The sequence below is a fragment of the Beijerinckia sp. L45 genome, assembly GCF_009765775.1.
GTDB lineage: Bacteria > Pseudomonadota > Alphaproteobacteria > Rhizobiales > Beijerinckiaceae > RH-AL1.
The window spans coordinates 14,446-72,116 of the sequence record NZ_LMUU01000096.1 but is presented as its reverse complement, the minus strand read 5'-3'; the positions used below and the strand labels follow the sequence as shown (position 1 = coordinate 72,116).

At 64.7% G+C, this 57,671-nt stretch carries 43 protein-coding genes and 3 pseudogenes (1 of these 46 running past the window's edge); 31 read left to right on the top strand and 15 right to left on the bottom strand.

What is annotated here, in order from left to right; translation table 11 throughout:
* Window positions 1–755 carry the 3' portion of a 3-methyl-2-oxobutanoate hydroxymethyltransferase gene (gene panB, locus GSQ79_RS10000; RefSeq protein ID WP_158808569.1) on the top strand. Its footprint begins 157 nt before the window's first position, so the window shows 755 of its 912 coding nt (coding positions 158–912); the start codon falls outside the window, past its left edge; the stop codon is at window positions 753–755.
* A 43-nt stretch (window positions 756–798) separates the two neighbouring features.
* Here the strand turns inward: panB and GSQ79_RS09995 are convergent, their stop codons facing one another.
* The 5 genes from GSQ79_RS09995 to GSQ79_RS09975 all read right to left on the bottom strand — a co-directional run bounded on the left by GSQ79_RS09995 (window position 799) and on the right by GSQ79_RS09975 (window position 6,528).
* Window positions 799–1,023, bottom strand: a complete 225-nt coding sequence (locus GSQ79_RS09995; protein ID WP_158808568.1) for a hypothetical protein — start codon at window positions 1,021–1,023, stop codon at window positions 799–801.
* Window positions 1,024–1,028: 5 nt separating this feature from the next.
* Entirely contained in the window at window positions 1,029–1,790 is a 762-nt protein-coding gene (locus GSQ79_RS09990) for a fatty acid hydroxylase family protein (protein WP_158808567.1), read from the bottom strand.
* A gap of 67 nt (window positions 1,791–1,857) precedes the next feature.
* Entirely contained in the window at window positions 1,858–2,148 is a 291-nt protein-coding gene (locus tag GSQ79_RS09985) for a DUF6166 domain-containing protein (RefSeq protein ID WP_158808566.1), read from the bottom strand.
* 10 nt (window positions 2,149–2,158) lie between these two features.
* A complete protein-coding gene (locus GSQ79_RS09980) occupies window positions 2,159–3,571 on the bottom strand; it encodes an MFS transporter (protein WP_158808565.1) in 1,413 nt (470 codons plus the stop codon).
* Between the two features lie 164 nt (window positions 3,572–3,735).
* The gene (locus GSQ79_RS09975; RefSeq protein ID WP_158808564.1) at window positions 3,736–6,528 is read right to left on the bottom strand and encodes a winged helix-turn-helix domain-containing protein; all 2,793 of its coding nucleotides are present in this window, start codon (window positions 6,526–6,528) and stop codon (window positions 3,736–3,738) included.
* Between the two features lie 117 nt (window positions 6,529–6,645).
* Here GSQ79_RS09975 and GSQ79_RS09970 point away from each other — a divergent pair, with 117 nt between their 5' ends.
* From GSQ79_RS09970 to GSQ79_RS09945, 6 genes are all read left to right on the top strand, one after another.
* Window positions 6,646–7,482 (top strand): extradiol ring-cleavage dioxygenase, encoded by an 837-nt coding sequence (locus tag GSQ79_RS09970; RefSeq protein WP_158808563.1) that lies wholly within the window; start codon window positions 6,646–6,648, stop codon window positions 7,480–7,482.
* Window positions 7,479–7,754 (top strand): hypothetical protein, encoded by a 276-nt coding sequence (locus GSQ79_RS09965; RefSeq protein ID WP_158808562.1) that lies wholly within the window; start codon window positions 7,479–7,481, stop codon window positions 7,752–7,754. The genes GSQ79_RS09970 and GSQ79_RS09965 overlap by 4 nt, the downstream gene beginning before the upstream one ends.
* A gap of 23 nt (window positions 7,755–7,777) precedes the next feature.
* Complete coding sequence (locus GSQ79_RS09960) at window positions 7,778–9,055, top strand: MFS transporter (protein ID WP_158808561.1); 1,278 nt, start codon at window positions 7,778–7,780, stop codon at window positions 9,053–9,055.
* A 19-nt stretch (window positions 9,056–9,074) separates the two neighbouring features.
* Complete coding sequence (locus GSQ79_RS09955) at window positions 9,075–9,881, top strand: SDR family NAD(P)-dependent oxidoreductase (protein WP_158808560.1); 807 nt, start codon at window positions 9,075–9,077, stop codon at window positions 9,879–9,881.
* A gap of 344 nt (window positions 9,882–10,225) precedes the next feature.
* On the top strand, window positions 10,226–11,350 hold the full coding sequence (locus tag GSQ79_RS09950) for a hypothetical protein (protein WP_158808559.1): 1,125 nt from the start codon (window positions 10,226–10,228) through the stop codon (window positions 11,348–11,350).
* 268 nt (window positions 11,351–11,618) lie between these two features.
* Window positions 11,619–12,647, top strand: coding sequence for an amidohydrolase family protein (locus GSQ79_RS09945; protein ID WP_246725237.1), 1,029 nt, complete (start codon window positions 11,619–11,621; stop codon window positions 12,645–12,647).
* Window positions 12,648–12,749: 102 nt separating this feature from the next.
* On the opposite strand, the gene GSQ79_RS09940 is transcribed toward GSQ79_RS09945, so the two are convergent.
* A complete protein-coding gene (locus GSQ79_RS09940) occupies window positions 12,750–13,496 on the bottom strand; it encodes a hypothetical protein (protein ID WP_158808557.1) in 747 nt (248 codons plus the stop codon).
* A gap of 157 nt (window positions 13,497–13,653) precedes the next feature.
* On the opposite strand from GSQ79_RS09940, the gene GSQ79_RS09935 reads away from it, so the two are divergent.
* Complete coding sequence (locus GSQ79_RS09935; protein WP_210253046.1) at window positions 13,654–14,667, top strand: hypothetical protein; 1,014 nt, start codon at window positions 13,654–13,656, stop codon at window positions 14,665–14,667.
* A gap of 147 nt (window positions 14,668–14,814) precedes the next feature.
* Here the strand turns inward: GSQ79_RS09935 and GSQ79_RS09930 are convergent, their stop codons facing one another.
* The gene (locus tag GSQ79_RS09930) at window positions 14,815–15,876 is read right to left on the bottom strand and encodes a CBS domain-containing protein (protein WP_246725236.1); all 1,062 of its coding nucleotides are present in this window, start codon (window positions 15,874–15,876) and stop codon (window positions 14,815–14,817) included.
* Window positions 15,877–16,076: 200 nt separating this feature from the next.
* Here GSQ79_RS09930 and GSQ79_RS09925 point away from each other — a divergent pair, with 200 nt between their 5' ends.
* The 12 genes and pseudogenes from GSQ79_RS09925 to GSQ79_RS09875 all read left to right on the top strand — a co-directional run bounded on the left by GSQ79_RS09925 (window position 16,077) and on the right by GSQ79_RS09875 (window position 30,617).
* Window positions 16,077–17,390 carry a hypothetical protein gene (locus tag GSQ79_RS09925; protein ID WP_158808555.1) on the top strand — a complete coding sequence of 438 codons (1,314 nt, stop codon included), beginning with the start codon at window positions 16,077–16,079 and terminating at the stop codon, window positions 17,388–17,390.
* A gap of 423 nt (window positions 17,391–17,813) precedes the next feature.
* Window positions 17,814–18,164, top strand: coding sequence for a hypothetical protein (locus GSQ79_RS09920; RefSeq protein WP_158808554.1), 351 nt, complete (start codon window positions 17,814–17,816; stop codon window positions 18,162–18,164).
* 159 nt (window positions 18,165–18,323) lie between these two features.
* Window positions 18,324–19,904: a recombinase family protein gene (locus tag GSQ79_RS09915; protein ID WP_158808553.1), complete on the top strand. Its 1,581-nt coding sequence runs from the start codon at window positions 18,324–18,326 to the stop codon at window positions 19,902–19,904.
* Window positions 19,901–20,293 (top strand): hypothetical protein, encoded by a 393-nt coding sequence (locus GSQ79_RS30300; RefSeq protein ID WP_158808552.1) that lies wholly within the window; start codon window positions 19,901–19,903, stop codon window positions 20,291–20,293. Before GSQ79_RS09915 ends, GSQ79_RS30300 begins: the two co-directional genes overlap by 4 nt.
* Window positions 20,283–20,834: pseudogene (locus GSQ79_RS30295) on the top strand (recombinase family protein); the annotation flags it as partial. The gene GSQ79_RS30300 and the pseudogene GSQ79_RS30295, both read left to right, overlap by 11 nt.
* 39 nt (window positions 20,835–20,873) lie before the next feature.
* A complete protein-coding gene (locus tag GSQ79_RS09905) occupies window positions 20,874–23,045 on the top strand; it encodes a recombinase family protein (RefSeq protein WP_246725234.1) in 2,172 nt (723 codons plus the stop codon).
* A gap of 263 nt (window positions 23,046–23,308) precedes the next feature.
* The gene (locus GSQ79_RS09900; RefSeq protein ID WP_158808550.1) at window positions 23,309–25,336 is read left to right on the top strand and encodes a nuclease-related domain-containing protein; all 2,028 of its coding nucleotides are present in this window, start codon (window positions 23,309–23,311) and stop codon (window positions 25,334–25,336) included.
* A 345-nt stretch (window positions 25,337–25,681) separates the two neighbouring features.
* Window positions 25,682–26,260, top strand: a complete 579-nt coding sequence (locus tag GSQ79_RS09895) for a Panacea domain-containing protein (protein WP_158808549.1) — start codon at window positions 25,682–25,684, stop codon at window positions 26,258–26,260.
* The gene (locus GSQ79_RS09890; RefSeq protein ID WP_158808548.1) at window positions 26,260–26,730 is read left to right on the top strand and encodes a hypothetical protein; all 471 of its coding nucleotides are present in this window, start codon (window positions 26,260–26,262) and stop codon (window positions 26,728–26,730) included. Before GSQ79_RS09895 ends, GSQ79_RS09890 begins: the two co-directional genes overlap by 1 nt.
* An 826-nt stretch (window positions 26,731–27,556) precedes the next feature.
* Window positions 27,557–28,369 carry a hypothetical protein gene (locus GSQ79_RS09885; RefSeq protein ID WP_158808547.1) on the top strand — a complete coding sequence of 271 codons (813 nt, stop codon included), beginning with the start codon at window positions 27,557–27,559 and terminating at the stop codon, window positions 28,367–28,369.
* Window positions 28,370–28,975: 606 nt separating this feature from the next.
* Window positions 28,976–29,449 (top strand): hypothetical protein, encoded by a 474-nt coding sequence (locus GSQ79_RS09880; protein ID WP_158808546.1) that lies wholly within the window; start codon window positions 28,976–28,978, stop codon window positions 29,447–29,449.
* A 37-nt stretch (window positions 29,450–29,486) separates the two neighbouring features.
* Window positions 29,487–30,617, top strand: a complete 1,131-nt coding sequence (locus GSQ79_RS09875) for a hypothetical protein (RefSeq protein WP_158808545.1) — start codon at window positions 29,487–29,489, stop codon at window positions 30,615–30,617.
* A gap of 65 nt (window positions 30,618–30,682) precedes the next feature.
* Here GSQ79_RS09875 and GSQ79_RS09870 read toward each other — a convergent pair.
* A pseudogene (locus tag GSQ79_RS09870) lies at window positions 30,683–31,143 on the bottom strand (Lrp/AsnC family transcriptional regulator).
* A gap of 134 nt (window positions 31,144–31,277) precedes the next feature.
* Here GSQ79_RS09870 and alr point away from each other — a divergent pair.
* The 3 genes from alr (at window position 31,278) to GSQ79_RS09855 (ending at window position 34,892) form a co-directional block, all read left to right on the top strand.
* Window positions 31,278–32,414, top strand: a complete 1,137-nt coding sequence (gene alr, locus GSQ79_RS09865) for an alanine racemase (protein ID WP_158808544.1) — start codon at window positions 31,278–31,280, stop codon at window positions 32,412–32,414.
* 9 nt (window positions 32,415–32,423) lie between these two features.
* Window positions 32,424–33,689: a D-amino acid dehydrogenase gene (locus GSQ79_RS09860; RefSeq protein ID WP_158808543.1), complete on the top strand. Its 1,266-nt coding sequence runs from the start codon at window positions 32,424–32,426 to the stop codon at window positions 33,687–33,689.
* Between the two features lie 186 nt (window positions 33,690–33,875).
* A complete protein-coding gene (locus tag GSQ79_RS09855; RefSeq protein WP_158808542.1) occupies window positions 33,876–34,892 on the top strand; it encodes a hypothetical protein in 1,017 nt (338 codons plus the stop codon).
* A gap of 312 nt (window positions 34,893–35,204) precedes the next feature.
* On the opposite strand, the gene GSQ79_RS09850 is transcribed toward GSQ79_RS09855, so the two are convergent.
* The 3 genes from GSQ79_RS09850 to GSQ79_RS09840 all read right to left on the bottom strand — a co-directional run bounded on the left by GSQ79_RS09850 (window position 35,205) and on the right by GSQ79_RS09840 (window position 39,505).
* A complete protein-coding gene (locus tag GSQ79_RS09850) occupies window positions 35,205–36,110 on the bottom strand; it encodes an HAD-IA family hydrolase (protein WP_158808541.1) in 906 nt (301 codons plus the stop codon).
* A 174-nt stretch (window positions 36,111–36,284) separates the two neighbouring features.
* Window positions 36,285–38,564, bottom strand: a complete 2,280-nt coding sequence (locus GSQ79_RS09845) for a fasciclin domain-containing protein (protein ID WP_158808540.1) — start codon at window positions 38,562–38,564, stop codon at window positions 36,285–36,287.
* Window positions 38,565–38,566: 2 nt separating this feature from the next.
* Entirely contained in the window at window positions 38,567–39,505 is a 939-nt protein-coding gene (locus GSQ79_RS09840; protein ID WP_158808539.1) for a hypothetical protein, read from the bottom strand.
* A 281-nt stretch (window positions 39,506–39,786) separates the two neighbouring features.
* Here GSQ79_RS09840 and GSQ79_RS09835 point away from each other — a divergent pair, with 281 nt between their 5' ends.
* Window positions 39,787–40,029, top strand: coding sequence for a methyl-accepting chemotaxis protein (locus tag GSQ79_RS09835; protein WP_368669935.1), 243 nt, complete (start codon window positions 39,787–39,789; stop codon window positions 40,027–40,029).
* Window positions 40,030–41,418: 1,389 nt separating this feature from the next.
* Here GSQ79_RS09835 and GSQ79_RS09830 read toward each other — a convergent pair.
* From GSQ79_RS09830 to GSQ79_RS09820, 3 genes and pseudogenes are all read right to left on the bottom strand, one after another.
* Window positions 41,419–42,789, bottom strand: a pseudogene (locus GSQ79_RS09830) (L-serine ammonia-lyase); the annotation flags it as partial.
* Window positions 42,790–43,023: 234 nt separating this feature from the next.
* A complete protein-coding gene (locus GSQ79_RS09825; protein WP_158808537.1) occupies window positions 43,024–43,242 on the bottom strand; it encodes a hypothetical protein in 219 nt (72 codons plus the stop codon).
* 174 nt (window positions 43,243–43,416) lie between these two features.
* Window positions 43,417–44,808 (bottom strand): MFS transporter, encoded by a 1,392-nt coding sequence (locus GSQ79_RS09820; RefSeq protein WP_158808536.1) that lies wholly within the window; start codon window positions 44,806–44,808, stop codon window positions 43,417–43,419.
* Between the two features lie 564 nt (window positions 44,809–45,372).
* Here GSQ79_RS09820 and GSQ79_RS09815 point away from each other — a divergent pair.
* The 7 genes from GSQ79_RS09815 to GSQ79_RS09785 all read left to right on the top strand — a co-directional run bounded on the left by GSQ79_RS09815 (window position 45,373) and on the right by GSQ79_RS09785 (window position 55,603).
* Window positions 45,373–46,344, top strand: a complete 972-nt coding sequence (locus GSQ79_RS09815; RefSeq protein ID WP_158808535.1) for a LysR substrate-binding domain-containing protein — start codon at window positions 45,373–45,375, stop codon at window positions 46,342–46,344.
* A gap of 957 nt (window positions 46,345–47,301) precedes the next feature.
* A complete protein-coding gene (locus GSQ79_RS09810) occupies window positions 47,302–47,598 on the top strand; it encodes a (2Fe-2S)-binding protein (RefSeq protein WP_158808534.1) in 297 nt (98 codons plus the stop codon).
* Window positions 47,595–48,995 carry a (2Fe-2S)-binding protein gene (locus GSQ79_RS09805; protein ID WP_158808533.1) on the top strand — a complete coding sequence of 467 codons (1,401 nt, stop codon included), beginning with the start codon at window positions 47,595–47,597 and terminating at the stop codon, window positions 48,993–48,995. The genes GSQ79_RS09810 and GSQ79_RS09805 overlap by 4 nt, the downstream gene beginning before the upstream one ends.
* Window positions 48,992–50,122 carry an FAD-binding oxidoreductase gene (locus GSQ79_RS09800; RefSeq protein ID WP_246725233.1) on the top strand — a complete coding sequence of 377 codons (1,131 nt, stop codon included), beginning with the start codon at window positions 48,992–48,994 and terminating at the stop codon, window positions 50,120–50,122. Before GSQ79_RS09805 ends, GSQ79_RS09800 begins: the two co-directional genes overlap by 4 nt.
* Before the next feature lie 241 nt (window positions 50,123–50,363).
* Window positions 50,364–52,403, top strand: coding sequence for a hydantoinase/oxoprolinase family protein (locus tag GSQ79_RS09795; RefSeq protein WP_158808531.1), 2,040 nt, complete (start codon window positions 50,364–50,366; stop codon window positions 52,401–52,403).
* A gap of 12 nt (window positions 52,404–52,415) precedes the next feature.
* Entirely contained in the window at window positions 52,416–54,173 is a 1,758-nt protein-coding gene (locus GSQ79_RS09790) for a hydantoinase B/oxoprolinase family protein (protein WP_246725232.1), read from the top strand.
* 1,004 nt (window positions 54,174–55,177) lie between these two features.
* On the top strand, window positions 55,178–55,603 hold the full coding sequence (locus GSQ79_RS09785; protein WP_158808530.1) for a hypothetical protein: 426 nt from the start codon (window positions 55,178–55,180) through the stop codon (window positions 55,601–55,603).
* A 285-nt stretch (window positions 55,604–55,888) separates the two neighbouring features.
* Here the strand turns inward: GSQ79_RS09785 and GSQ79_RS09780 are convergent, their stop codons facing one another.
* Complete coding sequence (locus tag GSQ79_RS09780; protein WP_158808529.1) at window positions 55,889–56,941, bottom strand: NAD/NADP octopine/nopaline dehydrogenase family protein; 1,053 nt, start codon at window positions 56,939–56,941, stop codon at window positions 55,889–55,891.
* Window positions 56,942–57,671: the final 730 nt, after the last annotated feature.

Sequence of the window (57,671 nt, the reverse complement as noted above, 5' to 3'; positions counted from 1 at the left end):
AGATGGCCGGCATCGACGTCGCCGTCGTCGGCGACAGCCTCGCGATGATCGCTCACGGCCATGCCAACACCATCCCCGCGACGATGGACATGATGATCCTCCACGCCCAGGCGGTGCGGCGCGGCGCGCCAAACACGTTCACGCTGGGCTGCATGCCCTACCAGAGCTACAACACCGTCGAGCGGGCGCTGACGAACGCGACGCGCTTCATGCAGGAGGCGCTCTGCGACGCGATCAAGCCCCAGGGCGGCCGATCGCAGGCCCATATCCTGAAGGCGCTCGTCGATGCCGGTATCCCGACGGCATCCCACATCGGCCTGACGCCGCATACGATCGCGACCATGGGCGGCTTCAAGATCCAGGGGCGTACCGCCGAAACGGCGATGAAGATCCTCGAGGACGCGCTCGCCATCGAGGACGCCGGCTGCTTCATGCTGGAATTCGAGGCGGTGCCGGCGAAGATCGCCAAGGTGATCTCCGAACAACTGACCATCCCGACGATCGGGATCGGCGCGGGTGCCGGTTGCGACGGGCAGATCCTGCTCTGTTACGATCTGCTCGGCGTGTTCACCGATTTCAAGCCGAAGTTCACCAAGCGCTACGCGAAGATCACCGAACTCGCCGTCGAGGGCATCGAACGTTACGCCGAAGAGGTGCGTAGCGGCGCCTTTCCCGACGACGAGCATTCCTACACGGTCAAGGACGACGAGTACGACAAATTCCTCTCATTGGTCGCCAGGCGCCGGCACGTTTGAATGCAGCGCGCCGTCCGGATAGCCGGGCGGCACGACCCTCGCCCTACAGATCCGCCAACCGGATCCACACGCCGACGGCGATGGCGAAAGCGGCACCGGCCGCGATGATGGCCGCACTCGGGCGGCCGCCCACGATCTGCGAGGCGACGAGAAGCCAGAGGACGAAGCAGCCGAAGGCGATGACGAAGCCGCCGACGAGGGAGGCGATGTTGCGCTGCCGCGGCGGCGGTTTGATGCCAGGTTTCAGGTCGCGAACGGTGATCGGCATGGACCCTACTCCGCCGGGACTGCGGGGCGGGTGACGTCGGCGCTGGAGCGCACTTTCGGCAGGTCCTTGCGCACGAAGCGCGTCTCGTAGCCGTTCAACAAGGTGCCGAGCAGGCCGCGTTGGACGTCGCTCGTCCCAAACAGCCAATCCGCGAACGGATAGGTCAGGTTCATGTTCCTGCTCATCATGATCGCGGTGTCGTGGTGCGCAATGTGATGACGCCGGATCGTGTTGACGAAGGGAATGTGCTTGATGATCCGGTCGTCGCGGACGTGGCAGCACCAGTGGAAGAACTCGTAGTTCATGTACATGCCGGCGGCCGAGGCGACGAGGATCAGCGCCGCGTTCGTCGACCAGACCAGGCTGACGCCGTAGGCCATCGCGCTCGCCATGACGAGAAACGCGATCTCGGCATAGGGCGGGAAGAACACGATGCGGTAATCCTTGGTCGTGTCGTGGAACGGTTCGTGCTCGGTGAAGAACTGGTGATGCGCCAGGGTATGGCGCTTGTAGATCCCCATGAAGCCGGGGCGTGGGCGGTGCATGACCTGGGCATGCAGGAACCATTCGAAGACGTTGGCGAAGATCACGACGATGGGAATGACCAGCAGTTCGAGCCAGGTCGGCGCATGGATGTTCTGTACGCAATACCAGAGCGCCGCGCCACCGATCAGGAAGATGAGTGCGACGTGCACGATCCCGTCGTAAAGCGCGGCGATCTGCGCGCGATAGGCCGTGCGGAAGGCTTCCTGGCGAGCCGTCATCATGAGCTTGTCCTCCTGTCGGATCTGATGTTCGAATATAACATACTGCTGATATATCAGTAAATGGCGATCATAGCGCGGCCAAGGCCGCGTCGATCTCGGCACCGTCCATGCGCCACGCATTGTCGAGATGCGCCACCACGGCGGTCATGAACGGCTCGCTCAGCGCCAGCGCCTTGGCGTCGTCGCCGAGGTGGTCCGACAGCAGCGCCAGGGCGAGCTGGCGCGGCCCGGGACCGACGTAGGTCCATTCGAAGCCCATCTTCGAAAAGACCTTGACCTCGGACTTCGGTGGCAGCGGCTCGCCGTCGACGGTGACGACGGCGCCGCTCAAGCCACGCTCGCCTTCATAGACCTTCATGCGACGATCCTCATGCGGCGATCTCTTCGAGAGCGCGTCCGCGCGTTTCCTCGCCGAGGACCAGGACTACCAGCGCCGCCAGCACGAAGGCGCCGGCGCCGAGCGTGAAGACGCCGGTCTGCCCGCTCAGCGGCAGCACCAGGCCGATGACGTAGGGTCCGAGGAGCGAACCGAGCCGCCCGATCGCGGAGGCGAAGCCGGCCCCCGTCGCGCGGATGCGGGTGGGATAGAGTTCGGGCGTGTAGGCGTAAAGCACCGACCACATGCCGAATTGACAGAACTGCATGCAAAGGCCGAAGCCGATCAGCGCGCCCACGGTGGCGGATGTCCCGTAGAAATAGGCCGCCGCGGCGCTGCCGAGCAGCATGCCGATCAACGTCGCCTTGCGGCCGATCCGCTCGAGCAGCCAAGCCGCGGTCAAGAAGCCCGGAACGCCGGCGAGCGAGATGAGGACGGTGTAGAACACCGACTTCGTGACCGCGAACCCCTTCTGCTGCAGAAGCGCGCCGAGCCATGTCGTCAGCCCGTAGAAGCCGAGCAGCGCGAAGAACCAGAGGCACCACAGCATGATCGTGCGCTTGCGCTGGGCGCCCGCGAAGAGCGCAGGGAACCCGCCTGCGGTCGATGCGGGCAGCGTGACGAAGGGCTTTGGGGTCGGCAACACGGTGCCGTTGGGAAGCCGTCGCTGCACCTGCGCCTCGATGCCGGCCATGACGCGCTCGGCATCGGCGGTACGGCCGCGGGCGGCGAGCCAGCGTGGCGATTCCGGCACCTTGCGGCGCACGACCAAGACGAAGATCGCAGGCAGGCCCTCGATGATGAAGACCCAGCGCCACGTCGCGAAGGACAAGACGGCGTAGCAGAGAAGGCCGGAGGCGATGAAGCCGATCGGCCAGAAGCCTTCGAGATAGGCGATGTAGCGCCCACGGTTCTTCGCCGGCATGATCTCCGAGAGCATCGACTGGGCGCAGGGAAACTCCATGCCCATGCCGAAGCCGAGCAGAATGCGGGCGAGGCCAAGCAGTTCTACGCTTGGCGCCAGCCCGCAGCAGATGCTCCCGAGGCCCCAGAAGATCATGCTGACCTGGAAGACCTTGGTGCGGCCGAAACGGTCCGCGAGAAGCCCGGCACCGCTCGCGCCCAGGAACATGCCGAGGAAGCTCATGCTGGAAAGCAGCCCCGCGTGCGCGGCGTCAAGCGCGAACTCGGCCTTGATCGAGCCGAGAACGAAGGTGAGGGCGCCGAGATCGAGACTGTCGAAGAACCACGCCGTCGCGATGATGACGAAGATGCCGTGCTGATAGGACGTCAGCGGCAGGCGTTCGAGCCGCCCGGCTATGGCTGCGGCCGTGCCGCCGGTGTCGCGAACGGCCGTCGCGCCGTCGTCGCGCGCGAATGAATCCCCTGTTGCCACAATCGACATGCCGCCTCCCGATCTGCCGACTGTCGCGGCCTATCTGACATATCAGTCGTACATCTTAGCCATGTCAATCGGTCGCATGGCGGAAGCGGAGGCTCGATCTGCGTGTCTCTTACGCGTCTACGACCAGGGGGACTGAAGCGGCTGTCGTTGCGCTAGAACTTCCGTCAAGACGGTTCACCGATCCGTAGCCCGTAGCCCCCGATGTCCTCGACGAGCCGCCGCCGCCAGGCGTGGGCGCCCTGCTCCGTCGCGAGGTCCAGCGCGGATCCGAGCAGGGACTCAGAATCGGACGTGCCGTTGCGCCCCCGCGCTATGCGGGCCTTCAACCGCATCAACTCCGGACGCGCCCAGCATGTCGCGGCATCGTCCCCGAGGAGCCGGTCGATGAGCGGAGCCGCCTCGTCGACGCGTCGCGATCCGATCAGATGCTCGGCCAACGCCGTCGTCAGCATCGTGTAGCCGGGGGAAACGCCGACGGCCTCAAGGGCGGCCAGCGACGCCAGCATGCGGTCCGTCGAGGCGGTGGCGCGGAGGCTCCACAGGCGCGCGAGATCGGCGAACGCCTGCCCGTAGGCACGCCAGAAGCCCAGTCCATGTCGCTCGGCAAGCGCGACGGCCAGGCGTGCATTCCGCTCCAGCGTCGGAAGGTCATTGCCGAAGGCCGCGACCGTGCAGGTGCCTTCGAGGAGCGCGCAGCACAACGTGTTGGCGTGGTCGAGCCGTTCCGCGGCATCCACCGCCAGGCACGCCGTATGGACGGATCGCTCGGTCTGACCCTGGACCCACTGGACGCGGGCGAGGAAGGCGAAGCCGGCGGACCGCTGGTCTAGACCGAAGCGGAGCGTGAACGAGCTTTCCGGAGACGGCCGGCCCAGCGCCACGACCGAGCCGATGGAAGCGTTGGCCTCGTCGTGGCGCCCGAGGAAATGGCAGGAGACGCCCGCCGCACGCCTGCCCGCGTCGACCGCGTGGTTGTCACCGCGTGCGGCGCCGTCCCGCAACAGGCGCTGCGCCCACCCGAGCGACTCCGCGTAGCGACCGGTCCTGAGGGCGTGCAGCCACAGTCCGTAATGGGCGCGCGATTGGCATTCGGCGTCGCCGATGCGCCCGCCGAGCGCCAGCGCCCGGTGCCATGCGACGGCCGCGCCGGGAACGGCACCCTGCGACCAGGTGGTCGAGGCACCGAGCGCCGCGTTGAGCGCCATCTCGAGCTTGGGCTCCCGTTCCAGCACCTCTGGCGAGGCCGCAAGCGCCCGCTCGACCCGGAGCCGGCATTCGTCCAGGAGCGATAGCTGGATCCAGAACGGCAGCGAGGCGCACAGGGCACCAAGCGCCGCTCGCGGATCGCCTTCCGTCGACAAGCCCCAGTCGAGCGCGGCGCGCACGTCGCTCAGGTCGTCCGCGAACTCGACGACCCAGTCGTTGGAAGGCAACCGCCGCCATTCGCCGGCGGCGATGCCCAGGCGGTGCTGGAAGTACGCCGCGTGCCGCGCCGCAAAGACCGCGGAGCCGCCCGTGGCGGCGAGCCCCTCCAACGCGAAGGACCGGACCGTCTCCGAAAGCCGGAACCGGGTCCGTTGCCCGTGCGCCTCCTTCACGATCATCGACTTCGAGGCGAGCGCGCCCAGCAGGTCGGCCACCAGCCAGACATCGGCCGCGTCGGGAACCGCGACGTCGTGCGCCGCGTCGAGCGTGAAGCTCCCGGCGAACAGCCCCAACCTCAGAAGAAGGTCGCGCTCGGCCGCCATGAGCAGGCCGAAGCTCCAATCCAGTGTCGCGCGCAGGGTCTGGTGACGGGGCATCGCCGTGCGTCGGCTAGCCGTCAGGAGCCGGAACCGGTCGCTCAGCCCGGCGACCACGTCCCGCAGGCCGATCTGCGCGACCCGCACGGCCGCGAGTTCGATCGCCAGAGGGATGCCGTCGAGGCTCCTGCAGATGGCGCACAGGTCGGCCGCCTCTCGGTCGCCGAGCGGCGCATCGCGGTCGTTGGCGAGGATTAGATGCTGCAGCAATCGGGCGCACGGGTATCGGAGCAGATCCTCGAGGGAGGACGTCCCCGCCGGCGGCAGACCGAGTGGCTGCAGGCGGAACACCTGCTCCCCCTCGAGCCCCAGCGGCTCCTGCGTCGTCGTCAGGACGGACAGGTCGGGCCAAACGCCCAGGATCGCCTCGACCGCCTCCGCCGCCTCCTGCAGCAGATGCTCGCAGTTGTCGAGGATCAGCAGACGCGCAGACCTCCCCGAAGCGTCCGAGGCGGCGACTCGGGGCCCGCCGGCAGCAAGGCTGGCGGCGATCGTCGCCCGGACCAGCCCCGGGCCTGTCAGCCGGGCCAGTTCGACGAACGTGCTGCCGCCTGGAAACGCGGGCCTCGCGAGACGGTGGAGTTCGGCCGCAAGCCGCGTCTTGCCGATGCCGCCCGGGCCGGCGACCGTCACGAGACGGCTCGATGCAAGCGTCCCGGCAAGCGCCGCGATCTCGTGTTCGCGTCCTATCAGGGGCCCAAGCCGAGCGACAGGGTCAGGCGGCGGCGCAGGGATCGCGTCCGCGTTGCGCCCGGGTCGCGTGAGCCGGTATCCCCGGTTGAACTCCGTGGCGATGAGGTGCCGGTCAACGCCCAGGGCCGACCGCAATGCCGAGATCTGCGCCTGCAGGTTGTTCTCCTCCACCACTTCCAACGGCCAGACGCGCGAAAGCAGATCGTCCTTGGTCAGGGTGTCGCCGTCGGCCTCGACCAGCGCCAGCAGCACGTCGAAGGCCTTGCGGCCGAGTTCGACCTTCCGCCCGTCGCGCATCAGGAGGCGCAGGCGCGGAAAGATCCGATAGGCACCGAACGGTATGTCCCGATCGTCCCGGGTTTCCGCATCGTGGGTCACGTCGGCGACGCTCCAAAGCCTCGTCAGGAATACCTTTCCGCCCGGGATCGACGGAGAATTCAGACCCCTGAAATCCAGCGGCAAAGATCCCGCCCGCCGCCCGTAGCATGAAGCAGCGACGGCAACCACGCCGCTTTCGACCCTCCCCGCGTGATCCGCCACCGGCCTCGCGGGAGGGTGCCGCCTCCCGGAACGAACCCATTGTCCAAGATCGTCGCGACCTACGTCATCCCGCACACGCCCAGCTTCGTCAGCGACGTCCTGGCGACCGGCGACGCCTCGGACACGTTCCGCTTCTTCGCCGAGATGAGGCGGCACCTGGAACGATCGAGGCCGGACCTCATCGTCTCGATCAGCAACGACCATTTCAACACGTTCTTCCTCGACAACTGGCCAACCTTCGCCATCGGTCTCGCCGAGCGCACCGGAGGTCCGAGCGACCGGACGCCGGGCATGCCGCGCTACGAGATCAAGGTGGCCCGGGACCTCGCGGCGCACCTCCTAGGTGCGGTGGTCGAGAACGGCTTCGACTTCGCCCAGAGCCAGGAGTTCGACCTCGACCACGGGACCCTGGTCCCCCTGCATTTCATGACGCCGGACATGAAGATCCCAATCGTTCCGATCTTCATCAACTGCATCGTCCGGCCGCTGCCCGCCGCGAGCCGGTGCCACAGGCTTGGAGCGGTGCTGCGTGAAGCCCTGGGACGCTGGGAGCCAGCCAAGCGAATCGCCGTCGTCGCGAGCGGATCGCTGAGCCTGGAGATCGGCGGTCCGCGGGCGTTTCTCAACAAGACCTTCGGGGTGCCGGACCCGCAATGGGCGTCATGGGTCCTCGACCGCGTCAGGACGCGCCAACACGCCGAACTCATCCAAGCGGCGACGGAGACCAGGATGTTCGAGGCCGGGAACGTCGCGGGCGAACTCCTCACGTGGATCACGGCGCTGGGCATCGTCGGAGAGACCGCTCCGGACCTCCTGTTCGAACAGCCGGCGCTCGGCAACGCCTTCGCGGCGTGGGGCGCGGAGGGCGGCGCGTGAACGTCTACCTGATCCACAAGCTGTGCCGGCGGATCCTGCACGACGAGCCGTTCCGGGCGCTGGCGAAGTCCAATCCCGGTGTCGCGCTCGCCTCGATGCCCTTCACGGACCGCGAGCGGGAGGCGTTGATCGCCGGCGACGTGGCGTGCCTCCACCGCGAAGGCGCCTCGGCGTTCCTGCTCCTCATACTTTGCCGCTTCGAGATCTTCGGACTCGACCTGCCGACCTTCAACCGGCGGATGCGGGCGTGCGCCCCGGGCTGGTCGGAATGATTGAAGGCCGGAGGGAAGACACGGTGCTGGACGCGTCACGCAAGATAGGACCCGCGCAGAGGAAGGCGCTGCTGAGCAGCTTCATCGGCTGGATGTTCGACGGCTTCGAGACGAGCACCCTGATCCTCGTCGGCAACGCCGCGGCCGCCTCGCTCCTGTCGAACCCCAATCCCGACGACATCCGCCTCGCGGTCGGGACCGCGCTCGGCGCCACGCTGATGGGCTGGGCGATCGGCGGCGTCGTCGGCAGCCTCGGCGCCGATCGCGTCGGACGCAAACCGATGCTCATGATCTCGATCGCCGGCTACTGCGCCTTCACGGGCCTCACGGCCCTGAGCCCGTCGGTGACCGCGCTCGTCGTCGCGCGATTCCTCACGGGGCTGTTCCTCGGCTCGGAGTGGAGCACCGGGACGGCGCTCGTCGCGGAGACTTGGCCGGCGTCGTCACGCGCCAGGGCGCTCGGCGTCATGCAGTCGGGCTACGGCTTCGGCTTCCTGCTGGCAGCGGGGATCTGGCTGATCCTCCAGTCCCTGACGGGTCCCGAGGGCTGGCGTTGGATGTTCTGCAGCGGCGTGCTGCCGGCGTTCGTGCTGATCTACATACGTCGCAGCGTTCCGGAGTCGGAACTGTGGATCGCAGCCGCGACCGAGCGGAAGCGGACGCGGGACACCGGCGGCAAGCCCGAAGGCGTCATACACCTGTTGCGCGATCCCTCGGTTCGCGGCCGCGCCGCCGGCGCCTTCCTGATGGCGGCCGTCACCGTCTCGGTGTTCTACGCGATCAGCGCGTTGAGCGGTCCCTACATCGGCGCGATCGCCGCCGGCCAAGGCCTCGAGGCCTCGCGCTGGGCCGGGATAAGCGCCCTCGTCTACAACGGCGGCGCCATCGTCGGCTACGTCAGCGCCGGCTTCCTCGTCGATCGTCTGGGACGCAAACCGTACATGTACCTCGCCTTCACGGGTGCGGTCGGTGCCGGAGCGCTCACGTTCCTCGCGCCGCCGACGCTCGCCATATCGCTTGCCTGCGTCTTCGTCCTGGGCGTCTTCACGCTCGGCGTCTTCTCCTGGATGCCGATCTACCTGCCGGAACTGTTTCCCACGAGCATCCGGGCGACGGCGATGGGCTGCGTCTTCAGTTGCGCCAGGATGGTCGCGTTCCCGCTGCCGATCCTCACGGCCCTACTCTACTCCAGCCTCGGCGGGTACCAGTCCACCGTACTGGCCCTGACCCTCCTCTACACGATCGCGATCCTGGTCCTGCGCTTCATGCCGGAGACCGGCACCGCGGCCCTTCCAACCTGACGAACCGGAGAGAAGACAAATGAACCTTGGCATCGAAGGCCGCGTCGCGGTGGTCACGGGCGGCAGTGCCGGAATCGGCGAGGCCGTCGCGCAGGAACTGCTCGAGAACGGCGCGTGCGTCCTGATCGCTGCGCGCGACGCCGGAAGGCTTCGCGCCACGGAAGAAACCCTCGCCGCCCGTACCGGGGGCAGGATCTCGTCGATCGCGGTCGACGTCGCCGATGCCGACGCGGCGGCGAGGATCGCGGACGCAGCCGTCTCGCGTTTCGGGTCCCTGGACATCCTCGTGAACAACGCCGGCCGCGCGCACGCCGGCGGCCTGATGAGCGCCACCGAGGCGGACTGGGAGGAGATGACGAGCGTCAAGCTGACCTCGATGCGGAGGCTCTGCAAAGTGGCGATCCCCATCATGGGCAGACGCGGCTGGGGACGCATCGTCAACATGTCGTCGATCGGGGGCATCTATCCCAACCCGAAGCTGCTCGTGTCGCACGTCCTGAGCGCGGCGATCTGCAACCTGACGAAGTCGCTCGCGCTCGAGGTCGCCGGAATGGGGATCCTCGTCAACGCCATCGGCATCGGCGCCGTCGCGACCGACAACTGGGCGAACAACATGCTCCCGGCGGTGCGCCGCGGCCGGCCCGAACTGGCGGCGCTTTCGGACCATGACGTCCTCGCCAAGGTCTCGGCCGAACTCACGCCCGTCGGACGTCCGGGATCGGCGCGCGAGATCGCGGCGATCGCAGCGTTCCTGGCCTCCGACCGCAACGGCTTCGTCACGGGCGACACCATCGAGGCCTCCGGAGGTTCCGACCGCTTCATGTGATCGCGACGGCTCGCCGCAATCGGGTCGGCCCTTACCGGTCACGACGCCCAAACCCGAGGCGGACGATCGTTCACGCCATCAGCGAGTCTGGAGGGCCGATCAGATCCGAATGCGAAGACCTAAGAATGTAGCGGACGGCACCGTAGCCCGCGCTTGTCGTGATCGCGGCTTGGGCTCCCGATGCGCCGGCTACGTCGTTCGACGGGTTTGCGAGCATCGAGAGAAGATTTTCTCGAAAGGGGGGAAGGCCTCCAAGCGGACAACTCCAAGAGGCCATGAACGGTATATGCATTCGCAAAGGTCGAAGCGATCTTAGCGAAACAGCCATACCGAAAGGCAATGCCATGGCATCTGAACTCCTCGACGCGTTTGGCCTTTCCGGCGATGAAATATCCTCGCTCAGACAGAAGTCTTTCGATGAAAACTTCGGGCGCATGGCTCGGCTCAGCCGGGCCAACACCTTTGAGAGGCGGCAAGGCCTCTCGGGACATATCGCGGCGAGATTGTGGGAATGCAAACAAGTGCTGTCGCAGGTGGGTATGCTCGGGCAGATCATGGTAGCACGAGACATCGCGAACCATGCGTCGATGCGCGATTGGGAGTTTCTGCTTGAAAGACTTTACTTCGATCCCCTGGTATTCAAGAACAAGGTAACCTGGTTCCTGTTCCAGGCGCTCCTCGAGGCGCAAAGGGACTTCGCGCTCGAGGCGTGTCCGCCCCGTAGCCACGAGACATACCTCACGGGCGAACTCGTCGGCAGGATACGCGGCGCCTGCGATAAATGGACGGACGCGGCGAAAGCCTACCTGTCGAGGACAGGCACCAGCATAGAGATATCGAGGATAGATCTTTCGGTCGGCGGATACGAACAGGCGACGGGCGGCGATCTGGCGCTCATCCTCGACATAGACGAGGCGGACATCAGTCCTTGCGACCTCGAGGCGAAGATCCTCCTTTTGACCGGGCCGCTGCGTGGCTCCGTCATCATCCCCATGGTCTTCCAAGCCAAGCGCTACGTCGGCAGTACCGCCGACATATCCCAGCACCACGATGATCGAGGGTACCAGTTCGATACCTTGCGGCAGACCGTCTGCGCTTCGAACTATCTGTTCTACGAGAACGGAAGCGAGCGGATCGACCTTCCCGCGCTTCCAATGGTGAAGCCGACCTCCGCCTGTCGACCAATCGAGACCTCGCCGCGGACCGAGGTCTTTGAAGGCAGCGTCGATCTCGCAACGTACGTCCTCCGAGCGATTAACGGATTCGCCGACATCCCGGCTGCGAATTCCATGGAAGACGCTTTGAACATGATCCTCGCGAACGCCTCGAAGGACCGTGTAGGGCATGTCGCCATTCTCGCCAACAAGGCAGGGCGAGGCCAGTTCTACAAAGATGCATTCGATAGGCTCATGAAAGGAATCGCCGTCGGCCCGACGCCGCCGGACCTGCCCGAGGAGCCTCGTTTCTAGGGCACGCCCTACCGCGCCAAGGCCACGAATTCAAAACGGGTGCTTGCGGAGGCGGTCTGAAAGTCCATATCGCCACGCCCTCGTCGACCGCGGTCATGACATCGACGACCGCGGTCGGCGACAATCTTCAGGCCGACCGCAACCGGCATCTCCAAGGACCGGGTGTCCATCGCTTGCCGCTCTTTGCTTGCCGGACGGGCATCCGCAACGATCGATGGAGCCGCATTCGCGCGCCGGTGCAGCGTGGAACCCGCCCGAACTCGAGCGCTTGACGACGGTCGACAACAGCGATCAGGAGCGCTCGGCCGTGAAGATCATCGGGCTCGAAGAACATTTCGTAACCAGCGACGTCCTTGCGGCTTGGCGCGAACTGGACCCCAAGTGGCAGGACGTCGCACTCAAGCAATCAGACCGCGGCGACGTCGAGCGCCGCCTGATCGACCTTGCAGCCGAGCGCTTGGCGTCGATGGACGAAACCGGGCTCGACGTCCAGGTCCTGTCGCTAACGGCGCCAGGCGTGCAAAGCCTGGAATCCGGTAAGGCCGCCGCGCTGCAGACCGCATCCAACGACCTTCTGGCCGAAGCCATACGAAGGCGGCCCGACCGTTTCCAGGGCCTTGCGACGCTCGCCACGCCCGACCCGAATGCCGCCGCCCGTGAACTGGAACGTGCGGTCACCCGACTTCACCTGAACGGAGCCATGCTGTTCGGCCGTACGCGCGATCGCAACCTCGACCATCCTGCGAACTGGGCGATATTCGAGGCGGCGGCCGCGCTCCGGGCACCGCTCTACCTGCACCCGCAGTCCCCGACGCCGGCGGTACGCGAGGCGATCTACGGCGGCTTCGGTGAACCGTTGGACGGGGCCCTCTCGACGTTCGGTCTGGGCTGGCACTATGAAACGGGCGTCCAGCTGTTGCGGCTCGTGCTATCGGGCGTGTTCGACCGCTTCCCCGATTTGCAGATCGTGACGGGCCACTGGGGCGAAGTGGTCCTGTTCTACCTGGACCGGATCGATGAACTCACCAAACCTGCAAAGCTTGAACGGCCGGTCTCCCACTACTTCCATCGGCACGTCTCGATAACGCCCGGCGGCATCTGGAGCGAACGCTATCTGCGTTGGGCGATCGAGGTCCTCGGCATCGAGCGCATCCTTTTTTCCACCGACTACCCCTATCGCTTCACGCCCGATGGAGGCGCCCGCCGATACCTCGTGGAGGCGAACCTATCGGACGCGGAGAAGGACGCGATCGCGCATGGCAACTGGGACCGTCTCGTCGATGGGATAAGGAGGTGACGCCGGAGTTGGAGGGCCGCGCGAGCAGGCGCACATCTACCTCCATCTGTTCGTTCCGTTCGCGAAAGAGCCGACGCTGGCCCTCAAGTGAGATTGGTCGGGTCAACGCGAAGCGATGGTGGTCCTGATCCGAGAAGCGACCTCCTCGACGTGCTCCCTGTAGAACATCAGTCCAGCGGTGAGTTCCCTGTCCTTGAACATGTCGAACATCGGATTCATCACCGCGTCGGCGCCCTTCGAGATACACTCCTTGGCGTATTGGTAGGTCTCCGTGACGATCAGATCAGCGCCTTGAAGGGCCGTAACCTCGGAAACGGCCGAGAATCCCATCGACGCTATTTCCGGGAACGGCTGTGGCCGTGTCATGTAGAGCCTGGTCCAGATCTCGAGGTCCTGTCTGGTGCCCCGATCGAAACCGACGACCACCTGCTCCCCCGGCTTACGGAGGCGGATCGTCTCGATCATCGCCTCCATGCATTTGTAGAAGCAAAGCTCGATAGGCCCGCCGACCTCTTCAGCCACTTCCCCGACGATCAAGTCGTGCCACGCCTTCCTGTCGACGGCGGCGGCGATCGTCACGAGGCCGACGTCGAGGATGACGTTCCGAAACCTGCCGGTGACGTAGTCGCGCTCGACAGGCTTATAGAATCGGAACTCGCCCTCGCCGGCCCGACAGGGGGAGAGATGGAACCGGGTGAGAGGCGGCTTGCCCGCGACCGGGTTCGCAAGAACATGCTTCCACTTCGCGTCGAAAAGGTCCCACTGTTCGTCCGTGCCAAGCAACCCGCCGATGGCGGTCACAGGCGCACCGTCATGCGTCCCGCTGTCGTCGAAGAACGCTCCTAACATGCTTGGTTCCCAGCAGATGGCGTGCCCCGATCGGGGCAACGAGGGCTATACGGCAAGGTTGTGAGCCGCGAAGCTTGGCATTAAGTTGCGTCAGATCGCGCTGAAGCAACGTCGAATATTCAGTTCATAACAGGGGTCTGGTATGCGAGCGATAGCCTTGGCCATGGCATTGCTGGGGCTATCGGGTGCGAACGCCTCGGCGGCGGGGTCCGCCGACCAGTGTCGGGACATCCTAATCTACGCCGCCCACAATCGGTATCAGTCCCTCCAGACAGGCAACATCAAATCCGATCTCAAGACTGCGATGTGCAACGGCACATCGTCGTCGGATGGAAGCTCATCGTCCATCGGAGCCGGCCTGAGCGTCCTCGGTTACGGCTCGGGAACCTTCGATAAGGGGAAGCAGAACCTCAAGACGGCCCAGAGCCAAATATGCTCCTCCGGAGAGTCGCAACTCTCCAATGACCAGTTCGACCAGGTCGCGAAAGACGTGGTGGACGCCGACTCCGTCGCCGCATGGACCAAATGCATCGGAAGCGGAGGATTGGTCGGCTCGATCGAAAGAAATGGCGACATCGTCATCTTCCACCTCCAGTGGATCGGATTGAACAGCATCGACTCGACCGAACTCGTCAATACCGACATCGACGGGGTGAATTGCCAAACCATCTGGCCGGACGGGACGCATGTCGGGAGCCTGAAGCTCCAAAAGCAATGCCATGGGGATGCGAAGAAGGCCATCACGGTAACCTTCCAGGCGAAGAACGACTCCCTGACGCTCAAGTCTCCAGGCGCGTCAGACCTCAGTCCAACGCCACCGGACAACAGGACGAGGCGCGAGAAGTGCCTGGATGGGATGTCGGACGAATGCGTGCTCTATGCAGACGACATCCGAAAGGACTGCGATGCCAAATACAGTCAGGCGACCCTTGCGGGCGCGAGCCAATGGCGGATTTGCGCGCAAACAACGGTAAACGTATCCGATTACGTGAACAGTCTGACTGCGAAAGACGAGGCCTGTAAAAACAACATCAGCGCCATGCAATGTAAGACCGCCGAGGAATTCAGTCTCGGAAGGCGGAAGGTCTTGACGGGCGAGGGCGCTATGGTTTCGGCGCCGCTCGGCGGAGCACCCTTCAATCCGACCCCAGGATTCCTGCCGCCGCACTGAGCTTCAGCCATGCATTCGTGGGCGAAGGCCTTACAGAGCGCCCGAGATCCGAAGGGATGATCGGTGCGGAAACATCATTCCTATCGACGGCCGCCGCGGCGACCGCAAGCCCGGCCGGTCGAGGCGGCCCTGGTCTCGAGGACGCCCTCAGAAGGCGCCTATGCCCCGCAGCGTGCTGAACATCCTGGCGACGTTGCGCAGCTTCGCGAGATCGTCCTCCGAGATGGGGTCGGGATCGAAGTGCATCACGTCGTTGCGTATCGCGTTGATGGCGGCGAGTTCCTTGCAGAACGCGGCCCTGTCGAGCTTGAGGGCCAGCTTCGTCCAGTTCTCCTCGTGGTCGAGGATCCGGACGAAATTGCCGAAGGTCAACTCGGCGACCGCCCCGGTGAACTTCTCGGGGAGGTACTGCGAAGCGCAGGCTCTCTCGATGTCCTGCAGATCGAGGCGTCCCCTCACCAACGCGCGCAGATGGTTCTCCACCTCGCCGAGCAGGAGGAACGGCGTGCTGCTCTCCTCGAACTGCTGCCCGATGTCGTTGGAGGTGACGATGCCGACGATCTTCCTGTCGGGCGCCCTGACCAGCACGTAGTCGTGGTCGAAGATGACCTTGAGGGCCGCGAAGATCGACGCGGACGCGGGTATCTCGTGGGCCTCGTTCATGTAGGCCTGGACGTCCGATCCGCGTGCGTCCGCCGCGAGCCGGACACCGATCGACGTCCAGCTGATGACGCCCTTGACCTCCCTATCCGTCGTCATGACGGGCAACTGCGAATAGTTCCGCACGATCATGATCGTCACGGCCTCGAGCAGGCTCGCGTTCGGCTTGACGCTCACCGGCGGCCTGTTGGCCGAGGCGATCTTGCTGATCCTGAACGAGGGGTCGTCGCTCGACTTCGTCTCGGTCGGCGCATCGCCGGCACCGGTCGCGTCCGCGCTCGGGGCCTTGTCGTCATGGTCCCCGTCGGCGGCGCCCGGCGCCGGCGCGAGTTCGAAGGTGATCGGCGTATCGACCCATATGTTCAGGTAGTTCGGAACGGTGCGGATCCCGTAGTCGGCCAACGCCCTTTCGATCGTCTCGACGTTCTGCGCCGTGCGCCGTTGCGCGCCGAACCAGTGCATGAACGTCCGGATGGGCAGGGACGGCGGCGCCCTGCCCTCGATGAGATCGCTCCGGATCGCCTCGAGCTCTTCGTAACGGTACGGCAAGGCGGGTCTCCGGGGAATCCGATCGCCGCAGACAGCTACAGGCGCCGTCGAGCGGCGGCAACACCGGAGGGCAGCTTCACATGCGGCCCGCCATCCAACGAATGGACCGGTCTTCCGCGCAGACGTAGGGTGGTAACCGGCGATCGCGTCGGCCAGACGTTCGCGCAGTGCCGCACGTCGGCGACTGACCCGGAGTCCGCTTGACGCTCAGCCTCCACGACGACCACGACGGGCTGCAGGCCCAGATGAAGCTCGGCATGGGCTCGTTCGAGAAGCGCCGGCAGCACAGGCACGAACTGCGCATCCTGACATGCTTCATCGACTTCGACGCGGTCCGTGGCCTTGTCGCCGCAATCGCCCAGGAGGTGAGGCTCACCGACGTGCGCCTCATCTTCGACTATTCCGAGATCTATCGGCAGCGGACGCCCGACCAAGCGATCGCGGGCCTGTCCTCGATCGAGGGGCGCTGCCATGAACTGGGCGCGTCCTTCACCTGGAACGCGGTCAAGGCAGGCGCGCTCATGCATGCGAAGGCCTTCGCGGTCGTCCAGCACAAGGGCGGCGCCGTGCACGACGGCCGGATCTGGGTCACCTCGGGAAACGCGACCGCCCGCGGCCTCGGGCAGAGGACGCCGAACTTCGAGCTCTCGCTGACGACCGACAGGCGCAGGGATCTGAAAAGCTTTCTGACGATCTGGGAGGACCTCGAAAACAGGTACAGCGTCGACATCGGACGACCGGTCAGGAAGGCGGAGGACTACGGGTTCAAGTACGGGCTCCTCGCCTCGGGCACGTTCCTGCACCGGTGGGCCACGCCCCTCGCCGCCCAACTCGCGCTGCGCTACCCGATGACGGAGCGCGGGCGGCGCGACGCCGTCACCGTCGCCGACCTGATCAAGGACCAGGGCTTCGAACTGGGCGTTGGTTCGCTATCGCGCCAACCGCTGGCGTTCAAGGCCCGCAAGGTCCTTCCGAGAAGCTTCTCGCGCGACTACACCGTCGACACGCTGCTGGGGCGCTGGTGCCCGCACTGCGTCTGGAGCGTCGTGTCGGCGTCCGTCTCGGGGAACGCGGCCTTCCAAGCGTTCCGCGCCTCGTTCCGCCGACAGACGACGTCGGAGTCCCTCGATCGCATCGTCGCCGACGAGGCCGTCCGCGAGGGGGCGCTGGTCGCACGCGGATTCGTCGAGGCCGACGAGGACCGTCTCGGACGCTGGCGGGAACGGACCGCGACGCTGCGGGACGACGAGGCTCGCCTCGAGCGCATCTTCCTCGACTACCAGGATTTCGAGCTTCCGTACGCGTACGAGGCGAAGTCAGACGTCGAGGAGGTCTTCCGCTCGCTCTCGGACAGCATGGAGATGGCGCGCAGGGAGAGCGTGACGGTGAAGCTGGCAAGGAGCGCGATCACAAAGGCGGACCTCCGCGCCCTCGCCCTGGGGGACGACGAGCGGGAGGCGTTGTCGCGGATTCTGCGGCAAGGATCCGGCCATCCGGGAAGCACGGCGGCCTAGCGCCCGGAGATACCGGCTTCGAGCGCCGCTACGTCCAACAGGGTCGGCGGGCCGCTGATCTCAGACTTTGCGGACAGGAGCATCCAGCGGGCACGCCGAACCTGCCGAGCGCGCTACCTTCCGCTACCGACCTCCGGACGATTGTCGGGTGGCGGACGCCAATCATTGGCTCCCTTCGGGATGGCTTCTCGTACCGTTCGATGGAGCGGCGGGACGAGCGGGGCGTCGAGGCCCCGCTCTCCGCACCGGCCAGCATTCTTTGGAATCGCCGGATCGGGCCGCTCATTGAGGCCAGCGAGCCGAAGCCGACGGTGTCAGCGGCGTCGAGTATCTTCCAATGGTTCTTCGGGAAGGCCTTCGGCATCGATGCGATCGGCGATGCCGACGCGCCTCACACCTTTCGTTGCGCAACATCGAGATAGGTTGCTGGAAAACTACGGTCAAACGCGCGGAGACAGGAGGCGCCGTCTGAAGCGCGCTTCGGTCGATGAAAAATCGATGGCGCTTATTGATATTATTAATATCGGTCCAATCTCTTCATCTCGGTCGCATGCGGCGACGCTCTTGACGGCCTTCAACGGCACCGCATCGAACAGGAGGCCAGCAATGGACAGGAACGATCCCGTCGAGAAGTTTGTAGCGGCACTAGCCGCTTGGGCGGTCCAAGAGGATCTGCGCCGCGCCGCGGCGTCCACGTCGACAATCGAGAATCGCCCGTCGCCGGAAAAGGCTTCGACGCCATCCCAGAGGGCGCGAAAGGGACGGATTAACTGAACACGAAATCGGGACTAGACGGGGCCTGGATGGCGAGCGTAGTCTGCATCAGCCCCTCAGGCACCCTAAAGTCCCTTCGACCCGCCAGGCGGACGCGAACGCGCGTCCGTAGGTCGGCCCGCCATACCGGCGGTGGGACTGGCCGAGGGACCACAGACAATGACCATAAACATTAGAACGCGCCGCATCGGCGCGACTGAACCGACGTCGGCCGGCGGCAACCAACGCTTGCCGGACGAACCTTCACGTATCGTAGAGCCCGCGATCGGGATCGACACAGCGACGGCGGCCGACGGCGGATCTTCTAAAGAAGGCCGCGCGGTCTACTCCTGGCTGTCTCCGGATCCGCAGGTCGCGTTGACCGGGTGCGACGTGTCAGCCGTCCTCGGCAGCTTCGTCTTGCCGGCTCCGCCTCACGGCCTCGACCCTATGGACGCGAGCGGAAACGACGACGCGAAGGATGCCGAGTTTCGGCGGTCCTACCGCATGGCGAGCGCAGACTCGCACATCATGCAACGCATGGAGATGGGTCGCCGCCAGGCGGTACTCATGGGAAGCGTCCCGCGGCCGCCATGCTTCGGCTATGCGCGTGGTTTCCAGCCGGGCCGGCACGTGCCGGATCCCCTCAACGCGATGATCGTCCGCGAGGCGTTCCGTCGCCGCGCTCAAGGAACGCGCACGGCCGAGATCGCGCGCGACTTCAGCGCGCGCGGCATTCCCACGCCGGGTGAAAGCGCGCGCATCGCTGCCGGTACGATGGAGCGCGGGCAGTGCCGCCACTCCTGGTCGGAAGCGATGGTGGCGGCATTGTACGACAATCCGCTCTACATCGGCATCATCGTCTACGGCGCGACCAAAACCATTCGCGACACGGTGACGCGGAAGCGCGAGCGCACGGGCTCGCGGCACCGCCCGGAAAACACGGTGATCGCCGGCTACAACGAAACGCTCGCGATCGTACCGCGCGATCTTTGGCTACACGTCAAGCATCTCCGTCGTACGAAGGCGAGCCGGGAAGTGACGGGAGGGCCGGGCGTGACCGGCGGAAAGCGGCCCCGCGCCGCCTACCTGCTTACCTCTCGAAACGTCTTGTGCGTCGGTGCCGAGGCTACCGGCTTGAACTGCAATGATGCGCCGAAGGCGTGCAAAAGGCATGAGGGTCCAGGCAGCGCCGTGACTGCAAACGCCGGTTCGGCGTCCCCCTGGGCCAGGCTGCATAAAGCGAACGTCGCAGAGGTCGCATCTGTCGCGACGAAATACATCCGACATCCGACGGAGGACCAGTCGCACGACGAGGAGGGAAGCAGGGAGGTGCCGGCCGGGACGGAGGTTCGCTGCGACATCGTGGCGTATCTGCGGAGCGCGACGTTTAACCAGGAACAACTTGCCTATCAGCTCATGGAGATCAAGGCCTACGCGGCGCGCGTCGGGGGTACCATCAAGAACATCTATATCGACGAGGGTTGCAGCGGCGCCTCGCGGTACGGTCGTCCCGGTCTCGCACAGGCGCTCCAGCGTCTAGCGGACCGGACCACCAACGCCTTGGTGGCGTTCGATGAGAACAGGGTTTCGCGCAGCGTAATCGATCTCCTCGAAATCCGCATGTCGATCAAGAAGAGCGGCGCCGAATTCCACACCGTCAAGGACGGCCGCGTCATTGATGTTGGCCTCCTCATCCTGAGGCTCACGACCAGCGCGTCCCGCAAGAGGCCGAGCCGCGCGAAGGGAGACCAGGCATGAGCGTGATCGAACGTGGGGAAGTCCCGATCTGCAACACATCGCATCAGGTACCTTTGTGCTTACCAGCGATTGGCAAGTGCGCGAGCGAAAAGACTGCAACCAGTCGCGGACTCTTGACCACGACGTCTTCACTTCCGGCGGCGACGTACGTCACGGTCGCGCCGGATCCAATCCAGAGAGATCGGTCTGCATACCGCCTGCGGATCCTTGCGGCCGGGAAAACCGGCATCATCCACAAGGAGCGGGCGGAATTGTTCCGCTTCATCTTCCGACAGTTCGCCGCGAAGCGTCCGGCTGACGTCTTCGCTCGTCACCTGAGCGCCAGGTCGGTGCCAAAACCGAGCGGAATCGAAGCAGCGATCGTGAGGAGCTTCGGAAATGACAGATAGGATGACGAACGACCTCGAATACTTGATGGAAGCTCAATCGGCCATCGCCGAGGTTGCGGCGCAGGATGACGCGATCGGGCGTGCACTGCGCCCGTCGCCACCTTACCCCTCGCCTCCGGGGCTTCTCGACGTGGAAGGCCCGGCAAATCTGCGCGAAGATCTCCGGAATACCGCGGCCCTGCTGCCCGAGGGATATCTCGACAAGCACGCCGGCCAGCCATCGGCTCGCCACGCCGGCCGCCGCAACATCGTGGCCTACCTGCGGAACTCGACGGACGATCAGGAGACCAGCCTGCCGACGCAACTCGCGGAGATCAAGCGCTACGCCCTCAGGATAGACGGCACCATCGTCGCCGTTAAAGTCGATGAAGGATGCACCGGGACCACGCGGTTCGGACGACCGGGCCTTGAAGAAGCGCTCGGCCTCCTGACAGACGAGACGGCGGACATCTTCCTGACCTTCACCGCGTCCCGCGCATCCCGCGACTCGTCCGATCTCCTTTACGTCTGGAAAGTCATCGAAAGGGCCAAGGCCGAATTCCATACCGTCGACAAGGGTAAGATCTCCGACATGGAGGTCATGTTCGAGGCCGTCTTCGGCGGCCGCGAATTGAAACGCATGAAGGCGCAACTCGCCGCAGGCGTCCGCAACATGGTCGCCGACGGCCGCGTTCCGAGCAAGGTTTCCATGGGTTACTTGCGGCACAGAACGCTAAAAGGCGTCCATGTCATCGCTCCCGAACGAGCCGAATGGGTGCTCTACGCCTTCAGACAGCGTGCCGCGGGGGTGCAGCCAATCGTCATCGCACGCCATCTGAGCGAGAATCGGGTTCCAGAACCCAGCGAGTTCCAAAAGATCGATCGCGAGAAGCTGAACGAAGCGAGTTGCCGGTGCCAGTGGTCGCCATGGATGGTCAATTGCCTCTTCGACAACGCCATCTACATGGGCTGCATCACCTACGCCAAGAAGGAGGCCATCCGCGACCCGGCGACCAACCTGATCGTAGGCTACCGCCGTCGACCGCGGGACCAGTGGGTCGAGAACTACAACGCGAAACTCGAAATCGTCCCGCCATACCTATGGCAAATGGTGTTCGCGATCCGCAAGGGCATCGGTGACGCCCTGGGCGTCAGAGTGGCCCATCACGGGCAATACGCCCTGACCGGCCTCTACCGTTGCGGATGCGGCAGCAAGCTGGAGGCGACTTCGAACTCGTGGTTGACGCCATGCGTGCGCTGCCTGACCGCGTCGACCCTTCCAGACCGTTGCTGCGGCGTTGGCGTCCATGAGACCTCTGTACTCGAGAAGCAGGTGTTCCGCCATCTGGCGGAGCGCGTCCTAGGCCCCGATCAAATCACCCAGTATCGCGCCGAATACGCCTCCGGCGCCGCGATGGCGGCAAACGAGTTGAACCGGAAGAGGCAGCGCCTCGAAGCAGACATCGAACACCACCAGAACGCGCTCGACTATTCGTTCGACCATAAAACCATGGCGGGGTTCGACATTGCGGAGGCGGCTTACCAGCGCCAGCGGGCGACCGCCGCCAAGAACAAGGCGCTCAAGGATCTGAGCGACCTCAAGGCTTCGGCGAAGAGCCTTGTCGGACTTGCGAAGCTCGATACCCTGGCGGGGGCGTTGCAGATGATGATCGACAGCACCCCCTTCCGCCCGGAGACCGCGGAGGGCCGCATCCTCGTGGGGTCGATCCGGAGCCTCGTGCGTTCCGTCAAGGTCGAGGCCCCACTCGAGGATGGCACCGTTTGGATCGAGATCGACACGGACGTCGCCAAACTCGTCGGCGTAGCCGGCTCGGAGTGGCCGCTATTCCCGCTCCAGTCGGTCCACAGGGTCTCCTACAACATCCTGGAGACGAATGCGGCGGCGAGCGCCAAGGCGGCGGCAAAACGCAGCGCGGACCTTGCGGCGATCGCCGACAATGGCGAGCACGACCTGAGCGATGAGGCGTGGGAGGCCATCAGCGCCGAAGCCGGCAAGGGCAGGTTCGACGACGTGGGGGGACCGCGGCTGCTCTTCAACGGCTTGATGTTCCTTATGAAGACGGGCAAGCGGCTACCGGAGATCCCGTCCCGTTTCGGGGAGCCCGATCTGTTCAGGAAGGCCTTCAAGCGATTGGTATGGTGCCACGGCTGGGACCGCTGCCTCGAAATACTCAAGGCAGACTTCCCGGACGAGATCGCACGCGCCGATACCACGCGCTGGAATGGCACCAATTACCGCAGATCGACCGCACTCGCGGTCAAACCCTATGCCGGTATGACGTCGGCCGAGATCCGGAGCCTCAGCGTGGCGGCGAAGCAGCCACTGCTCAAGTTTCGTCTCGAGGTGGTTGCCCAGACGCGCGAGCCTAACATCGTTCATTGGCAGGTCGCCGCCAGGAACAGGATCGCCCCCGTCACGGTCGCCAAGTGGTCTTCGATCTTCAGTGCGGTGGGGCCGAGCGGGTTGGAGGCCTCACACTGGCGTGGAGGGGCCCCCGCCCGGCTCACCCCCGAAGAAGCTCGTCAGCTGAAACCGCTCCTCGAAGCTGGTATCAATCCCTACGATCCCGGGGCACCCATCGGGCTTTCGACGCTTAAGCTGCACGTGTCGAAGGTCTTCTCGAAGAACGTCTCCGGGAACGCGATATGGGCCGCTCTGAAGAAGGAGGGCCTGGGGGTCAGGAAGGCCGCGCAACAACGCGCATTGGCCAACGCCAAGATCGCCGTGCCGGACTTCAGGAAGGCAAGCTGAACGTCGTGAGCGGGACCACTGCTGCAGTGTTTCCGTTCATCCGCGGCGCTAAGATGAAGGCGTTGGACGTCACCGCTTCCGCTGTAGGAAAAGCCGCGATCCTCATGCCTTCGAGCGCACGGCGGCGACGCGTTGCGTAACCAGATGGCGGTCGGTATGTAGCGCTTCGCGCTGCGATTGCGGAAAGCAATACGCAACCAGCATCATGCTCGAGCGGCCCGCATCCTTGCATATGGGGCTGCCTCCAGAGGCCGACGACGGAAATGAAGCCGGTGCGACCGGAGCAAGAGGTGTTCGAGGAGCTTGCCGCGCTAGCGGCCAAGCCGGGGTTTGCGCACGTCGTCGCCTTTCTGTCCGTGCGGGACAACTTCGTATGGTTCAAGGAGGACATGACCGCGGAGGACATGGGACACCTCTACTCGCGGTCGCGCGTGATCCGCACGGAGATGTCCACGTTGATAGGCCTGATGGTAAGGGCCGATCCTGACTACGCCGCGCCGCCGCCGATCGACCTTGCATCCGTTACCCGGCGTGTCGAGGCGCTGCTCAGCGAACTGCACGACGCTCTGAGCAGACCGTGGGTCGAAACGGTTGGAACGGCTGGTGCGGAAGGTCGAGAATCCGGCGCGTGGCTGGTAGGCGATGCGATGCGCGAGCCGATCTTCTACGGCGGCGAGGGCGCTTTTTCGTTCCAGACCTGCGAGTTCGCCACCAGGAAGTACGCGGCGGACCATGCGTGGATCCTTGCGAACAAGGGTGCGTCTATCAACGATATGATCGCGGTGGCCAGGGCGACCGCGTCGCTCGCGACGGAGCGATTGAGGGCAGTCGCCTCGGGTGGCTTAACCGAGATGGGCGACGTGCGTCTTCTCGAAGCCTTCTCCTTCACCGTCGCGGAGCTTGCCCCCTACGTCGACCTGCCGCCGGCGACCATCGGGAATTGCGTCCTCGCGTTCGCCCTGCCGCCCGGCCACAGGAACCCAGGATTCACCAGGCTGCACGACTTCAACGCGGTGAACGCATCCCCGATCGTCTCCGCGGGAGACGGACGCTTTCTGTTGTTCCACTTCAATGCGCTGGCCGAAGCGATCTACGAGTCGCCGTTCTATTGGCTGTGCGCCGACAAGGCCTATGCGCAAAGGGCCCTCAAGCATCGCGGCGACTTTACCGAGACCTTCGCGCTGGAGCGCCTTGAGGCGGTGTTCGGCCCTGCAAGGGTGCACCGCGGCGTCAAGATCGAGAGAGGTAAGGGCGAACGCCTCGGCGAGATCGACGTGCTGGCACTGTTCGGCGACCGGGCCGTGGTGCTGCAAGCCAAATCCAAGCGGCTGACCCTCGAAGCCCGTAGGGGAGACGACCGCCAACTCAAGAGTGACTTCAAGGGTGCGGTGCAGGACGCCTACGACCAGGCGATGGACTGCGCGGCGGCGCTCGGCAACCCGCGCTTGCGCTTCGTCACGGCGGACGGGCGGAAGCTCGATCTATCGGAAAAGCCCGCGCAGGTCTTTCCGATCTGCTTAGTCGCCGACCACTATCCCGCCCTCGCGTTCCAGACCGGGCAGTTCCTCGTCCAACGCAAGGAGGACGGGGTGCTCCCGCCGCTCATCATCGACGTGTTCATGCTGGATGTCATGGCGGAGATGCTGCACCGGCCCGCGCGCTTCCTCAGCTACATGGAATTGCGCGCGATCCACGGCTCCAAGGTGCACATCCACCACGAGATCACGCTCCTGTCCTACCATCTCAAGAACAACCTGTGGCTCGACGACGAATATGACTTCGTGATGCTGGAGGACGACTTCGCGGCCGACGTGGAAATCGCGATGGGGGCGCGCAGGCTTGGACTGCCTGGACGTCGGACGCCCGCCGGCATCCTCACGGCATTGGAAGGCTCAAGGCTCGACGCGATGATCGAGTCGATCGAGGCCTGTCCGCACGGCGCCATGATAGATTTGGTGCTGCTGATCTACCAACTCAGCGGCAATTCGCTGAAGAGGTTGCGGGATGGCGTGGACGAGGTCCTTGAGAACGCGAGACGGCACGGATCATCCGACTTCGGGTTCGGCTTCTCGAATACCGGCATTACCGTTCATGCCAATTCCGCGCCCCGGATCGAGGCCGAAGATCGGTTGGAAACGCATATGATGCTACGCAAGTACCGCCAGCGCGTCGACACCTGGTACGGTCTTGCCCTATCCCCAGCCGATGGCTCCATCCGATTTGGGAGGAAACTCGCCCACGCTTGGCGTCACGACGAGACGATGGAGATGGCCGCCAAACTTCTCAAGTAGACGACTCTCATCACGACGGAAGCCACCAATCTAGGCTTTGTCGACAAGATCGAGATTGCTCAAAGAGTTTGACTACAAACCTTCTGTTATGGATCGTTTTGGCATTTAGGCCCTCAAGTATACCGCACCGTACTTGAGGGGACTCAATGCTCAATTAAGCCAACCCAATTTTCATAAGTCACTGTTATTGCAGAATAATTTTAACCACCCCAATGTCTGTCGGACCTGGAAGCGGGACTTAGCGTCTGATCCAGCCGATTGCGCGGGGGCTCGAAGCGGGCCGAATGCTCCTCGAAATTTCAGCGACGAATGTCGCGTCCGTTAAGATCTTAAGGATTTGATTCCATGGTGCCGGAGAACGTGGACCCTACTGAAATGGCCGTCATCGCAGGATACCAAGCATCGAAGGCGGCGCAGGTGGCGGCCGTCTTCCTCATTCGGGCCGGCGGGCGCCTGGATAAGTTAAAGCTGGTGAAGCTGCTCTACCTCGTCGAAAGAAAGTCGGTCGAGCTGCACGGAAGGCCTATGTTCTTCGACGAGAACTTCTCCTTGCCCCACGGCCCTGGCGGCACCAACAGCCTAAACGGAATGAACGGGGAGGCGGACGAAGGGACCTGGAGCAAATTCATCACGGTGGCGAACCGTAGGAACGTACAAGTTTCCGAAAGGCTGTCGGAGGACGATTTCGACGAGCTGAGCGATACGGACATCGACTTGATCGAAGCCGTACATGCCGAAGTCGGCCACATGTCGACCAGCGAGATCCGTAAGCACACCCACGATCTTCCCGAATACGTTGAGGTAGAGACGGGGCGGAAGAAGATCGACGACGTCGAGTTGGCGGCGACATTAAAGAAGGAAGATCCTGTCGCCTACGCAAAGCGCGTAGCGCGTACGCGTCGCATGGTTCGCGGCAGGCGTTGATGGACAGGAGGAAGACAACCACGACCGTCGCCGCGAAAGAGATCACGATCCTCGTTGGCGACGTCGTGAACTACCCGGACACGGGACCTTCCCTGCAGGACAGGCACGCCCACGTGATCGTCGGTATCGTAGAAAACCGCCTCGTATCGGTGCCTATCTGCAGTTGGTTCGATGAATGCGACAAGACGTCCGTCATCGAGGTCGGCGAAGTGCCATGGAAGATCGTAAAACACCGCAGCTACATCGAGTACGCTTCCGCGACCAGTCGCCAACGGGAAGAGGTCTATGATCTAGTTCGGAACGATCCGAAGCTGAAGGTGAAGTGCCCAAGCCTGCCTTTCCTCAAAAAAGTAAAGGACGGTCTACTCACGAGTCCAGATCTACCGAAATGGGCTTGTCTTATCTTCCGCCCCGCTGTCATGCGACGCACAGGCAGGATCTTACCGGTCATACCTTCTAAGGAAGACTAGCCGTCCCGCTCGATCCTCGACCGGACTACCGTTCTTGCGACGCTGATACCGGAGCCTGGAGTTACTACGTGGCTTCTCGCAAGCGTACATCGGCCTTATTCCCAAGACTGCGTGCGGCCTCAGACAAAGGTATCATAGACTCCGGTCCATGCGTGCGCCGGGCTGGCCCGGCGCATCCGAAGCCACGCAGACTTGTGAGCCGGATCGGGGATCGTCCCCCTTGACGACGGCATAGTCGGTACGAACAGGGTCTGCAGTTCGGCGCCGCCAAAGCAACACTCGCCAGGTTTTGCACCGGGACCGCAGACACCGCCGAACGCTCGATCAACGCGTCTTTGCCGCGACCTTGTCGGCCCGACTGCTCATCGTCGCCAAAGACCGTGCACCGCGTACCGGCCGGATGTTCGTATCCAAACGACGGCGCAGCATCGAAACCTGCCTGTCTTGCGCCTACCGCGTCGAACGGGACGGCGTTGACGCCGCGCGGCGCACGAATCCGCTTGCGGCGCCACATCCGATGAGGAATGGGGGCGAAGGCGGCGACGCTCCGAAGACGTGTCGGCGGGGGAGACACACGCGACGCGAAACGAGGGATCAGAGGTTGGGGTCGCGGACACGAGATAGGCCATAGCGGTGGTTTGCCTCCTCCGCCGCCCTGCATGGATCGAATGGGTGGCGCACGACGGCCGCTGCCTTCTTCGAACAGCGGAAGTCTCCGGGCACTGCAGCCCCGTCGGATCGTCCGCATCGTGCCGCCGGACGAAATCACGCGAAAAAGGCATCAACGGCGACAACCGCATCCAAACAAGCCCCGAGAGGAATCCACATGAACGACATCAAAGCCAAGCCTGCACCCGACATGGCCCTCCTGGCCTCGTTCGGCCGCCGCGCGGAGCACGCGCGCCTGCTGGGCGCTTCGCTGCCGGGTCCCCGCAGGTACGTCGACCGCTTCGTCAGCGCCTGCATGCGTGAGATCGCCGAAGCGCGCGGCCCCGAAACGAGGGAGGGCACATCGTCGCTCGAGGCGTGGATCATCGAAATCGACGGTGCTTCGATGCGCAGGAACCGCCAAGCGGATGTCGCCCTGCCACTTGCGACGCCGCACGGGCGCCGCCTGGCGGTCGACATCCTCACGGACTTCTTCGATGCCACATCGCGCCCTCCCCTGGGGACGGCGCCCGCCACGCCGAAGCGCGGCCGGCGGCGGGCCCTCGTCCTCGAAGGGGTCGCCGGACGGGGCCTCGATCTTGACGGCTGGGCTAGACGGCTCCCGGCTTCGCTTGGCGACGTCACCGAGTTCCTCGAGGAGGCCGCCGCCGTCGAACGCCGATGCGTGGACCGCGATCGCAACGACGCGGCCCGTCCGGTCGGGCAAGACGAAGCGTCCGTCGACGACATCCCCGATGGCCCGGGCGGCCTGCGCCTTTGGGTCGTAGAGACCGACGAGGGAAGCCCCGAGGACGAGAGGAACGACATCATCGTCGCCCTGCTGGTCGGTCCGCGGCCGGCGGACATCGTGCTCTCGCTCGATTTCGTCGAGCGCAGGCTCCCCGTGGCCGCGGGCTGCGTCGTCAAGATGCTCGATGCGTACGATCGGATCCTCGACGGCCATGCGCGGGCGGACGCCCCTCGAGGCTAGGCCGGCCCGGATCGCAAAGACGGAGGTTGCGATGCGAACCCTCTGCAACACCTGCGCCACTTCGATCGAACGGCGGCGCAAGGGACGCAACGAAAGAATTGGGACCGATGCCCACATGGCTCGACGAATACGCCTACGGATGTACCCGCAGATCGGCGCCATCGCGCAGAAGGTCGGCGGGGACGCGAACGTCCGCATGGCCGCCTGCACGCGGCAGTGCGTCTCCATCCTGTCGCAACGAGGACCTCTCCGCGGCCGTGTGGCGAACTACGGGTTCGAGACCGACCTCCTACCCTGGTTCGCGAGGTGCGCTACGCGGTCCGCTCTCGCCGGCATTTGGGCGGACGCTGCGCCGCCGGACGTGGATGATCGATGACATGCAGGGTAGCGTACCATATCGCCTGCGCAATAAATCGCCTGCAACAAGATGGTCATCGCGGCTTCCGTGGCGCCCTTTGTACTGCCGCCACGGGTTCGTTATTGTTTCCATCGAAGTTCCGCGCTTAGCATTGTTCTTTAGTATCAATCGGTAACGAACTGCGGCAACCCTCTTGACCATGTAGCTTCGGTTGCACTGTATAAGCCAGACATCTGGGGGGATGGACGATGGCGAATACTCCTCGAGCAATGCCGAAGAACAGTAATGCTCCGCACCATTTCGAGGCCGCCGCACTGCTGACGCGGGCGCAGGATCTCGATGCCCAATCTGCGCTCATGCGCGACCATGCGTCCGATCTGTTGTCGAAGTCGGTCCAGATGTCGAAGTCCGCCGACGACCTGAGGGCGCGCGCGGCGTCGTTCTCCGTCGCGGCGAAGGTCCGGGACAAGAAGGACATCAACACGTGGTTCATCGCCGTCGCCGACCGTAAGATCATAGGATGGTCGACGAAGCTCTCGCAGGTGCGACCAGGCGCCGCCGACGTTCCGTTGACGCTCTGCCTGGAGTGCAACCGCTATCCTCAATTCGCCGCCGACCACCTAGGGCTTCAGAAGGCCGACGTTGCGAAAGCGACCACGGTCGGGGCTTTCCTGGAAGCCATCTACCAATGGTATCGCGACCATGAATGGCATGTATCGTAACCTTCCCTACGTCGCCCTCCTCTCGGCTGTGACGCCGATGGGGGCGCTCGCCGCCACCGCGCCCACGAAGACGGCGGCGGATGCGGAACTGCATGCGCTGTGCAGTTCGAGCGGCGGGGAGTCGGCGACGACCAAGAAACTGTGCGCGCTGTACGGCGTCCTCTCCGGCAAGCCGGCGAAGCGCCGGCCGCCGCCGCAGACGACGATGGTCTCGGCCGCCCAGACGCCCGGCGACGGCGCCACGGATCAAGACGACGCCAACCGCTTCAACGAGCAGACGAAGTACCGCCCGCCGGCGAAGGACGCCCAGGACCCTTGCGCGAAGCGCCTCTTCTTCCGTTCCGATCCGCTGGCCGACTACCATTACCTGGTGGATCTCAGCCCGTCGCCGCAAGGCGCCTCTGTCGCGTTCACCGATGACGAGCGGGCGGCGACCAAGAGCCTGACCGTGAACGGGCGCGCGAGCTACGTGCTGACCGGCGACGCGTGCCCGCGGACCGACGATCCGCACTCGCTCTACACTTCGGGGTACGCCTTCGCGCTTTTCACCTCGGCCAACGGCAACTGGAGCGAACCCCGGAAGGCGACGGAGCGGAGCGCGCTCAAGTTCGGAGCCGACGCGGAAGCCGAATTCGCCAACGTCGGGCCCATCGACATCGGCTACCTGTCGGCAAGCCCGTTCTTCCAATCGGACTTCCGCGGGACCGCCCGCGTCTACGGCGGCACGTTCGCGGCCGAACCCCAGGTCGGCGCGCTCAACCTCGGCGTCGTGCGCCACAGCTTCGACGTCCTGGACTTCTGGTGGCAGGTCAGGCCCCAGGCGACCTTCGCGCAGGTCGATACGGTCGGCCTGACCAACTACAGGACCGGCTTCCATCCGTTCCTCGGCGCGATCGTCCGGGCCAACTTCAACTTCTTCCCGTCGACTGGCGGCCAGTGGCCCTCCTGGCTGGCCGACAGGCTGGCCTTCGTCGCGACGGCATCCCTGTTCTCGGACGTCGGGCAGCGGGCCCACTACGACTACTACACCGCGCAGTTGCAGTATAAGCTTCCCGGCTACGATCCCGCATCGGTGACGACGATCAGCCTCGAATACGACCGGGGCACGGACATCGAGACGCTGAGTCCGTTGAACCAATACCTCGTGAAGCTGAGCTACGCCTACTGACGGCCCGACGTTGCGCGGGGATTCCCATCGCCGGCGTCCTTCCGCGGACCCGCGACTTCCTCCGCTCAGGGTTGGCGCCGGTCGGCACCTGACACGACGGTCCTTATCGCGAAGCTGGATTGAAGGCGGGCCACGCCCGGAAGTCGCGACAAGACCTCCTTGTGCAGGCGCTCGTAATCGGCCGCGTCCCGGACCTTGATCTTGACGAGGTAATCCGCGATCCCGGTCATCAGGTAGCAGTCCTGGACCTCGGGGCAACGCCTGACGGCCGCCTCGAAACGATCGAGGAACTCCTCGTCTGACGATCCAGCGTCAACTGGGTGATCACGACGAGGCCGCCTTCGTCCACCGGCCCGCCGACGAGGGCCGTGTAACCACGAATGGCGCCCGCGCCCTCGAGGAGCCGAACCCGCCGATGGCAGGCCGAAGGCGAGAGGCCCACCGCTTCGGCAAGGTCCGCATTGCTGATGCGGCCGTCCGACCGGAGCACCTGAATAATCTTCCGATCGATGTTGTCCAAGTCCAGCCTCCAACAATCTTCCAACCTTTGATAAGAAATTTCATCGAAGCAATAAAAACGCGAGATCATTCGACTTTAAACGGGGAAATTCGACGATCCTTCGTTGCACTCTACGTCCGTCCCAATCGGAATGGCCAGCGATGCAAAGTACCGATCGAACGCGGGCACCGCCGCCGGTCCCTTCAGAGGCGGCCGGCGCCACCCTGACCGTGGACCTCGCCGCGATCGCGGCTAACTACCGCCTGCTCCAGGGCCTGGTGGGCACGGCGACATGCACCGCCGTCATCAAGGCCGACGCCTATGGGCTCGGCGTCCGACGCGTCGCGCCGGCATTGGCGCGCGCCGGTTGCCGCAGCTTCTTCGTCGCGCATGCGAGCGAAGGCGCCACGCTTCGCGAGGTGCTCGGTCCCGCGTTCGACATCGCGGTGCTCCACGGGACATTGCCCGGCGGCGAGGCCGTCTGCCGCGACCACGACCTCGTTCCCGTACTCAACGACCGCGGGCAGATCGGGAATTGGAAAGCGCTCGCGGCGCGGCGGGGCGAGCGCCTGCCAGCCATCCTGCAGATCGACACCGGCATGGCCCGCTTCGGTCTCAGCATCGACGAGACGTTGGCGCTCTTGGATGATCCGCAGGCGTTCGAGGGCATCGACCTGAGACTGCTGATGAGCCACCTGGCGTGCGCCGACGATCCGGAGAATCCGGCGAACGTCCGCCAACTCGCAGCCTTCCGGGACGTGAGGCGACGGTTCCCCGGGGTCCCGGCAAGCCTCGCGGCGTCCTCCGGGATCTTCCTGGGCCGCGACTACCACTTCGATCTGGTGCGCCCAGGGGCCGCCCTCTACGGGCTCGCCCCGCAAGCCGGGCGACCCGGCCCGATGCGACCGGTCGTCGGCTTGTGCGGCCGCGTCATCCAGGTACGGTCCGTGCCGACGGGAACGCCGATCGGATACGGCCACTCCGCCGTGACGACGCGGGACAGCCGCCTGGCGACCGTTGGCGTCGGCTACGCCGACGGATTCCTCCGCAGCGCCTCGGCCGTGCGCGAGGTCCGGTGGAAGGGCCGGCGGCTTCCGGTCGTCGGCCACGTGTCCATGGACAGCATCATCCTCGACGTCACCGAAATCCCGGCGGACGCGCTCGGCGCGGGCGCCCTCGTCCACATCATCGGGGCGGGCCGCGACGTCGACGCGGTCGCCGCGGACGCCGGCACGATCGGCTACGAGATCCTGGCCGGCCTCGGCCACCGCTACCATCGCTCCTACATCGACGTTTGAGGGCATCCAATGCACGTCATGATCCTGGGGGGCGGCGTCGTCGGCGTCGCCTCGGCATACTACCTTGCGAAGGCTGGCCATCAGGTCACCCTGCTGGAGCGCCAGCCTGGGGTCGGCCTGGAAACCAGTTTCGCCAACGCCGGCCAGGTCTCCCCGGGCTATTCCGCCCCCTGGGCCGCCCCGGGCATTCCGGTGAAGGCCCTGAAGTGGATGATGATGCGCCACCGTCCATTGGTGCTATGGCCCCGGCTCGACCCGGCGCTCTACGGCTGGCTCGCGCGGATGCTGGCCAACTGCACCGAGGAGGCCTACCGGCGCAACAAGGGTCGGATGGTCCGGCTGGCCGAATACAGCCGCGACGCCCTCGGCGACCTGCGGGCCGAAACCGGCATCCTCTACGACCACAGGCAGAAGGGGACGCTCCAACTCTTCCGGACGCGGAAGCAACTCGACCACGTCGGCGACGACACGCGCGTCCTGGACGCCTTCGGCGTGCCCTACGAGGTGCTGGATCCGGGCGGCTGCGTGGCCGCCGAACCGGCGCTGAAGCTCGTGCCGGGCGTCTACGTCGGCGGCCTTCGCCTCCCGGGCGACGAGACCGGTGACGCCTACCTGTTCACGCAGCGCCTCGCCGCCATCTGCGAGGGGATGGGGGTGACCTTCCGGTACGATTCATCGGTCGCCCGACTTCGTTTGGATGGCGAGCGCATCGAGTCGATCGAGGGCGCGGACGGCAAGATCCTGCGCGCCGACGCATACGTGGCGGCGATGGGCAGCTATACGGCGGCCCTCCTGCGTCCCCTCGGGATCGGCATCCCGGTCTATCCGGTCAAGGGGTATTCGCTGACCCTGCCGATCACCGACGAGACCGCGGCGCCCACCTCGACGGTGATGGATGAGACCTACAAGGTCGGCATCACCCGCCTCGGCGAGCGTATCCGAGCCGGGGGCACCGCGGAACTCGCCGGGTTCAGCAACGTGCTGCGGACGCCCCGGAGGAGGACGTTGGAGCGCTCGGTCCGCGACCTCTTCCCGATGGGCGGCGACCTCGACCGGGCCGACTTCTGGACCGGCCTGAGGCCGATGACGCCGGACGGCACGCCGATCGTTGGTCCGACGCGGATCGCGAACCTCTACGCGAACACCGGGCACGGTACGCTCGGCTGGACGATGGCATGCGGTTCGGGCAGGCTGCTGGCCGATCTGATATCGGGCCGCACCCCGGAGATCCCGAGCGACGATCTCGCGCTCGATCGCTACCAGGCTGCCGGCTGAGGGCAGCGTCCGACCTGGTCCGTCGAGACCGGGCCCGAAACGAACGGAGGAGCTTCGTCGACGATTCCGGATCTGCGGCGCACACGGTGTAGAGTTCTGCCGACGCGCCATCCATACGACGTCCTGACATCCCCTCGACCCGGACCCTCGAACCGTCCTGGTAACGGAGAGAAAGTAAACCCTCGCATGCACACCCTGGTGATCGACGAGCAGCGGCAGGTCGCCGCGCGGAAGGCCCTGCTGCGCAACTTCGCAAAGGGAGCGGTCCACTCCGTCCACACGTTCAAATCACCGGGCGGGGAATACCGCGACGCCCCGACCCATCTGCGGCAAGACCTTGGGATCTGGGCCTCCATAGGCGAGGAGCCGGGAAGCATCCTCGCCTTCGGCGTCGGGCAGCCGCATTGGCAGATCGGCATCGAGGTCAAGATCCCCGCAGGGCGGTCCCTGCATTCCAACGGGCAAGTCGTCGAGGACGACGCCGGGCGCCTCCTTCTCGCGCACCAGGGCGGCCTCGGCGGAAACAAGTTCGCCGTCGGACGGCAGACATTCGCGCTCCTCATCGAGGGGTTCGTCCGCACGGCCGTGGCCGACGGCGACGTCGAACGCGAGATGTTCGTGATCGCGGACGTCGATCGGGCATCGGACCTCGCCGATCTGGCCGCCTACGTCAAGCAGGCGGAAAGGATCCGAAAGATCCGCCGCGGGCACGCCGGCGACTTCAGCGCCTGGGCGCTGAAGGGGGCGGCGCGCAAGGCAGGCGTGCCGGAGAACGAGGAGGATGGCGCCTACGATCGCGTGGCGGGCCGGATCGAGTTCAAGCGACGCCACGGCATGGTCCAGAACGCGCTGACAGAAGCGCTGCGCAAAGCAGGATACGACGAACGCCCCGTATCGCTTACCGGCGGGTTGCGGGCCGATCTCGCCGTCCACGACAGGGGTGAAAAGACTGGCGGCCTCCTGTTCGAGATAAAGGCCTCCACGGGAGCGCAACCGCATTTCACCGCCATCGGGCAACTGCTCGTCTACGCGCAGGGGCACGAGGACGGGTTGCGGAAGGTCCTCGTCACTTCGCGGCTTCCGGATTCGGACCTCTTCCAGAAGGCCTTGTCCGTGCTCGGCATCGAAGTCCTCCAATACGAGATCGTCGGACGGGGCGTGCAGTTCCAGGCGCTCGACGATCTGATCGCTTCGAATCCATAGCGTTGTCGGCCATCCGATCGGGCTTTTCGAAGGGGGCGGCGGTCCCTAGGGTTGGGCCAAGCGCGTCGAGTCGCACGTCGGCAGCGAAGAGGACGTGAGGACGTTCGGCGTAATCGCGCCAACACCGAAAGGCCCGATGCCGCCGCGTGCGCCGCCTCGACCGGGATCCCACCGTGGGCCTCGTACCGCTCGCGATGTGATCCGTACGTTTACGACGCGGTCCGCTCGATCATCTGGAGCCCCTCCTCCGCGCCAAAGGCGCGGCGAACGGCCCTAGACGCCAGTCGCGCTTTCGCCCCCGACATCGCAGCGCTAGGCCCCGCCGATGTCGAAGACGTCCAGCAGTTCGTCGAACCTGTCCAGCACCGCATCGGGGCGGTCGGCGGCCGCCGAGGCCGCGAGGCGCCGCTCGCGAGCGACGTCCTCCAACGTCCAGTGGCTCACCCGCAGCAGCGTCGCCCAGAGGACCGGGTCGTGAACGGTTCCGTAGCGTGCCCACGCAGCGCGGCAACCGGCCGAGACCGCCATGTGAACGTCCCTCGTCAAACTATCGCCGACGAAGAGGACGCGGCCGGGGGACTTCGCGTGGTCCGAGCAGATCCTCAGCAGGATGTCCGGATCCGGTTTGCGATCGGTGGGTGCCAGCGCGCGAACGAAGTCGTCTTCGATGACGGCCGCGCCCAGGAGGCTTGCGGGCGCATAGAAGCGGGAAAGGTATCGACGAAGACCCAGCTTCCGGATGCGGAAGGAGGCGTTGACGATGCGGGCGTCCGTGTAGCCGACGATCGGAACCCCGGCATCCGCGATGGCGCGAAGCGTCGCCTCGACGCCGTCGTAGAAGCGGAGGGTCCTGCGTCGATAGCGGTTGAACGCGAGGAAGGCCGGATCGAGGGCGGCCAGGGCCCGTTGCCGCCCGTGCGGTCCATAGGCGGCGCGGACCGTCGTCGTCTCCAGCAGCGCGAACGGATGCTCGATGTCCGCATGGAGACGATGGACCTCCCGAAGCTCGTCGAGGAGCACCTCGAGATCGGCGCCGAGAATCTCCGATGCGACGAGGGCGAGTTCGTAGAGTGCCGGGATGAACGCGGCCATCCAATCGTACAACGTGTTGTCGAGGTCGACGACGACGAGTTCGATCCGCGGCCTGCCCGCCGTCGTGCGGGGAAGAGGGTGCGTTAAGCCGTCTTCCGCCGCGACAGCGGTGATCTTGATGTTCAATGGCCTCTCCATACGCCCGTGCGGACGCCGTTCGAACGAGCCACCTGATATGGGATAGATATTAAAAATATCAACAACGAGCAAGCTAAGTCGTCGGCGGTTTTCGGCGCATGTCTAACGGTGGCGCCGGGACCGCTCGTCGAAGCCGGTCACGGCGCATCTATCCGCAGTCCACTACGGCACCATGACGGTGTTGATCACGTGCATGATGCCGTTCGACTGCATAATGTTGGGGATCGTCACCTTCGCCACGCCGCCCTTCGAATCCATGAGCAGGATGTCGCTACCGCTCTGTTCGAAGGTGAGCGGTTCGCCTTGAACGGTCGTGATGACGGCTCTTCCATTCCCCGCCTTGATCAACGTCTTCAGGTTCGAAGTGGTCAACTTCCCCGGGATGACATGATAGCTCAGGACGTCCTTCAATTCGGCAGCGTTGCCCGGCTTCAGGAGATCCGTGACCTTGCCCGGCGGCAGTTTCGCGAACGCCTCGTTGGTCGGGGCGAACAACGTGAAGGGTCCAGGCCCGCTTAGGATGTCGACCAGGCCGGCCGCCTTCACGGCGGAAACGAGGGTCGTGTGATCCTCGGATACGTTCTTGTTGGCTTCCAGCATCGGCGCGCCGCCCACCGCCACGCGATGTCCTTGCGCCTCCCGGGCGGCCGCGACGGCCGTCCCGTTCCCGCCGCAATCGATCCCACCGCAGGAATAGACGTTGGCCTGCAGTAGCAATCCGTTCACGTCCTTGCCGAACCACATCTCGAAAAGGCCCGGCTTCACGCGGACGCCATCGATCTCCTTCGCGATGACGGCACGGCCGATGCGAGCCTGCATCACCTTGGCCAGGCCCTCCGCGAACGGCTTGTCGGAGCCTTTGTAGAAGCGGACCTCGGACCTGTCCGGCGACGCCGGGCGCAGTTCGAGTTCGTCGGCGACAGCCAACGTGTCGAAGCTCGACCTGACGTCCGACAGCACCTTGCGGGCGATGAACTCCTGGTTCTGGCTGGCGAGTTGGACGTAGACGCGGCGCGTGTCCTCGGACAGCTTGGTCCCGTCGCAGACGTAGACGCTGAGATAATCCGCCACGCGGACGAGGGGCGCCTTGAAGGTCAGAGGCTTCGGCGAGCCTGCCCTGACGACGTCACCCCACTGCACGGCCCGCTTGTCGGACGGATCGTATTGGATGACGTCCCCGTCGTATGAAAGGTCGGGCTTCAGGTTCTCGGAGGCCGGAAGCGCCCTGACGCGAACGCTGGATACGACCGAGGATGCGTGCACCTTCTGCCTCCCAATCGATTCGCGAAGCTTCGAGGCGATCGTGTCTGCCGTCGCGCGCCTCGACGCCGACCTGTCGTCGCCATCGCAGAAGAGGATATCGACCGCGATCTCGGATTTAGGCGCGGCGTCCTCGACGCCCTTGTCGGCGTTCAAAGCCGCCGAGGCGTTCGGGACGACGGCCGAGGCAGGCGCCAGCGCGGGAACGCCGCGCGAACCGGCAAGCGCCGCCGGCGGGGAACTGCCCGCGTTCACGTGCTGCGCGCCTTCGGTCGCGACGTGGTCGATAGGGGACGCCGCATTGCAGTCCGGGAAGCAGGGCGTCGGTGGCTGGAGGAAGTGACCGCTCTTGTCGGGTTGCTGCAGGCGGCCGGTCATCGTGCGCCTGTATACGTCCGTGGCGATCTCGTCGAGGACGTCGTTGATGCTCCCGCGCTCATCTAGACGCTTGATGAAGGCTTCCGCGTAAGGGCTCATGTCCCCGATGCCATCGGAGGCCGGCGCCCCCTCCGAGGTCGAGAACGCGTTCTCAACGCCCATCAGTATCTTCACCGGCGAGATCCCGGCGACTTCGGCGATGCCGCCGGGACGCTTCATCTCGGAAAGCAGCGGGTTGGTCCGGCAGGCGTCCATGACGATGAGCATGACGCCGCCGTTCAGGATCATCCCGACGTCCGACGCGATGCGAAGGTTGAGGTCCTGCGCCTCGTTGATGAACAGGCGTGCGTACGGGTCCCCTTGGAAGAGCCGGGTGGCCTTCTTGAGATCGGGTGCGGCCCTCGCGCCGAAAAGGTAGTTGCGTCCCCTGACCTGGACGCCATGCCCGGCGAAGTAGAGAAGCGCGGTCGGGTTGGTGGCGTCCTGGAACCGGACGATGAAATCGTTCAGGAGGCCGGTCATCGTCAGGTTGTCCGCATCGCAGACGACCTTCACATCCTCGTCCTTCCAATGCGACTTCATCACCAGCGCGGCGCCGACCTGCATGACGTCGTTGCAGGGATTGTGGAGGTCCGGGAGCGCGGTCGTCCCGTTGGCCGGCGCTCCATCCGCACCGTACGAAGAGTTGCCGATCAGCAGCGCGAAACGCGGCGCGTCCTCGGCGCGCACGTCGCCTGCAGCGATGAGATGCGCGACGACCACGAGCATCAGCAATGCGGCGGGATGCAGCCAGCGCGCGTGCATGGTCAATCGGTCGTCTCGCCGGTGAACGTGGAAAGGTTGGGCGACAGCTCCTGGCTCAACTCGGCATCCAGCCGGCTGTCGATGAACCCGCGATCCGTGCCGGGAAAGGCGTCCTCGATCCCCCGCCGCACATCCTTGACGAGGGCCTCCTTTGCCTCCGCGGTCCGCCAGTACTTCGGACTCCACAGTTCACCGCCGTCGATCAACGCGAGGTTGGCGCTCTTGATGATCTTGCAGTCGCGCGGGATCTTCGTGCCCGCGGATGGACAATGGGTGTCGAAGAAGGCGTACCTGTCGGCAAAACCGGCATCCGGCTTGCCCTTGCCCTGCGCCGAGAAGTAGTGGAAGCCGATCACGTCGGACGAGTACTCGCTCGTCTCCGTCTGATCGGGCTTGAGGTAGGCGATGAAGACGGCCGAATGGCCGCTTCCGCCCGTCCTATTCATGTTGATGAAGTCGTACGGTGCCAGTTCCTTGAACGGCTTCTCCCCTCCGATCCCGAAGCGGGCCAGCGCAAACCCGGTCCCCCGCGAGCCGGTCCCTTCGTACATGAACACGTACGACCTGATCGACTGACGGCTGCCCGAAGTCCAACTCCGCATCGGAAGATCGCTGAACGGCTTCCCGTCGCCGGTCTGATGGAAGTACCTGTTGAGCGTCTCTATGATGATCTCCGAAGAGGCCGCGACGCACATGGTCAGATGCGGGTGGGAAGCCTTGACGCAGCAATCCGATCCATACTTCAGATCCTGCGTGAAAGCCTTGCTCATGTCATATCCGCCGCCCGCACGATTGACGCGCAGGTCGTCCACGACCTCCTTGATGATCTTGTTCATGGTCGTCGGGCGCTCGGCGGGATCCGCGAAGGCGGGTATGGAGAACCAGACGCACGCCGATACGACAAGGCAGCGAAACCCCGCCTTCAACAGCATAAGTCCCATAGTCCGCCTCCGTCCCGACGCCAAGCATCAGACTTGGTTATAGTCATATCTGACTTCGTTATAATGCTTAAAGAATAGAGACGGCGTTCGACGAAATCAACTCTCTATTCGTCGAGCGGGAGTTCGGGCGCTGATCGAATCGCGACCTCGTCGCACAACACGTCGCGCAGGACCAAGCAACATGCGGCCAATCTGGAAGAGACGGTCGCCGCCCAGAATCTATTGACGGCGACGGTCAGGAACGGACGCGACCGGATCGGCCGTAGCAGTGAGAAACGCCCATCGCGGCGGAGTGTTCGGGCGTCATCGCCGGGGACGCCCAAGCCGTGATGCGCAAGATCAAGGAGGCCTCCGCCCAATTCACGAACATCATCGGCCTGATCGACGAGATCGCGTTCCAGACGGATCTGCCTGCGCTCAACGCGGGGGTTGAAGCCGCAAGGACCGGCGACGCGGGACGCGGACCTGCGGTCGTCGCACCCGAAGTGCGAAACCCTCGCGCAAAGGTCCGCCGGATCCGCTAAATGAGATAAAGGATCTGACCTCGGTCTCGACGCTTCACGTCGCCAACGGCGTCGCCCTCGTCCACGAGACCGGCGGCGCGCTCAAAGACATCATCGAACAGGTGTCGACTATGGATGCAATCGTTTGCCGGATCTCGGGCAGCATCGCGCGAACAGGCATCCGGCATCGCCGAAATCAACGTCGCGGTAGGATAAGTGGACACGAGGTTCAGCAGACCGCCGCCATGGTGGAGGAGCCGACAAGGGCGCTACAACGCCGCTCCGCCAGACATGCACCTGCGAAGAGGTCTGCAGTCCCCGGCAGGAGGACCTTTCCGCATCACGCCCCGTAAAGACCCTGGCACGAAGAAGGCCGCCACCACCGGTACGGTTCAAGATTGCTTGCCGCTCGCGTCATCATCGAATGAGCGCGACCCGCGTGCCCCGAATAGGAGTCAAGGTGTCGTAGATCGCCTTTGTGGCCGCGCCGGTTCCGTCTCACGACCTCCAGGTCATCGTCGGTGAAGACGCGGTTCGGCGCAAGGTGAAGGCCCGTTCCAAAAGCCTTGGACTACGGACCTCGATGGCTTGCATACGTTCCGTGCCGCCATCCGGCCCTCGTATATCCACCGCGGACATCGCTCCGTTCGGCGAAGCGGGCATTTGATGCTCCCATATTCGAAGAAGCCCTCGCTATCTCCTCCCGTTAAACCACAATCGGAAAGCATCCGCTTCCCCAACCGGCGAACCTCGTCGGCAGCGAGTCCGCCAATCGCTTCGATAATCGAGCGCATCTGCATCTGCTCCTATGTTGCACTGCGTTGCAACATAAGACGCCATTATGCCTCGCGCGAGGGCAGCTTCCGCATAGCAGACCCGCATGCATCGGCCAATGAAAACGTCAACGCGGTCTTGGGACGGTAGCCACGTCGCCTGGATCAGTCGCTGTCACCATTGAAACCGCTGGAACTACTGACTAGACACGCCGCCACGGCGCCACGGCGGTAATAGAAGACGTCAATTCAGTTATAGTTTGGCATAACACCTCGGCATTCCTAGGCGCGAATGCATCTTTGGAAGTCGACCTATCCCAATCGATGCCAAATGCTAAAGGATCCCCGACCTGCATACCGCAGCCGTCAAAAACCATGCCCATTTGGGAACAAACGAAAAACGCCGCCATCCAGGGGGGAAAGGCGGCGTTAATCGTTGATGTCGAAGCCCCAACGCAGGCAGCGCGCCATCTATGATACGCGCAGTAGTTCGTCTCATAAACAGCGCGATCGAACAACGATGATCTCAAGAGAATCCGTCTACATCCTCTTAGACGGGCTCGATGTATGGCGATGTTATATAAGTTATGAAGTCGGTATTCCTCGGGGCTATAGCGGGCGCCGGTTCCCACATAGCTCAGCATTCTGGGACGTTGACGGCGAGGCCGCCGCGGGAGGTCTCGCGATAGGCCGACTTCATATCGAAGCCGGTCTGCCGCATCGTCTCGATGACCTGATCGAGGCTCACGAAATGTGACCCGTCGCCGTGGAGAGCAAGCGAGGCCGCGTTGATGGCCTTCACGGCGCCGAACGCGTTGCGTTCGATGCAGGGTATCTGCACCAGGCCCCCGATCGGGTCACAGGTCATGCCAAGATGGTGTTCCAGTCCGACCTCGGCGGCATTCAAGACCTGTTGCGGGGTTCCGCCGAGCGCCGCGCAGAGCCCGGCAGCCGCCATGGCCGCCGCCGATCCGACTTCGCCCTGGCAGCCGACCTCGGCGCCGGAGATGGAGGCATTCCGTTTGATGAGGTCGCCAACGGCCGAAGCGGTGAGAAGGAGCGTCCGGATGCCGTCGTTGCCGCCCTCGTGGAACTCCCGATAGTAGCGGACGACCGCAGGGATGACGCCCGAGGCCCCGTTTGTCGGCGCGGTGACGATGCGCCCGCCGGCGGCGTTCTCCTCGTTCACGGCCATCGCGTAGACCGACGCGTAATCCATTGCCTCGTTGGGCGGACGAACGTTCGCGAAGCGGTTCGCCACGAGCCTGGAATGCATCTCGGCGGCGCGTCGACGGACCTTCAGACCGCCTGGCAGGATGCCGCGATGAGACAGGCCGCGTTCGATGCAGTCGGCCATGATGGCCGCGATGCGATCCACGTAGGCGTATGCCTCCGCCTCGGAACTCCTTGCTTCCTCGTTGGCCAACGCGATACCGGCCACCGAAAGGCCCGTCTGCGTGGCCAACGACAGCAGTTCGCGGGCGTTGGCATAGATGTAGGGAACGACCGCGGGGGACAAGTGCGCGCCATCGACATCGTCGCCTTCGCGCTCGACGAAGCCGCCGCCCACCGAATACCAGATTTCGCGCAGCAGCAGCGCGCCGCCACGACCGAACGCCTCGAAGGTCATCGCGTTAGGATGTCGTCCAAGCGGTTCGCCGAAATCAAAGACGACGTCCGTCGAAGGATCGAAATCGATCTCCAGGTCGACGCGCAGACGCAAACGCTTGTCGATATCGATGCGACGAGCCTTCGCCTCGGCCTGATCGGGATCGATCGACTCCGGCCGTTCCCCAGCAAGACCGAGCACGATAGCGCGATCCGTGGCGTGTCCCTTTCCGGTCCAAGCAAGAGATCCATGCGAAACGACGCGGAGGCGGGCAACCTCCAGCGGCCGACCGTCATGCATCCCCGATGTCAGCGTCCCACGAAACTCGGCGGCCGCCTTCATCGGACCGACCGTATGGGAGGATGATGGTCCGATGCCAACCTTGAAGAGATCGGCAACGCCAAAGGGCTGACGTCGGGCTTGCGGGAGAACGACAGGATTAGCGGAAGGGCTGCGTTTGTTCATCTTCTCATACTTCGCCTTATACCGGGCCTCTTGGGGCCGGGTGGGAATACGGCCGCGGATCATACCGCCAAGGTGCCGTGCCAATGGCTGATCCCCTGGACCCTGCCGCCAACGCAAGTGGCGTTAAACGACCCTGTCTTCCGGATCGACATGAGACCCGGCCGCCCGTCACGCATTCGTGCCGGTCGGAACGTAGACCTTCGTCAGATCGCCAGTGGCGAACCCCTCGCATCCTTCAAGCGCGTCAAACGGGTCGTTGAGAAGCCGCACCTGGGTGCGGTGACGGTCGGCTGATGCGATGCCGACGAACACGATATCGTTTGTGCGGGCCAAGCAAACGCGCCGGAAACCGCGCCGCCTCATGATCAATGTATCGCCGGCCGCCATCGCAACTTGCTTCTGCGGTTAAACGCTTATGATCACGTTACGCTGTAACTGGCAGATGCCAGAGGTCCGTTACCAAACCGCTGTGGCGGAGCGGATGTGGCTTCGACGATACGACTCGACCCTGTCGATGATGCGTTTCGGTGCGTCGCGGGTTTGCCGCGATCGCACCAGGATTCATGCACCCGTCCCGACGATCGAAAGATCCGATCGTTTATCGAGCGCTTCCGCCGATATCGGTCGGCGTACCGCCACCAGCAGTGAGAGTGCCGATAATATTCCAGTGGAGGCGCCGACAAGCAGTGCGACTTCAAAAGATCCGGTAGCATGGGCGAGATAGCCGGTGGCGATCGGTGCGAGCGCTCCGCCGACATAGCCGCCGAAGGTCTTCATACCCGCAAGGGACCCGACATAGCTCTTCGGTGCGACGGCCGCGGCGAGCGTCCACGAGGCAGCGACGTTCACGTACAGGCTGCAGACCGCACCGCTCATGGCGGCAACGGCACCTACCGTGGTCGTTGCCTCGGCGGCGGCAACCGTGAACATGGTCGCCGCGAGCACGCCGGCGACGCAAACGAGCCGGCTGCTTTCGAGCGGCGTAAAGCCTCTCTTGGTCAGCAGGTCGACCGAGGCGCCGCCGAGCACGGAACCGAAGACGCCGAAAATGAACGGGATCGCGGCCGTAAAGCCTGTGTTGCCGATGCTCATGTGCCGGTCCATCTCGAGGTAGACCGGAAGCCACGAGTTGTAGATCGTCAGAAGGTAAGTGTAAGTACCGACGCCGAGCATTATGCCCCACGTCGACCGGAACCTTAGAAGGCCGGCCCACTCGGCGAACGTCACGTTCCTCTCCTCGGCCCCCTCGCGGTCGCCATCGTCCAGGTAGGCGCGCTCCTCAGCGGTCAGATCGACGGACCGGGGATCCTGGTAGCAAACGTACCAGCCTATCGCGAGCAGTACGCCGAAGGCGGCCATGATCACGAACATCCAGCGCCAACTGAACGTCAGCATCAACCAGGTCAGCAACGGTGCAGCGATGGCTACTCCCAACGTGGATCCGGTGGCGAAAAGGCCGGTCGCAAACCCGCGATCCCGCCCATTGTACCAATCGCGGAGCACGCGCAGGGAACTCGGAAATTGCGGGGACTCGCCGATGCCGAGAAGCACACGCGTGACCGCCATCTGTCCGAAGCTGTTGCAGATCCCGCCCACGGCCTGCGCTCCGGACCAGACCACGAGTCCCACCGCCAGCATCAGACGAGGCTTGAGGCGATCCACCAGGGCGCCAATCGGCAGCAGCATGAGACTGTAGGTTATCAGGAAGATCGACATCACGAGACCTATCTGGGTCAGCGACAGGCCCAGGTCACGACGGATCAGAGGGCTCGCTATCGAGACCGTCGCGCGGTCGACGTAGTTCAGGCCGTTGCTGACGATCAGGAACAACAAAGCAGTGCGCTGATGGCGCTTGACTCGTTTGGACGCAATCGAAGCAGGCAGTGGCGGTCGCGCACCGTTCGCGTACGGATCGGCATCGATCGCTAAATCCAGCCCCAGTTCGTCTGCCATCTCTAATCACCGTGCCATTAGAATGAAGTAATCAGCCAGGAACGCACGTCTCGCAATCCCTTTAGACATGCCGCTCCCCACAGGTGCGACCCTGCCGTGGCCCGCTTCATCATCCGTCGCTCCCTAGGGGGCGTCGCGTTTCCGGGTTTACCGATCAGGATCGATTGAGGTAGGCGGCTTGGCGGTACGAACGCGTTCGCACCGGGGCCGAGGGCTCCAATCCGATTGCCTTCCAGGCGGCTCATCGGCAAACCGCGCCCCGGCCCGTCAGGGTATCCTCATCTCGGAACGCCATGCCGGAGATGATGCATATTCGCCGTTTCGGCCGTGCGATCGCATAGCATCGGTGCCCGTAGGGCCATGACCGCGCCGAGCGCCGAGCATCGGGTGCTTATGCCGGAAGCAAGAAACCGACCTCTCGCCGAGATGAATTCAAAAGCCACTATATTCGCATCCAATGCGGAGTTTTCTACATGTTCCACCCCTGCCATTGACTAGATTAGGAATTCTGATGTTATGATGTCTAATGCGAAATACTGCGCATGCTATTCTGCAGGTTATAACATGCCGCGCACCGTCACCCTTCGTCAGATCGAAACCTTCAAGGCGCTGATCGAGTCCGGCACGGTCAGCAAGGCCGCCCAGGTACTGAACATTTCGCAGCCTGCCGCCAGCAAGCTGATGATGCATCTCGAAAGCGATACGGGCCTCAAACTTTTCGACCGTCACAAGAACCGGCTGACGCCGACCTCGCAGGGCTTGCGCCTGTACGAGGAGGTGGACCGGATCTTCGCCGGCATGCGTCAGGTCGAAAGCGCTATCGCGTACATCCGGCGAGAGGACCAGGCCCGGCTAGCCGCGGGTGTCATCCCGGCGCTGGCGGGGGCCTTCGTCCAGGGATCCGCCATGAACATGCTGAAGCGCAACCCGAACGTCTACTGCTCCTTCCAATCGCTCAGTTCGCACTGGATCCTGGAAGCCGTGCTGACCCGCAAGCTGGACGTCGGTCTCGTCAGTTCCTTCATCGACAACCCGAACGTCGTGATCGAACCGCTTCCGGAGCATCCGCTGATCTGCATCATGCCGATCGGACACCCGCTGGCGCAGAAGGCCGTGATACGCCCCGAAGACCTGAACGGCATCGCCTTCGTCGCCTTCTCCAACGCATCCACGACGGGACAGAAGGTCGAGGGCATCTTCAAGAACTACCGTGTCGACGCGAACGTCGTGCTGACGGCCGACGTGAGCCCGACCGTCTGCCAGTTCGTCGCGGCCGGACTGGGGATCTCGCTCGTCCACCCCCTATTCATAGCCGACATGGAGGGACGCGTCGTCTCACGTCCCTTCGAGCCAACGACGACCTTAGGCCTCTCGCTGTGCTTCGTCCGCGACACCCGGAACGCCCGGCTGATCGCCGATTTCGTCGAGGAGACACTGGCCAATGCGAAACGCCTCGTCGAAAGGATCAATCAATCCGCTCCGGATCGGATGCCTCCGACATTGAGCGTCGACGGCAGGGATCGTCCGTTCGCGTGATCGAAAGCGGTTGCTCCCGCCACCTATCGATACGCGACGAATGCCAACGGCAGCTGCCGAACCATATTGGGACTGGATGCGAGACCGTGGCTGAGCAAATCAGGTCGGCCGTTGTGCTTGCCGTCGACCAAAACGCGAATCCGACCTTGCAGCAGACCGCTATTGAATTCATTCGACGTCGCGGCAAGCGCCGTGCGTCGTAGGCCTGGAGTTCGGCGACGGGTGTCCCAGACCGCAGGCGATGCCGTGCGACGGGCCACATCCGACATCTCTTCCAACGCCTTCCCTCAGAACCCGAGCGAGCAATCGACTTCGTAATTCGGCCGAGGCTGACAGGCACCTCTATATAACATAAACCGAGCGATCTATAATACATAGATATATTATCGTCTTGCAAACGGCAGTATCGACTAAATTAGGATGGGTGCCGCGCTTTCTATTTCTACGAATCTATCTATCCTGATCAATGGAAGGGTGGTTGTCCCCACCCTTCCTATTTGGACGTTCCTCCCTAGACTTGGCCGCTCGCTCTCAAGCGACCGGCCCTTTTTCCATTGCGCGAAGCGAAGCGATGAAACGGTCCGCCGGATGCGGGCGCCATAATCTCAGGAATACAAGGCGTGCTTTTTAGCCTTGGACACCACGGCTTGTTGCTTCGTATTGGCTGCAGGCAGAAGGCAACATGCTCGCAGAATTCGTCATCTTCGGACCCGGGGCTCGGGACGGGTCATCTATTCGATCCACGGCACCGAGCAGGAGCGATCTCCCACATTCATCCAGATCGTGCGGGTGCGGAGCCGAGCGTGAGGAAACGCTCGATCGAAACGGCTCCGCCGGCCTGGAGCCTTCGGCCCGCGTATCGGACTGGTGCAGACGTCCAGTCCAAGCGCCTTCCGGCTGGTCGATCGGCGCTATCCGCGCATCCCGGCAAGCCGATCATACCAACAAAGGTGTTCGATGTTTCGAAAGCTGCACGATCCGGAGGCGGAGGCCGTCACGGTCTATATCGACGGCGTCCCAGCGCTTGCTGAAGCGAACGAAAGCGCAGCCGCCGTCCTGATGCGGCAAGGGTCGCCGTGGGCGCGTAGGACGCCGGTGTCGAACGCCAGACGGGCGCCCTATTGCATGATGGGCGTGTGCTTCGATTGCGTTGCGACCGTCGATGGCGTCGCGTCGGTCCAAACCTGCCTCGCCCCCGTCCACGACGGCATGCGGATCGACCGCCAGATCGGCCGTCGAAGCGTGACGCCGTGAGCCGGACGGCCGATCTCGTCATCGTCGGGGCGGGCCCCGCAGGCATGGCCGCCGCCGTCACCGCGCGGCGGCATCAACTCGACGTGCTCGTCGTCGACGAGCAGGCGGCCCCGGGCGGACAGATCTGGCGCGACGTCGAAGCGGTCTCCTGCAAGCCGCAGGCGGCCTTCCTGGGAAACGCCTACCACGAGGGGCTGGCAGCCGTGGGGCGGTTCCGCGCAAGCGGCGCCACGTACGAGCCCAACACGAAGGTGTGGCAGGTCGAAGCCGGCCCGCGCGCCTTCCTGACGCGTGACGGGGCGGCGTCTTCGGTGAAGGCCCGGTCCATGCTCCTGGCGACGGGTGCCCAGGAACGCCCCGTTCCCTTCCCCGGATGGACGCTCCCCGGCGTGATGACCGTCGGTGCGGCGCAGATCATGCTCAAGACGTCCGGACAGGTCCCCGTGGAGCCGGTCTGGATCGCGGCCAACGGTCCCCTCGCGCTGCTCTACGCCGCGCAACTCCTCAAGATGGGCGGGCGGATCGCCGGCTTCCTCGACACCACACCGGCCATCGACGTTTCCGCAACCATCCCGAAACTCGCGGCTGCGGCGTTCGCGGCGCCGGGCGACCTCCTGAAGGGGCTCGGCTGGATCGTAAACCTGCGGCGACACGTCCCCTACATCCGGCACGTCGCGAGGATCGAGGCGTTCGGCACCGATCGCCTCGAACGTTTCCGATACGAGACGGCGAGCGGCGTCGCGGCGACCGTGGATGCCCACCTCCTCCTCGTCCACGAAGGTGTCGTACCATCGATCCATCCCACGCTCTCGTTGGGGTGCGTGCACAACTGGCTCGGCGGCCAGGACTGCTTCGCGCCCGCGCTCGACGCATGGGGGGAGACCTCGGAAGCCGGGATCTTCGTCGCTGGGGACGGCGGCGGCATCGGCGGGGCGGCCGTGGCCTCCCTGCGGGGCGAGATCGCCGGTCTGCGGATCGCCGCCCGTGCCGGTCGCATCTCGGCCGTTGAGGCGCAGGCCGCCGCGCAGCCCATCCGCTCGCGTCTGAAGCGGGCGTTGACGGCGCGTTCGTTCCTGGATGCGTTCTATCGTCCCCGGGCCAGCATCTTCGTGCCGGCGGACGAGACCATCGCCTGCCGCTGCGAGGAGGTCAGCGTTGCTTCGATCCGTGCCCAGGCGGCCATCGGAAGGCCGGGGCCAAACCAGATCAAGGCGTCCACGCGTGCCGGCATGGGACCATGCCAGGGACGACAGTGCAGCTACACGATCGCAAGCGTGCTCGCGGACGCCGAGGGCCGGCAGGTGCCGGACATCGGCCTCTACAGGGTGCGCCCCCCTCTGAAGCCGCTCACGCTCGACGAGTTGGCGTCGCTCGACGACGTGGGATGCCCGACGTGAGCGAAGCGGCAATCGACACGATCGTGATCGGCGGCGGCCTCCACGGCCTTTCCGCCTCCCTGCATCTCGCCCGCGCGGGCCGCCGGGTCGTCGTGCTGGAACGATCATGGGTGGGCCGCCACGCCTCCAGTTCGAGCGCGGCCGGCGTGCGCACGCTCAACCGCGACCTGGCCGAACTCCCGATATCCCTGGAATCCCAGGACATGTGGCATAACATAGAGGCGATCGTCGGCAGCGACTGCGGCTTTCGCGCCTACGGCCAGGTCAACGTCGCCGAGCATCCAAAGCATGTCGCCGTGCTCGAAAAGCGTCTCGCTCTGACGCGCGCCGCCGGCTACACCCACGAGGAGTTGATCGACCGCGCGGAGTTGACGAGGCTCATCCCCGCGATCTCGAGCCATTGCGTCGCCGCGCTGATCGTCCGGACGGACGGCGCCGCCGATCCGCATCTGACCCTCCGGGCCTTCCGTCGCAGCGCGGAGAGCGCGGGCGTGACCATCCACGAGGGATATGGCGTCACGGCTATCGAAAGGGTCGGATCGGACTGGCAGGTCCATGCCGACGGGCGGTCCTTCGTGGCGCCGACCGTCGTCAACGCCGCCGGAGCGTGGGCGGGGGATATCGCGGCGATGCTGGGTGATGACATCCCGCTCGGCCACAAGGCCTCGATGATGATCGTGACCGAGCGTATCGCACCGTTGCTGAAACCGGTGGTCAGCGTCGTCGGGCGACCGCTCTCCTTCAAGCAGTCCGACCAGGGGACGCTCGTGATCGGCGGCGGTCTCCAGGGAAGCGCCGACATCCAGGCGCAGAAGAGCTTCGTCGACTTCTCGGAACTCGCCAAGGGCGCCCGCGCCGCGACCGACCTCTTCCCCTCGGTCGGGCCGCTACGCATAGTGCGGACGTGGGCCGGCATGGAGGGGAAGACCGACGACCATCTCCCCGTCGTCGGCCCATCGCCGACCGCCAGCGGCGTCTATCACGCGTTCGGCTTCTCCGGCCACGGCTTCCAGTTGGTCCCCGTCGTCGGGGCGATCCTGGCCGACCTCATCGTGCATGGCGGCACCAACCGATGCATCGAGGCCCTATCTGCGGATCGCCTCATGGCCCGGAGGCCTGCCGCATGACGCCCGCTCCGCCGCGCCGATCCCGCAACCCGCCGCGGCGCCGTCGCGGGATGCGCTCGGGACCAGGGCCTCCACGGATCCGGCCGGCCCGCATCCGCCCGTACCATCCGGTCTCGCGTCGCGCACCCGTCGCGCCGGATCGGCGCCCATCGCCGCGGTCCGGGAACACCCTCATCGATGCCGATCGGCGGCCGAGCGCGCCCCCGGATCGGACCATGTCAGCAGACGGAGCTAAGAGCTAATGTATCGTATCGGCATCGACGTCGGAGGCACGTTCACCGACTTCACGGTCTCCAATTCCGCGACCGGGGAGAACCTCTACTTCAAAACATCGTCGACGCCGGCCGACCCCTCCGTCGCCATCGTGGACGGCATCCGACAGATCCTCGAGATCCACGACATCGCGCCCGGGGCGATCTCCTACATCGGACACGGCACGACGGTCGCGACAAACATGATCATCGAGGGGCGTGGCGTGCCTACCGCCCTGATCACGACGAAGGGCTTCCGCGACGTGCTCGCCATCGGCCGCCAGACGCGCCCGGCGCTGTACGACACCTCGAAGCGCAAGCCGGAACCGCTGGTCGAGAGGCACCGGCGCCGGGAGGTCGATGAACGGCTGAACGCGAAGGGCGAATGCCTCAGCCCACTCGACGACGGGGACTTGGAGGGCGTTCTCGAAGACCTCGCGAGGACGGGCATCGAGGCCATCGCGGTCTCCTTCCTCCATTCCTACCGCAACCCGGCCCACGAGGAGGCGGCGGAGCGGCTCATCGCCCGCAAGCTTCCCGGCGTGTACATCAGCGTCTCGTCCAAGGTGCTGCCGGAGATCCGCGAGTACGAGCGGACGTCGACGACCGTGCTCAACGCCTACGTCGGCCCCAAGATGGCGAACTACTTCGATCGCCTCCGCACCAAGATCGATGAACTGGGGATCGCGGTCTCGCCGATGACGATCCATTCGAACGGCGGCCTCCTCTCGATCGAGACGGCCAAACGGCTCCCCGTCACGACATGCCTTTCAGGTCCGGCGGCCGGCGTCATGGGCGCCGCCGTGGTCGGGACGGCGGCAGGCTTTCCCGACCTCGTCACCTACGACGTGGGCGGCACCAGCACGGACGTCTCGCTCATCGTCGGCGGCCGCCCGAAGTTCACCTCCAGCCGCGACGTGGCCGGACATCCCGTCAAGCTGCCGATGGTCGACATCCACGTCATCGGCGCCGGCGGCGGCAGCATCGCCCACGTCGACGACGCGAACGCCCTGAAGGTCGGCCCTCGAAGCGCCGGCGCCTTGCCAGGCCCCGTCGCCTACGGGCGTGGCGGAGAGGAGCCTACGCTGACGGACGCGAACATCTGCCTCAACCGGCTCAATCCGGTCGCGCTCCTCGACGGTCGGATGCCGGTCGATCGCGCCGCCGCGATCGCGAGCATCGAAGCGCGGATCGCGCGCCCGCTCGGCATCTCGGTGGAGGCCGCCGCCTTCGGCATCATCCAGGTGGCCGCGGTCAACATGAGCCGCGCCATCCGTGCCGTCACGACCGAGCAGGGCCACGACGTCACGGCGCTCACCCTCTTCGCCTTCGGCGGCGCCGGCCCGCTGCATGCCGTCGAGGTCGCCCGCGAGGCCGGCATCGGGCGCCTGCTCGTCCCGCAGGAACCGGGGACGATGTGCGCGAGGGGCGCCCTGCTCTCCGACGTCAGCCTCGACTTCGTGCGCATGCAACTCTCGCCCGCGACGCCGGAGGGATGGTTGCGAGCCTGCGAAGCCCTTCGCGAGATGGCCGACCGGGGGAACCAGTGGCTCGCCTCGGAAAAGGTCGAACCAGAAGTCCGGGAGTTCAACCTCGCGATCGACGCCCACTACGCCGGGCAGAACCACGAGATCCGCGTACCGCTCGGCATCGCCGACGAGACGGGGCTCGACGGTTTCCTGGAACGCTTCGCCCGAGCGCACACGTCCGGCTACGGATACGACATCCCGGGACTGCCCGTCATCATCGTCAGCTGCCGCCTGCAGGCGGTGGGGCGCGTCCCGAAGACCGTGGCGCCATCCTACGTCGGCGGCGGCAGCGTCGCGGCCGCCCAGATCGACGAGCGCAGCGTCTACTTCGGTCCGGCGGAAGGCTGGCGCGCAACGCCGATCTACCGCCGCTCCGCGCTGCCCATCGGGCAGTCGGTGCCGGGTCCCGCCATCATCGACGAGATGAGCTCGACGACGGTCGTCCCTGCGGGCTGGGGAGCCGTCGTGGATCCCTTCGGCAACATCGTCGTCACAAACTGAACGGAGGCTAGCGTGCCTGATACGTCACAAGAAGCGATTGGTAGCCTCCCTCCCCGCTTCGATGCGGTCGCGATGGAGGTCTTCAGCAACCGCATGCTCTCGATCACCGAAAGCATGGCCATCCACATGATGCGGTCCTCGTTCTCGTCGCAGATCAAGGAGCGTCGCGACTTCTCCGTCGGGATCTTCGACGCGCGCGGAAACATGCTCGCGCAGGGGACCCACATCCCGCTGCACCTCGGATCGCTGCTCGGCGCCGTCGAGGCGCTGCTCGAACGCTACAAGCTCGCGGACATGGCCGAAGGCGACGCGTTCATCTGCAACGACCCCTACCTGGCCGGCGGAACGCACCTGCCCGACATCTCGGTCATCACGCCCGTCTTCATCGGGAACGAGATAGCGGCCTTCGCCGCGAACATCGGCCACCACGCGGACATCGGGGGCGCCGTGCCCGGCTCACTCTCGGCGAACTCCCGTTCGATCTTCGAGGAGGGGTTGCGGATCCCGATCATCCGCATCGCGCGCGCCGGGGTCGTCGACGAGGATCTGTTGAACCTGATCTCCAACAACTCGCGCCTCGCGGAGGAGCGACGGCTGGACCTCAAGGTCCAGATCGCCGTGAACATCCGTGGCGGCGAGGAGACGCGGGCCTTGTTCCTGCGCATGGGCCTCGAGCAAGCCCGGGCGGCCATCGACGACATCCTCAACTACACGGCCGATCGCCTACGCCGCCGCCTGGCGGCTCTTCCCGCCGGCAAGCACAGCTTCACGACGTGGCTCGACGACGACGGCAGCGGGGGCGCGCCGGTGCAGATCGTGGCGACCATCACGCTGGGCGGCGACGCGCTGCACGTCGATTTCCAAGGCACCGGTCCCCAGGCGAAGGGCGCCCTCAACGTCTGCCCCAACGCGCTCCGGGCGACCGTCTACTACTGCGTCAAGGCCTTGCTCGATCCCGAACTGATGGCAAACAGCGGCATGTTCGTCCCGGTGACCATCTCGGCGCCGAGAGGATCGATCGCCAATCCCGAGTTTCCAGCGGCGTGCGGCGTCCGCAGCATGACCTGTCAGAAGATCGCCGGCGCCGTGTTCGGCGCTTTCCGGGAGGTGCTCCCGACCGATCGGCTGATCGCGTCAAGCAACGACCTCCTCCCCTCGATCGCGTTCTCCGGTTCGCAGCCGGATACGGGAAGCTTCTACATATGCGGCGAGACGCTCGGCGGCGGCAGCGGCGCCCGATACGATAGCGACGGCATGGACGCCGTCCACGTCCACGTCACCAACAGCTTGAACCTCCCCACCGAGGCGCTGGAAAACGAGTTTCCGCTGCTCTGCGAGGAATACGCCCTGGTCGTCGATTCCGGCGGGGCCGGACGCCAACGCGGCGGGCTGGGCATCGCACGCCAGGTCCGCGCTCTTCAGGACGGGACCATCTTCTCCGGGCGCTCCGACAGCCACCTCCGGGGGGCCGAGGGGATCGACGGGGGCGGCACCGGCGGGCTTGGCTCGCTGATCCTCAATCCCGGTCGCGAAGACGAGGAACGCCTGCCATCGAAGGTCGCACGCATCGACCTCAAGCGCGGCGAGAGCATCCGGATCGAGACCCCCGGCGGGGCGGGCTTCGGATCGTGCGGCGACCGCCCGATCGAGCTTATCGCGCGCGACATAAGGGAGGGAACGATAACCCGCGCCGCGGCGGAGAGGGATTACGGGTCGATCCGGATCCAGGCCGCACTCCAACCGGACGCGGGGATTTCCAAGCAAAAGTGAGCGCCGACGGAGGGCCGGTGCGGGCGCTGCGGCCACCGGCAACTGCGCCGCCTAGGGTAATTCCCTTGGAGTCCGCGGAGTTCGCGCCGTGCCCGGTAGGCGCAGTTGCCAGCATGCTGCGCTTCCGCGGCGTTCAAGAACCGCACGGTCATCGCGCGAACAGCGAATGGTACGGTGTCGGGCGACGTCGAGCGGACACTTCGGCCGCCGTAACCGGCGTAACTCCGTCGATGTGGCATCAAGGCGGATCTGCGACGCCATATGCTTGGTCGAGAAGCTAGATTCTTAAGACAAGGCCTTCTGCCCACGAGGGCGTAATGCCCGTATCAACGATAGGGCGACACATGCCGACACAGAACGCAGGGACGAGAACGGACGCAACCCTCGGATCGCATCTCAAGGAAGGCGTCCTCGATCCAGGCGAAGGTCCGCTCGCATGCGTTCCTGAAGCCGTTCCCGCATGCACGGGCGCTTCAAAATCATCCCTGAGGGAGGACAAGAGGCGATCGCTTCGCTTCGTCCTGTGGCAGGCGGAAGGCTGCATTGCGCGTGCGGGCCACGAGGCGTGCGGCCTGTCTCGACTGCAGCATCGTTTGATGCTGGAGCAAATCGGAACCGTTTACCCCGGCCTCGATTGAGGTCGCGCGCGGAGGGTCGCGTCGCCGACGGTGGTGCCGAGGTTGAAAAGTCCTTCCGCGAAGCGGCGTCATCTAAACCGACGTCACTTCCATGCGAGCGAAGGCAAGCGGCCTTGAACGTCCGCTTCCTGCCGTTCATAAGGTGAGGACGGATGCGAGACGTCGCGGCGCCGCGACGCGCCATGACAATCCCCTCCACTAGCTTGGCCTTGAGCCAGGCCTGAAAAGCGCTTATGACGGGCCGCTTCGTTCCGGTACAAACCTTTTGCCAAAAAGGCCGGCTCAAACTGCATCGTCTCATTCAAGCGTCCATTTGCCGGTCGTGGCTCAATTCTGACCTCTAACGTGAGCTTGAAACGGTTCCCCATGTCCGAAACAATCAATGTCGGCGTACCACATCCGATCTCGCGAAGAGATGCTGCTCGGCAGCAGATCGAAGCCGCTATCGAGCTTTTCGACGGACGACGATCGGAGGCCGCCGCGATCACGCTTGCGCTCGCCGCCGAGGATCAGCTCCCCGAACCGACGGACGGGAAGACGTCCCTGTTTCAAATCCTGAAAGCTCGGAATACGGGGCCTGACAAGATGGACGCGAACCGCATCAGGAATTGGTTGAAGCACCATAAGGAGCCAGACCAGATCGGGATCAGCGAACTGGATGTGGTCTTCTCCATCCTCAGAGCCGTAAGCAAATACCTTGCGGTTTACGACGATCGTGACAGCGAATCGATGAAGGCCTTCACGATATGGGTCAGGAACAGAGGATATTTCGACGGGAACGTTTCGCGTTAGGCTGGCGTCCAAATGGCGGGCAGAGGACTCGACGATCGCTCGTTTCCAAATCCTAAGCGTCGGCGCATCGCCGATAGCCGCCCAAGGTCAGACGCGGTAACCGTGCCCGCCGGGGGAGCGGACCATCGTCTCCATCTGCACGGCGAGGATGCCGGCGGCACGGACGGCTGCGACGCCCGACCGTGTCCTCTCGTCATGGAGGGCGAGCGGCACGCCACGCGCAGCGACGTGAAGATTTACGAAGCGGATACGCCGCTCGCTTCGGTACAGTTCAGCGCCGCATCGTCATGCAGCGCCGTTCAGCATCGTCAAGGATAGCGGCCCGAGCAACGGCAGGATGTCGTTTTCAGATTCGAAGTCACGCCCGTAGAGCGCGGACATCAGATTCAGACCGCTCGCGTGCAGCGGGACGTGCACATTGGCGAGCGCCGCGAGACGGATCGTCGGCACCAAGCCGAACGGCACGTCCTCCGTGACGTAGCGCGTGTCGAGGGTGGTGGGACCATTCACACCTTTAGGACGCTGCGCCAGCACCTCGGCCATGTCCGCAAGCGGAGCGATCGGTATGCCGAACGACGCGTGGAAATGCTCGTGGACGGTCCGCACCTCGACGCCGAAGGCCTTCGCGATCGACAAGCGCTCCAGATCGAGCGCCTCGATCAACCGCGCGACGGCCGGCGTCAGGTTTCGGTTCTGCCCCCACGTCTCGCCAAGTTCCATCCGCGTCAGGTTGCATAAGGCGATCGCCAGATGGTTTTGGGCGTTCATGTTGCTGAGCGCCAACGCCAGAAGGCCTGTCCGCGACGAAAAGCGGTCCCCGAACAACGCGCGACAGACGTCCACGGCGATCGTGGTGGCAGAACCCGGAAGCACGGTCACATCCACCCGGGCCCTGATGGTCCCCACGGTGACGGAGACGTCCGAGGTCTGCCGCCCGGTGGTGACGGTCGTCCCAAGCGCGGCGATCGTCGACGCGACGCCGCGCGTTCGCAGCAAACCCTCCAGGTAAAGCGCACCGAGCGACATGTGGGAACTGAATACGACGACCTGCTCGCTGCGAAGATGTGGCGCCGCGGCGCCTATCACCTGACGGTAGCCGTAGCCTGGGACCGCCACCACCACCGCCTCGGCGTCCGCCAACGCATCGGCGCAACTCTCGGCCACGCGCGGCTCATAAAGGCCTTCGACGGCACCTGTCGCCTGCAATGGGGCGCCGGCGGAAAGCGCTGCGGTGCGCCGTCCGGACGGGGACCAGAGCACAACGTCATGGCCGTTGTGGCAGAGGAGCGCTGCATTTCCATAGGCTACCGCACCGGCTCCAAGGATGGCGACCTGCATCGAGAACTACTCCGTTGAACGTCAATAGGACCCGGAAGCGAGGCTCCGGGCGGTAAGCGGGTCAGACGGTTCCCCGATGGGACGAACCCGGCCTTTCTCCGCGAAGACGCACACTGCGCATACACACGGACAAGCACAGTGCGCGCGTACGGTGACACTGCAGCACGCTAGGATCGATGGTACGACGAGGATGGACGCCGACACCGAATTCAGCCAAGCCAAGACGTCATTCAGTTCCGTCCGTAGCGATCATTCTCCTACTTCTCGGAACGGTACGCGTGACAGGCGTCAGCTATCGAACTCTGAACCCGTTTTGCGCCAACCCTTTTAGCGTAGGCGAGGAGCGGTCGAGGTTCGACATCCAGCCCGCCCGGTCTGGGCCGAGCAGTCATGATGACCATAGGCGGCGCTGTAAGAATCCGTCCAATCGAAAAAAGCGCCTCCCGCATTCTGCGAGGTTATACCCGCAAGCCCGACGTGACCTTGATCCGGGGACGATGGGACGCCCGTGAGAATTCAGGCCCGGACCGCCAGAACCGACACATGGAGGGGAAGGCGATGCCTGTACATCTGTCATCGCTCATACTCGCCTTTGGGTGATCACGTCCGCCACATCGGCGCCGGACGGCAGATGCTTGGCAAGCGTGACGATCCGAAGTAGCTACGAAGGATTGCCAAAAATGCATCGACCGGCGTGTGGAGCTAATTCGTGCAAGGGATTGAAGGATCC

Excerpts from the sequence above, each read along its gene's own strand:
- GSQ79_RS09995 (WP_158808568.1), bottom strand. The coding sequence starts at position 1,023 with ATGCCGATCACCGTTCGCGACCTGAAACCTGGCATCAAACCGCCGCCG.
- GSQ79_RS09990 (WP_158808567.1), bottom strand. The coding sequence starts at position 1,790 with ATGATGACGGCTCGCCAGGAAGCCTTCCGCACGGCCTATCGCGCGCAG.
- GSQ79_RS09985 (WP_158808566.1), bottom strand. The coding sequence starts at position 2,148 with ATGAAGGTCTATGAAGGCGAGCGTGGCTTGAGCGGCGCCGTCGTCACC.
- GSQ79_RS09980 (WP_158808565.1), bottom strand. The coding sequence starts at position 3,571 with ATGTCGATTGTGGCAACAGGGGATTCATTCGCGCGCGACGACGGCGCG.
- GSQ79_RS09955 (WP_158808560.1), top strand. The coding sequence starts at position 9,075 with ATGAACCTTGGCATCGAAGGCCGCGTCGCGGTGGTCACGGGCGGCAGT.
- GSQ79_RS09950 (WP_158808559.1), top strand. The coding sequence starts at position 10,226 with ATGGCATCTGAACTCCTCGACGCGTTTGGCCTTTCCGGCGATGAAATA.
- GSQ79_RS09940 (WP_158808557.1), bottom strand. The coding sequence starts at position 13,496 with ATGTTAGGAGCGTTCTTCGACGACAGCGGGACGCATGACGGTGCGCCT.
- GSQ79_RS09915 (WP_158808553.1), top strand. The coding sequence starts at position 18,324 with ATGACCATAAACATTAGAACGCGCCGCATCGGCGCGACTGAACCGACG.
- GSQ79_RS30300 (WP_158808552.1), top strand. The coding sequence starts at position 19,901 with ATGAGCGTGATCGAACGTGGGGAAGTCCCGATCTGCAACACATCGCAT.
- GSQ79_RS09905 (WP_246725234.1), top strand. The coding sequence starts at position 20,874 with ATGTTCGAGGCCGTCTTCGGCGGCCGCGAATTGAAACGCATGAAGGCG.
- GSQ79_RS09900 (WP_158808550.1), top strand. The coding sequence starts at position 23,309 with ATGAAGCCGGTGCGACCGGAGCAAGAGGTGTTCGAGGAGCTTGCCGCG.
- GSQ79_RS09895 (WP_158808549.1), top strand. The coding sequence starts at position 25,682 with ATGGTGCCGGAGAACGTGGACCCTACTGAAATGGCCGTCATCGCAGGA.
- GSQ79_RS09890 (WP_158808548.1), top strand. The coding sequence starts at position 26,260 with ATGGACAGGAGGAAGACAACCACGACCGTCGCCGCGAAAGAGATCACG.
- GSQ79_RS09885 (WP_158808547.1), top strand. The coding sequence starts at position 27,557 with ATGAACGACATCAAAGCCAAGCCTGCACCCGACATGGCCCTCCTGGCC.
- GSQ79_RS09880 (WP_158808546.1), top strand. The coding sequence starts at position 28,976 with ATGGCGAATACTCCTCGAGCAATGCCGAAGAACAGTAATGCTCCGCAC.
- GSQ79_RS09875 (WP_158808545.1), top strand. The coding sequence starts at position 29,487 with ATGGGGGCGCTCGCCGCCACCGCGCCCACGAAGACGGCGGCGGATGCG.
- alr (WP_158808544.1), top strand. The coding sequence starts at position 31,278 with ATGCAAAGTACCGATCGAACGCGGGCACCGCCGCCGGTCCCTTCAGAG.
- GSQ79_RS09860 (WP_158808543.1), top strand. The coding sequence starts at position 32,424 with ATGCACGTCATGATCCTGGGGGGCGGCGTCGTCGGCGTCGCCTCGGCA.
- GSQ79_RS09855 (WP_158808542.1), top strand. The coding sequence starts at position 33,876 with ATGCACACCCTGGTGATCGACGAGCAGCGGCAGGTCGCCGCGCGGAAG.
- GSQ79_RS09845 (WP_158808540.1), bottom strand. The coding sequence starts at position 38,564 with ATGCACGCGCGCTGGCTGCATCCCGCCGCATTGCTGATGCTCGTGGTC.
- GSQ79_RS09840 (WP_158808539.1), bottom strand. The coding sequence starts at position 39,505 with ATGGGACTTATGCTGTTGAAGGCGGGGTTTCGCTGCCTTGTCGTATCG.
- GSQ79_RS09825 (WP_158808537.1), bottom strand. The coding sequence starts at position 43,242 with ATGGCGGCCGGCGATACATTGATCATGAGGCGGCGCGGTTTCCGGCGC.
- GSQ79_RS09820 (WP_158808536.1), bottom strand. The coding sequence starts at position 44,808 with ATGGCAGACGAACTGGGGCTGGATTTAGCGATCGATGCCGATCCGTAC.
- GSQ79_RS09815 (WP_158808535.1), top strand. The coding sequence starts at position 45,373 with ATGCCGCGCACCGTCACCCTTCGTCAGATCGAAACCTTCAAGGCGCTG.
- GSQ79_RS09810 (WP_158808534.1), top strand. The coding sequence starts at position 47,302 with ATGTTTCGAAAGCTGCACGATCCGGAGGCGGAGGCCGTCACGGTCTAT.
- GSQ79_RS09795 (WP_158808531.1), top strand. The coding sequence starts at position 50,364 with ATGTATCGTATCGGCATCGACGTCGGAGGCACGTTCACCGACTTCACG.
- GSQ79_RS09785 (WP_158808530.1), top strand. The coding sequence starts at position 55,178 with ATGTCCGAAACAATCAATGTCGGCGTACCACATCCGATCTCGCGAAGA.
- GSQ79_RS09780 (WP_158808529.1), bottom strand. The coding sequence starts at position 56,941 with ATGCAGGTCGCCATCCTTGGAGCCGGTGCGGTAGCCTATGGAAATGCA.